General features: G+C 64.8%; 32 protein-coding genes (2 of these 32 cut by a window edge). 23 read left to right on the top strand and 9 right to left on the bottom strand.

Going from position 1 to position 57,671, the window contains the following annotated elements; translation table 11 throughout:
• From GWQ44_RS24755 to GWQ44_RS24740, 3 genes are all read left to right on the top strand, one after another.
• Nucleotides 1-16,599: the 3' portion of a non-ribosomal peptide synthase/polyketide synthase gene (locus GWQ44_RS24755; RefSeq protein ID WP_345894552.1), read on the top strand. 4,575 nt of this gene lie to the left of the window's left edge; the window shows 16,599 of its 21,174 coding nt (coding positions 4,576-21,174); its start codon lies off the left edge, out of view; its stop codon occupies nucleotides 16,597-16,599.
• A gap of 121 nt (nucleotides 16,600-16,720) precedes the next feature.
• Nucleotides 16,721-17,872: a macrolide transporter subunit MacA gene (macA, locus tag GWQ44_RS24745; RefSeq protein ID WP_016964927.1), complete on the top strand. Its 1,152-nt coding sequence runs from the start codon at nucleotides 16,721-16,723 to the stop codon at nucleotides 17,870-17,872.
• Between the two features lie 2 nt (nucleotides 17,873-17,874).
• The gene (locus tag GWQ44_RS24740; RefSeq protein WP_016964928.1) at nucleotides 17,875-19,833 is read left to right on the top strand and encodes a MacB family efflux pump subunit; all 1,959 of its coding nucleotides are present in this window, start codon (nucleotides 17,875-17,877) and stop codon (nucleotides 19,831-19,833) included.
• A gap of 99 nt (nucleotides 19,834-19,932) precedes the next feature.
• Here the strand turns inward: GWQ44_RS24740 and GWQ44_RS24735 are convergent, their stop codons facing one another.
• From GWQ44_RS24735 to GWQ44_RS24720, 4 genes are all read right to left on the bottom strand, one after another.
• Nucleotides 19,933-21,273, bottom strand: coding sequence for a diaminobutyrate--2-oxoglutarate transaminase family protein (locus tag GWQ44_RS24735; protein WP_199010669.1), 1,341 nt, complete (start codon nucleotides 21,271-21,273; stop codon nucleotides 19,933-19,935).
• A 406-nt stretch (nucleotides 21,274-21,679) separates the two neighbouring features.
• The gene (locus tag GWQ44_RS24730) at nucleotides 21,680-22,519 is read right to left on the bottom strand and encodes a LuxR C-terminal-related transcriptional regulator (RefSeq protein ID WP_275928466.1); all 840 of its coding nucleotides are present in this window, start codon (nucleotides 22,517-22,519) and stop codon (nucleotides 21,680-21,682) included.
• A gap of 230 nt (nucleotides 22,520-22,749) precedes the next feature.
• Entirely contained in the window at nucleotides 22,750-23,355 is a 606-nt protein-coding gene (locus GWQ44_RS24725; RefSeq protein ID WP_275928463.1) for a LysE family translocator, read from the bottom strand.
• Nucleotides 23,352-24,242 carry a TauD/TfdA family dioxygenase gene (locus GWQ44_RS24720; protein WP_275928462.1) on the bottom strand — a complete coding sequence of 297 codons (891 nt, stop codon included), beginning with the start codon at nucleotides 24,240-24,242 and terminating at the stop codon, nucleotides 23,352-23,354. The genes GWQ44_RS24725 and GWQ44_RS24720 overlap by 4 nt, the downstream gene beginning before the upstream one ends.
• A 189-nt stretch (nucleotides 24,243-24,431) precedes the next feature.
• Between GWQ44_RS24720 and GWQ44_RS24715 the strand changes: the two genes are divergently transcribed.
• Nucleotides 24,432-25,382, top strand: coding sequence for a LysR family transcriptional regulator (locus GWQ44_RS24715; protein ID WP_275928461.1), 951 nt, complete (start codon nucleotides 24,432-24,434; stop codon nucleotides 25,380-25,382).
• A gap of 338 nt (nucleotides 25,383-25,720) precedes the next feature.
• Here the strand turns inward: GWQ44_RS24715 and GWQ44_RS24710 are convergent, their stop codons facing one another.
• Nucleotides 25,721-26,404: a DUF2251 domain-containing protein gene (locus tag GWQ44_RS24710; protein WP_235436995.1), complete on the bottom strand. Its 684-nt coding sequence runs from the start codon at nucleotides 26,402-26,404 to the stop codon at nucleotides 25,721-25,723.
• A gap of 248 nt (nucleotides 26,405-26,652) precedes the next feature.
• Here GWQ44_RS24710 and GWQ44_RS24705 point away from each other — a divergent pair, with 248 nt between their 5' ends.
• From GWQ44_RS24705 to GWQ44_RS24670, 8 genes are all read left to right on the top strand, one after another.
• Entirely contained in the window at nucleotides 26,653-26,988 is a 336-nt protein-coding gene (locus GWQ44_RS24705; protein WP_016968206.1) for a hypothetical protein, read from the top strand.
• Between the two features lie 92 nt (nucleotides 26,989-27,080).
• Nucleotides 27,081-28,010 (top strand): hypothetical protein, encoded by a 930-nt coding sequence (locus GWQ44_RS24700; protein ID WP_179601670.1) that lies wholly within the window; start codon nucleotides 27,081-27,083, stop codon nucleotides 28,008-28,010.
• A 2-nt stretch (nucleotides 28,011-28,012) separates the two neighbouring features.
• The gene (locus GWQ44_RS24695; protein ID WP_275928460.1) at nucleotides 28,013-31,570 is read left to right on the top strand and encodes a hypothetical protein; all 3,558 of its coding nucleotides are present in this window, start codon (nucleotides 28,013-28,015) and stop codon (nucleotides 31,568-31,570) included.
• The gene (locus tag GWQ44_RS24690) at nucleotides 31,567-32,934 is read left to right on the top strand and encodes a hypothetical protein (RefSeq protein ID WP_016968210.1); all 1,368 of its coding nucleotides are present in this window, start codon (nucleotides 31,567-31,569) and stop codon (nucleotides 32,932-32,934) included. The genes GWQ44_RS24695 and GWQ44_RS24690 overlap by 4 nt, the downstream gene beginning before the upstream one ends.
• A gap of 15 nt (nucleotides 32,935-32,949) precedes the next feature.
• Nucleotides 32,950-43,374 carry a LysM peptidoglycan-binding domain-containing protein gene (locus GWQ44_RS24685; RefSeq protein ID WP_275928459.1) on the top strand — a complete coding sequence of 3,475 codons (10,425 nt, stop codon included), beginning with the start codon at nucleotides 32,950-32,952 and terminating at the stop codon, nucleotides 43,372-43,374.
• A 67-nt stretch (nucleotides 43,375-43,441) separates the two neighbouring features.
• Nucleotides 43,442-43,990, top strand: coding sequence for a hypothetical protein (locus tag GWQ44_RS24680; RefSeq protein WP_110651757.1), 549 nt, complete (start codon nucleotides 43,442-43,444; stop codon nucleotides 43,988-43,990).
• Nucleotides 43,981-44,979, top strand: a complete 999-nt coding sequence (locus tag GWQ44_RS24675) for a DegT/DnrJ/EryC1/StrS family aminotransferase (protein WP_275928458.1) — start codon at nucleotides 43,981-43,983, stop codon at nucleotides 44,977-44,979. Before GWQ44_RS24680 ends, GWQ44_RS24675 begins: the two co-directional genes overlap by 10 nt.
• Nucleotides 44,976-46,220: a hypothetical protein gene (locus tag GWQ44_RS24670; protein WP_275928457.1), complete on the top strand. Its 1,245-nt coding sequence runs from the start codon at nucleotides 44,976-44,978 to the stop codon at nucleotides 46,218-46,220. The genes GWQ44_RS24675 and GWQ44_RS24670 overlap by 4 nt, the downstream gene beginning before the upstream one ends.
• Nucleotides 46,221-46,235: 15 nt before the next feature.
• Here the strand turns inward: GWQ44_RS24670 and GWQ44_RS24665 are convergent, their stop codons facing one another.
• Nucleotides 46,236-47,060 (bottom strand): enoyl-CoA hydratase-related protein, encoded by an 825-nt coding sequence (locus tag GWQ44_RS24665; protein WP_047304440.1) that lies wholly within the window; start codon nucleotides 47,058-47,060, stop codon nucleotides 46,236-46,238.
• 164 nt (nucleotides 47,061-47,224) lie between these two features.
• On the opposite strand from GWQ44_RS24665, the gene GWQ44_RS24660 reads away from it, so the two are divergent.
• The 5 genes from GWQ44_RS24660 (at nucleotide 47,225) to GWQ44_RS24640 (ending at nucleotide 50,619) form a co-directional block, all read left to right on the top strand.
• Entirely contained in the window at nucleotides 47,225-48,034 is an 810-nt protein-coding gene (locus GWQ44_RS24660; RefSeq protein WP_275928456.1) for an AraC family transcriptional regulator, read from the top strand.
• Between the two features lie 85 nt (nucleotides 48,035-48,119).
• Complete coding sequence (locus GWQ44_RS24655) at nucleotides 48,120-48,755, top strand: LysE family translocator (RefSeq protein WP_275928465.1); 636 nt, start codon at nucleotides 48,120-48,122, stop codon at nucleotides 48,753-48,755.
• A gap of 165 nt (nucleotides 48,756-48,920) precedes the next feature.
• On the top strand, nucleotides 48,921-49,337 hold the full coding sequence (locus tag GWQ44_RS24650; RefSeq protein ID WP_275928455.1) for an NUDIX domain-containing protein: 417 nt from the start codon (nucleotides 48,921-48,923) through the stop codon (nucleotides 49,335-49,337).
• Nucleotides 49,338-49,534: 197 nt separating this feature from the next.
• The gene (locus tag GWQ44_RS24645) at nucleotides 49,535-50,140 is read left to right on the top strand and encodes an SCO family protein (RefSeq protein ID WP_042941277.1); all 606 of its coding nucleotides are present in this window, start codon (nucleotides 49,535-49,537) and stop codon (nucleotides 50,138-50,140) included.
• Nucleotides 50,140-50,619, top strand: a complete 480-nt coding sequence (locus GWQ44_RS24640; RefSeq protein ID WP_016965698.1) for a copper chaperone PCu(A)C — start codon at nucleotides 50,140-50,142, stop codon at nucleotides 50,617-50,619. Before GWQ44_RS24645 ends, GWQ44_RS24640 begins: the two co-directional genes overlap by 1 nt.
• Nucleotides 50,620-50,659: 40 nt before the next feature.
• Here the strand turns inward: GWQ44_RS24640 and GWQ44_RS24635 are convergent, their stop codons facing one another.
• Complete coding sequence (locus GWQ44_RS24635; protein WP_275928454.1) at nucleotides 50,660-51,283, bottom strand: class I SAM-dependent methyltransferase; 624 nt, start codon at nucleotides 51,281-51,283, stop codon at nucleotides 50,660-50,662.
• Between the two features lie 220 nt (nucleotides 51,284-51,503).
• On the opposite strand from GWQ44_RS24635, the gene GWQ44_RS24630 reads away from it, so the two are divergent.
• The 4 genes from GWQ44_RS24630 (at nucleotide 51,504) to GWQ44_RS24615 (ending at nucleotide 54,731) form a co-directional block, all read left to right on the top strand.
• The gene (locus GWQ44_RS24630; protein WP_275928453.1) at nucleotides 51,504-52,982 is read left to right on the top strand and encodes an alpha/beta hydrolase; all 1,479 of its coding nucleotides are present in this window, start codon (nucleotides 51,504-51,506) and stop codon (nucleotides 52,980-52,982) included.
• Between the two features lie 137 nt (nucleotides 52,983-53,119).
• Entirely contained in the window at nucleotides 53,120-53,569 is a 450-nt protein-coding gene (locus GWQ44_RS24625) for a sn-glycerol-3-phosphate transporter (RefSeq protein WP_233172523.1), read from the top strand.
• 113 nt (nucleotides 53,570-53,682) lie between these two features.
• Complete coding sequence (locus GWQ44_RS24620; protein ID WP_275928452.1) at nucleotides 53,683-54,423, top strand: AzlC family ABC transporter permease; 741 nt, start codon at nucleotides 53,683-53,685, stop codon at nucleotides 54,421-54,423.
• On the top strand, nucleotides 54,420-54,731 hold the full coding sequence (locus GWQ44_RS24615) for a hypothetical protein (protein WP_016966145.1): 312 nt from the start codon (nucleotides 54,420-54,422) through the stop codon (nucleotides 54,729-54,731). Before GWQ44_RS24620 ends, GWQ44_RS24615 begins: the two co-directional genes overlap by 4 nt.
• Before the next feature lie 51 nt (nucleotides 54,732-54,782).
• Here the strand turns inward: GWQ44_RS24615 and GWQ44_RS24610 are convergent, their stop codons facing one another.
• Both GWQ44_RS24610 and GWQ44_RS24605 read right to left on the bottom strand, forming a co-directional pair.
• Nucleotides 54,783-55,253, bottom strand: a complete 471-nt coding sequence (locus GWQ44_RS24610) for a hypothetical protein (protein WP_103741378.1) — start codon at nucleotides 55,251-55,253, stop codon at nucleotides 54,783-54,785.
• Nucleotides 55,247-55,702 carry a glucosaminidase domain-containing protein gene (locus GWQ44_RS24605; RefSeq protein ID WP_042941648.1) on the bottom strand — a complete coding sequence of 152 codons (456 nt, stop codon included), beginning with the start codon at nucleotides 55,700-55,702 and terminating at the stop codon, nucleotides 55,247-55,249. Before GWQ44_RS24605 ends, GWQ44_RS24610 begins: the two co-directional genes overlap by 7 nt.
• Before the next feature lie 350 nt (nucleotides 55,703-56,052).
• Between GWQ44_RS24605 and GWQ44_RS24600 the strand changes: the two genes are divergently transcribed.
• A complete protein-coding gene (locus GWQ44_RS24600) occupies nucleotides 56,053-57,066 on the top strand; it encodes an iron ABC transporter substrate-binding protein (protein WP_016966143.1) in 1,014 nt (337 codons plus the stop codon).
• Between the two features lie 3 nt (nucleotides 57,067-57,069).
• A protein-coding gene (locus tag GWQ44_RS24595) for an iron ABC transporter permease (protein WP_275928451.1) crosses the window boundary here: on the top strand, nucleotides 57,070-57,671 show its beginning. 1,003 nt of this gene lie beyond the right edge of the window; the window shows 602 of its 1,605 coding nt (coding positions 1-602); the start codon lies at nucleotides 57,070-57,072; its stop codon lies beyond the right edge, outside the window.

Genomic DNA, 57,671 nt, shown 5'->3' with positions numbered 1-57,671 from the left:
TACCGCCAGCTTGGCGGTGGGGATGTGTCCCAGGCCGCGCAGGCCGCCTGGGAAGGTATCGGCATCCTCGACAGCAAGGAACGCACCAACTACCCGCTGACCCTGTCGGTCAACGACACCGGCGATGCCTTCAGCCTGTCGGTCATGGCCGATGGCAGCATTGGTGCCGCGCGCATCTGCGGCTATATGCAATGTGTCCTGGAAAACCTCGTGCAGGCGCTGGAACAGACGCCACAGGCCGCGCTGCCAAGCCTGGGCATGTTGCCGGCGCTTGAGCGTGAGCAACTGTTGCAACACTGGAACGCCACGGACAGCCTGTATGCCGATGCCGCGTTGATTCATCACCAGATCGAGCGCCAGGCTGCCGAGCAACCCGAGGCCATCGCGGTGGTGTTTGAAGACAGCCACCTGAGCTACGCCGAGCTGAACACCCGCGCGAACAGGGTCGCGCACCGCCTGCTGAGCCTGGGCGTGCGCCCGGATGATCGGGTGGCAATCTGCGTCGAGCGCGGGCTGGAAATGATCATCGGCTTGCTCGGCATCCTCAAGGCGGGCGCCGGTTACGTGCCGATTGACCCCGCCTACCCGCAGGAACGCATCAGTTACACCCTGCAGGACAGTGCGCCGGTGGCGGTGCTGGTGCAGGCGGCGACACAGGCGCGGGTTGCCGAACTTGCGGTGCCGGTGATCGATCTGGACGCGACGGAGCTGCAACTGCAGCCGATGCACAACCCGCAAGTGCCCGGCCTGACCTCGGCCAACCTGGCTTACGTGATCTACACCTCGGGCTCCACCGGTCTGCCCAAAGGCGTGATGATCGAGCACCGCAACGTGGCGCGGCTGTTCTCCGCCACCGAAGGGTGGTTCAACTTCAATGACCGCGACGTGTGGGCGCTGTTCCACTCGTTCGCCTTCGACTTCTCGGTCTGGGAAATCTGGGGCGCGCTGATCCACGGCGGGCAGTTGCTGGTGGTGCCGCAACTCACCAGTCGCTCGCCGGACGAGTGCTATGCGCTCTTGTGCAGCGCCGGTGTGACCATCCTCAACCAGACCCCGAGCGCCTTCCGTTCATTGATCGCCGCCCAGGGCCAGAGTGCCTTGAAGCATTCCCTGCGCCAGGTGATTTTCGGTGGCGAAGCCCTGGAACCGGGGATGCTCAAGCCTTGGTATGCGCGTACGGCCAACGCCGGTACGCAACTGGTGAACATGTACGGCATCACCGAAACCACGGTGCATGTGACTTACCGTGCCCTTGAAGCGGCGGATGCGCAGTTGGTCGGGGTCAGCCCGATTGGCGGGCGTATTCCGGACTTGCAGCTCTACGTGCTCGACAGCGCGCGCGAACCGGTGCCGGTGGGCGTCGTGGGCGAGTTGTACGTGGGCGGCGCCGGGGTGGCACGTGGTTACTTGAACCGCCCGGAACTGAATGCCGAACGTTTTATCGCCGACCCGTTCAGCGGGCGGGCCGATGCCCGCCTGTACAAGACCGGTGACCTGGGCCGCTGGTTGCCAGATGGCAGCATCGACTACCTGGGGCGTAATGACGACCAGGTGAAAATCCGCGGTTTCCGTATCGAACTGGGGGAAATCGAGGCGCATCTCGCGGCCTGTGAGGGCGTGCGTGACGCGGTGGTGATTGCTCGCGAAGACCAGCCCGGCAACAAGCGCCTGGTGGCCTACGTCATCGCCGCCGATGGCGCCGAACCGGTGGCGGCCGAGCTGCGCCAGCAGTTGCTGGTGTCCCTGGCCGATTACATGGTGCCCAGCGCATTCGTGATGCTTGAGCGCTTGCCGTTGACCACCAACGGCAAGCTCGATCGCAAAGCCTTGCCGGCGCCGGATGGCGACGCACTGGCGCGGCGCGAATACGAGCGTCCGGAGGGGGAGGTGGAGCACAGCCTCGCCGCGCTATGGCAAGAGTTGCTGGGCGTGGAGCGAGTAGGGCGGCACGACAACTTCTTCGAACTGGGGGGCCATTCGCTGTTGGCGGTGAAGTTGATCGAGCGCATGCGCCAGCTCGAACTGAGCGCCGACGTGCGTGTCCTTTTTGGCCAGCCGACGTTGGCCGCCCTGGCAGCCGCCGTGGGCGGCCATGCGCAGCTGCGGGTGCCGGCCAACCTGATCGAGCTCGGCTGCGAGCAGATCACCCCGGACTTGCTGCCCCTGGCCGAGCTGGACCAAGGCAGCATCGACCGCATCGTCGCCAGCGTGCCCGGCGGCGTGCGCAATGTGCAGGATATCTACAGCCTCGCACCACTGCAGGACGGTATGTTCTACCACCATCTGGCCGCGGATCAGGGCGATGCCTACCTGCTGCACATGCTGTTTGCGTTTACCGGTCCCGAGCCGCTCAACCTGTTCGCCAAGGCCCTGCAAAGCGTGATCGACCGTCACGACATCCTGCGCAGCAGTATTGCCTGGGAAGGGCTCGCGGAGCCTGTGCAAGTGGTATGGCGCCAGGCTTCGCTGGGCCTGGAACAGGTGGCCATCGACCCGGCCGAGGGTGACGTGCTGGCGCAACTGCACAGTCGTTTCGACCCTCGCCACTATCGCCTGGACATGACCCAGGCTCCGCTGATGCATTTGGCCTACACCGAAGACAGCACCAACCAGCGCTGGGTCGGCATCCTGTTGTTCCACCACATGGTGCTCGACCATACCGCGCTGGAGGTGCTGATCGAGGAAGTCCAGGCCAGCCTCAAAGGCCAGAGCGCACAGTTGCCGCCGTCGATTGCGTATCGCGAGCATGTGGCGCAGTCGCGCCTGGGCGCCGATCGCCGGGCTCATGAAGCGTTCTTCGGCGCGATGCTGGGTGATATCGATGAACCGACCCTGGCGTTCGGCCTGCAGAATGTGCAGGGCGACGGCAGGGGGGTCGAAGAATCGCACCTGATGCTCGACAGCGTACTGGGCGGGCGGCTGCGTGAGCAGGCGCGGGTGCTTGGGGTCAGCGCCGCGAGCCTGATGCACCTGGCCTGGGGCCAGGTGCTGGCGCAGGTCAGTGGCCGTGATGAGGTGGTGTTCGGCACGGTGCTGCTGGGCCGCTTGCAAGGCGGTGAAGGGGCCGGGCGTGCGCTGGGCTTGTTCATCAACACCTTGCCGCTGCGGGTCAGCATCGGCGCCCACGGCGCCCGCGAGGCCGTACGTGCCACTCACGCGCAACTGGCGCAACTGCTGGCCCACGAGCATGCATCCTTGTCGCTGGCCCAGCATTGCAGCGGCATGCCGGCGGCGCAGGCGTTGTTCAATACCTTGCTCAACTACCGTCACAGCGCGGCCGCGCAAGTCTCCAGCGCCGACATTGCCGCCTGGGACGGCATTCAGGCGCTGAGCATGGAAGAGCGCACCAACTACCCGCTGGTGCTGAACGTCGATGACTTCGGCAGCGGCTTTCAACTCAATGCCCAGGCGCTGGTCGGGATTGGCGCGCTGCGTGTCTGCGTCTATATGCAAGCGGCGCTGCAGCAACTGGTCGATGCCCTGGAACATGCGCCCGCTACGCCGTTGCAGGAGCTCTCGGTGCTGCCCGAGGCCGAGCGCCAGGAACTGCTGGAGGCCTTCAACGACAGCGAGCGTCCGTTCCCAGAGAGCTCGACCGTACACGCCTTGTTCGAGACTCAGGTCGGTATCCGGCCGGACGCTGTAGCGGTGGTTCACGGTGAACAGTCGCTGAGCTATGCGCAATTGAACCGGCGCGCCAACCGCCTGGCTCACCACCTGATCGGCCTGGGCGTGCAGGCGGGTGACAGCGTAGCCATCCTGCTGGAGCGTTCCGTGGACTTGCTGGTCAGCCAACTGGCAATCAGCAAGGCCGCCGCGGTGTATGTGCCGCTGGATGTCCACGCCCCCGCCGACCGGCAAACCTTCATGCGCCAGGACAGCGGCGCGCAATGGCTGCTCACCACCAGCGCCCATCAAGCCCCCGAAGGCGGCGGGCAGCTGAACCTGGACAGCCTCGATCTGAGCGATGCAGCGGTCCACGATCCGGCCCTTGAACAGTCTGCCGAGTCGGTCGCCTACATCATGTACACCTCCGGTTCCACCGGCGTGCCCAAGGGCGTGCTGGTGCCGCATCGGGGCATCACACGGCTGGTGATCAACGGCGGTTATGCCGACTTCAATAGCCATGACCGTATCGCCTTTGCCTCCAACCCGGCGTTCGACGCCAGCACCATGGACGTCTGGGGCGCCTTGCTCAATGGCGGCCAAGTGGTGGTGATCGATCACGACACGCTGCTTGACCCGCTGCGTTTTGGCGCCGTGTTGAGCGAATCGGCGGTCACCATCCTGTTCACCACCACGGCGCTGTTCAACCAGTACGTACAGCTGATTCCCGACGCCCTCAAGGGCTTGCGCATGCTGCTGTGCGGCGGCGAACGCGCGGACCCGGCGGCGTTCCGCAGCCTGCTGGAGCATGCACCCAAGCTGCGTCTGGTGCATTGCTACGGCCCTACCGAAACCACCACCTACGCCACTACTTTTGAAGTGCGTGCGCTGGCCGACGATGCCGAGAGCGTGCCGATCGGCGGGCCGATTTCCAATACGCGCATTTACCTGCTCGATCAACGCCAGCAGCCGGTGCCCTTGGGCGTTGTCGGGGAGATCTACATCGGTGGCAAAGGCGTCGCCAAGGGTTACCTGAACCGGCCTGAACTGACCGCCGAGAAATTCATTCTCGACCCGTTCAGCCGCGAGCCGGGCGCGTTGATGTACCGCACGGGCGACCTTGGCCGCTGGTTGGCCAAGGGCGAGCTTGATTGCCTGGGCCGTAATGACGACCAAGTGAAGATCCGTGGTTTCCGCATTGAACTCGGGGAGATCGAAAACCGCCTCGGCGAACACCCGCACGTCAACGAGGTGGTGGTGCTGGCCCGTGAGGACGAGCCGGGCAGCAAGCGCCTGGTGGCCTACTTCACCGAGCACCAGGCGCTGGACATCCAGGCCCTGCGCACCTGGCTGCAAGAGCAACTGCCGGAGTACATGGTGCCGCGTGCCTATGTGCGCCTCGACAGCCTGCCGCTGACCAATAACGGCAAGGTGGACCGCAAAGCGCTGCCGATTCCGGATCAGGAGGCCTTGCTCAGCCGTGGCTATGAAGCGCCGCAGGGCGAGGTGGAAGTGGCGCTGGCGCAGATCTGGAGCCAATTGCTCAAGGTCGAGCAGGTCGGGCGTGACGATCACTTCTTCGAGCTGGGCGGGCATTCGTTGCTGGCCATGCGGCTGATTTCCCAGGTGCGCGTGCACCTGGGGGTGGAGCTGGACCTCGCAGCGCTGTTTGCCCACCCGCAACTGTCGGCCCTCGCCCAGGCGGTGGCCAAGGCGGGGCGCAGCAGCCTGCCGCCGATTGTGCCGGTATCCCGTGAAGAGCCACTGCCACTGTCGTTTGCCCAGCAGCGCCTGTGGTTCCTGGCGCAGATGGACAATGCCGGCGCCGCCTACAACATGCCGGTTGGCCTGGGCTTGCGCGGCGCCCTTAATACGCTGGCGCTGGAGCGCGCCCTGGCGCAGATCGTCAGCCGCCATGAAGTGCTGCGCAGTGTGTTTGTGGTCGACAACGATGAGCCGCAGTTGCTGATCGCCCCGGTCGAAGGCGCTTTTGTGCTTGAACACAATGACCTGCGCGAACGGGCCGATGCAGCGCAGCAATTGCAGGCTTTGACCGAGCACGAAGCGCTGGCCCCGTTTGACCTGGTCAACGGGCCGTTGCTGCGCGCGCGTCTGGTGCGCATGGGCGACGAACACCACGTACTGCTGTTGACCCTGCACCATATCGCTTCTGACGGATGGTCGATGGGCGTGCTGACCCGCGAGCTGATGGCGCTGTATGACGCCTTCAGCCAGGGCCTGGCCGACCCGTTGCCGCCGCTGGCCCTGCAATACGCCGACTTCGCCGTGTGGCAGCGCCGCTGGTTGAGTGGCGAGGTGTTGCACCAGCAAAGTCTGTACTGGCAACAGGCTCTGGCCGGTGCGCCGGCCATGTTGACCTTGCCCACCGACCGCCCGCGTCCCGCGCAGCAGGACTTTTCCGGCGCGGTGCTGAGCCTGCAGCTGGATGCCGAGTTGACCCAGGGCCTCAAGACCCTCAGCCAACGCCATGGCACCACGCTGTACATGACACTGCTGGCGGCTTGGGGCGCGTTGCTCAGCCGGCTGGCCGGGCAGGATGAAGTGGTGATCGGTTCACCGGTGGCCAATCGCAACCGTGTCGAGGTCGAAGGCCTGATCGGCCTGTTCGTCAACACCCTGGCGGTGCGTATCGACGCCTCGGGCGAGCCGACCGTGCAAACCTTGCTGGCGCGGGTCAAGGCCCAGACGCTGGGCGCGCAGGCCCATCAGGACCTGCCGTTCGAACAGGTGGTGGATATCATCAAACCTGTGCGCAGCATGGCCTACAGCCCGATCTTCCAGACCATGCTGACGTGGCAGAACAACGAAAGCGTGGCCCCGGCACTGGGTGACCTGGTGCTGGAAGGCAGCGGCCAGATCAACAGCGCGGCGAAGTTCGACCTGTCGCTGGAGCTGTGCGAGGCCCAGGGCCATATCATCGGCTCCCTGAGCTACGCCACGGCGTTGTTCGATGCGCCGACCCTGAGCCGTCACCTCGGCTACCTTGAGCGCCTGTTGCGCGCCATGGTCGCCGACGATCAGGCGCTGCTGGCCCGTGTGCCGCTGCTCGATGAAGACGAGCGCCAACAGCAGCTGGCCGGTCTTGGCGGCCTGTGCACTGGGTTGCCGGCCGCTACGGTGCACAGTCTGTTCGAAGCTCAGGCGCTGCGCACACCGGATGCCTGTGCCGTGCAGGCCGGCAACGGTTCACTGACCTACCGCGAGCTCAACGAGCGTGCCAACCGACTGGCCCACCACTTGCGCGAGCTGGGTGTACAGCCGGATGAGCGCGTGGCGATCTGCGTGGAGCGCAGTGTCGAGCTGATTGTTGGTTTGCTGGCCATTCTCAAGGCCGGCGGCGCCTATGTGCCGATCGACCCGAACTACCCGCTGGAGCGCATTCACTACATGCTGCACGACAGCGCCCCGGCGGCGCTGCTGGTGCACAGTGCGAGCGCACACCTGGCCGGCGAGCCGGGCCTGCCGGTGGTCGACCTCGACCGTGATGACGCGTACAGCCCGTACCTGCATGACCCGCAGGTGGCCGAACTGACGGCCACGCACTTGACCTATGTGATCTACACCTCCGGCTCCACCGGCCAGCCCAAGGGCGTCATGGTCGAGCATCAGGGCGTGGTCAACATGCTTGGCTGGTACCTTGACGACGTGGGTCTGGATGCGGGCGATGCGGTGTTGCTGCTGACGTCCCACAGCTTCGACCTGACCCAGAAAAACATCTTCGCCAGCCTGGCCGTGGGTGCCACCTTGCATCTGGCGGACACCCCGTTTGATCCTTCGAGCATCGTGCGCCAGATCGGCGATCAGGCGATCACCCACATCAACCTGGCCCCCAGCGCGTTTTATGCGCTGATCGACGCCGACCAGCAGTCCGCCTTGAGCCAGCTGCGCCGCGTGGTGCTGGGCGGCGAGCCGATCAAGCTGTCGCAATTGGAAAGACTGCCGGTGCCGCGCCCGCAGTTCATCAACAGTTATGGCCCGACCGAGTGCAGCGACGTGGTCGCCTGGCATGCGGTCGACGCCGACCTGGGCCGCTACGGTGCCGCCGATATTCCCCTGGGCCGGCCATTGCGCAACCTCAGGCTCTACGTGCTGGACGCCTACGGGCAACTGCTGCCGACCGGCAGCGTGGGTGAGCTCTACATCGGCGGCGCCGGCGTGGCGCGCGGCTACCTCAACCGTGAAGCGCTGACCGCCGAACGCTTCCTCGACGATCCGTTCACGCAGGGCGGGCGCATGTACCGCACCGGTGACCTGGCGCGTTACCGCGCCGACGGCACGCTCGACTATCTGGGCCGCAACGACGACCAGGTCAAGATCCGCGGCCTGCGCATCGAGCTGGGTGAAATCGAAGCGCTGCTCGCGGCCCACCCCGAAGTGACCGAGGCTGCGGTACTGGTACGTGATGAGCGGCTGGTGGCCTACTTCACCGGCCTTGCGCCACAGATCGAAGACCTGCGCACCTATCTGCAGAGCGCACTGCCGGAGTACATGGTGCCGTCGGCCTACGTGCAACTTGACGCATTGCCCCTGAACCCCAACGGCAAGCTGGATCGCAAGGCCTTGCCGGCACCGGGCCTCGACGCGGTGGTCAGCGGTGTGTACGAAGCGCCCGAGGGCGAGATTGAAGCGACCCTGGCGCAAATCTGGCAGGACCTGCTGGGGCTGGAGCAGATTGGTCGACAAGGGCATTTCTTTGAATTGGGCGGCCATTCGCTGTTGGCGATGCGCCTGATTTCCCAAGTGCGCCAACGTCTGGGTGTGGAACTGGCCCTGGCCGATCTGTTTGCCCAGCCGCAACTGGCGGCATTGGCCCAGGTGCTGGCCCAGGCATCGCGCAGCAACTTGCCGGCGATTTTGCCGGTGCCGCGCGACCAGGACTTGCCGCTGTCGTTTGCCCAGCAGCGCTTGTGGTTCCTGGCGCAGATGGAAGGTGCCAGCACCGCCTACAACATGCCGATTGCCCTCAGGCTGCGCGGTCACCTGGATGCCGACGCGCTGGAACGCGCGCTCACGACCATCGTGGCGCGCCACGAAGCCCTGCGCAGTCGTTTCGTGCAGCACAACAGCGAGGCGCTGGTGCGTATCGATCCGGCCGAGCGCGCCTTTGCCCTGCGGCGTCTGGACGTCGACAGCGAGGCGGCACTGCAAGCGCACATCAGCGCCGACGCGCTGCAACCGTTCGACCTGGAACAGGGGCCGCTGATTCGTGCACAGCTGTTGCAGCGTGCCGACGATCACCACGTGCTGTTGTTGACCATGCACCACATCGTCTCCGATGGCTGGTCGATGGGCGTGCTGACCCGTGAATTGATGGCGTTGTACGAGGCCTTCCGGCACGGCCAGCCGGACCCGCTGCCGCCGCTGGCCCTGCAATACGGCGATTTTGCCGTGTGGCAGCGCCGCTGGTTGAGTGGCGAGGTGTTGCAGCAACAGAGCCAGTACTGGCAGCAAGCGCTGGCGGATGCGCCCGCCTTGCTGATGCTGCCCACCGATCGCCCACGTCCGGCGCGCCAGGACTACAGTGGCGCGACCTTGACCCTGTTGCTCGACGTCAACCTGACCGCCGGGCTCAAGGCCTTGAGTCAACGCCACGGCACCACGCTGTACATGACCATGATGGCCGCGTGGGGCGCGCTGCTCTGCCGTCTGTCCGGCCAGGATGAGGTGGTGATCGGTTCGCCGGCCGCCAACCGCATGCGTGCCGAAGTCGAAGGCCTGATCGGCTTGTTCGTCAACACCCTCGCCGTGCGTATCGGTGCGGGCGAGGACCTGACCGTTGCCGCCTTGCTGGCCCATGCCAGGGACCGCACGCTGGCAGCGCAAGCCCATCAGGACTTGCCGTTCGAGCAAGTGGTGGAAGTGCTCAAACCGGCACGCAGCCTGGCCCATAGCCCGGTGTTCCAGACCCTGCTGACCTGGCAGAACAGCGACGGCCCAAGCCTGGTCATGGGGGACCTGCAGTTCGAAGCGGTCGGCGAGACCAGCAGCTTTGCCAAATTCGACCTGTCCCTGGACCTGGGTGAAGTGCAAGGCCACATCGCCGGTAACCTGGAGTACGCCACGGCGCTGTTTGACGAGAGCACCCTGCAACGGTATCTGGGGTATTTCGAGCGACTGCTGCAGGCGATGGTTGCCGATGACCAGGCGCAGTTGGCGCATATCGCGCTGGTGGATGAGGAAGAGCGCGATCACCTGCTGCACGCACTCAACAATACCGAAGTCGCCTACCCGCACGAGGCCACTATTCACCAGCTGTTCGAAGCCCGGGTCGAGGCCGCGCCGCAGGCCATTGCGGTGGCGTTCGGAGCGCAGCGCATCCGTTATGCCGAGCTCAACCGCCGGGCCAACCGCCTGGCGCACCACCTGATCGGTCTGGGCATTGGCCCGGACCAGCGCGTGGCGATCTGCGCCGAGCGCGGCGATGAGGTGCTGGTGGGCCTGCTCGGGGTGCTCAAGGCCGGCGCCGCTTATGTGCCGCTGGACCCCAATTACCCACCGGAGCGCCTGGCTTACATGATCGCCGACAGTACACCGTCGGCGGTGTTGACCCAGCGTCCGTTGCAGGACCGTCTGCCGGCCCTGGCGATCCCCCGTGTGCTGCTGGATGAACCGCTCGACGGCGCCGAACACAACCCGGTGGTGCCGGGCCTCAATGCCCGTCACCTGGCTTATGTGATCTACACCTCCGGCTCCACCGGCAACCCCAAAGGAGTGATGATCGAACACCGCGGGCTGGTCAACTACAGCCTCGACGCCGCGCGCCTGTTCGGCTTGACGCCGCAGGACACCGTGTTGCAACAGAACACGCTGAACTTCGACCTGTCGGTGGAGGAGATCTTCCCGGCCCTGTTGGCGGGCGCGACCCTGGCGCCAAGTCGCCATGTGTTCGGCACCGAAGCCGCGCGGGACCCGGCCATTAGCCCGACCTTCCTGCACCTGACGGCCGCTCACTGGCACACCCTGGCCGCTGAATGGCATCACGATCCGCAGCAGGCCCAGGCCCATCTGCGCGATGTGCGCTTGATCAACGTCACGGGCGATGCGTTGTCGGCGCAAAAACTCAAACTCTGGGACGAGGCGCGCCCGGCCCACGTGCGGCTGATCAATACCTACGGCCCGACCGAGGCGACGGTGTCCTGCACAGCGGCTTACGTGAGTTACACCGGCGACATCAATGGCAACACCACCATCGGCAAACCGATGGCCAACACCCGCATCTACCTGCTCGACAGCCGGCAGCAGCCAGTGCCGTTCGGCGTGGCGGGGGAGATTTTCATCGGTGGCGACGGCGTCGCACGCGGTTATCTGAACCTTGATGGGATCAGCGCCGAGCGCTTTATTGCCGACCCGTTCAGCCCGCTACCGGGTGCGCGGATGTACAAGACCGGTGACTTGGCACGCTACCTGGCGGATGGCTCGATCGAGTACCTGGGCCGTAACGACTTCCAGGTCAAGGTGCGCGGTTTCCGCATCGAGCTGGGCGAAATCGAATCGCGCCTGGGCAACTGCGCCGGCGTCAAGGAAGTTGCAGTGATTGCACGCGAAGACCGTCCCGGCGAGAAACGCCTGGTGGCCTACGTGGTGCCGCATGCCGGGGTCGAGCTGAGCGCCGCCGGTTTGCGCAGCTACCTGGCGCCGTTGCTGGCGGAATACATGATTCCGTCGGCCTTCGTCACCCTGCAAGCGCTGCCGCTCACGCCGAACCGCAAACTGGACCGCAAAGCCTTGCCGGCCCCGGATCAATCGGCGGTGGCGAGCCGTGATTACCAGGCGCCGCAAGGGCGTATCGAACGCCGCCTGGCACGGGTCTGGGAGCAAGTGCTGCAGCTGGAACAAGTGGGTCGGCATGACAACTTCTTCGAACTCGGCGGCCATTCGTTGCTGGCGGTCAAGCTGGTGGAGCGCATGCGCCAGGAAGACCTGCGGGTCGACGTCGGCGCCTTGTTTACCCACCCGACCCTGGCCGGGTTGGCCAAAGTCGTCGGCAGCAGCCGCGCGCTGGTGATTCCGGCCAATGCCATTGCGCCTGATTGCCGACGCATCACGCCTGAGATGCTGCCACTGGCCAACCTCAGCCAGGACGAGATCGACAGCATCGTGGCCAGCGTGCCGGGCCAACTGGCCAACGTACAGGACATCTACGGCATGACGCCGTTGCAGGAAGGCATCCTGTATCACCATCTGTTGGCGGATGAGGGCGACTTGTACCTGGAGCAGGCGTCGTTCAACTTCGATAGTCGCGAGCGCCTCGATGCCTTTGCCCAAGCCTTGCAGGGCGTGGTCGAGCGTAACGATATCCTGCGCTCCACCATGCGCTGGGAAGGCTTGAGCGAGCCGGTGCAGGTAGTGTTGCGCCACGTGCCGTTCGCCCTGGAAGAGTTGAGCCTGGAGGGCGAAGGCGATGCCGGTGCGCAGCTGCGTGAGCGTTTCAACCCGCAGCATTTCCGCATGGACCTGCGCGACGCGCCGCTGATGCGCCTGGTGGGTGCCTATGACGTTGCGCAACAGCAGTGGTGTGCGCTGCTGATGTTCCACCATATGCTGTTCGATCACCTCGCCATGGATCTCCTGCAGTACGAGTTGCAGGCGTTCCTCACCGGTCAGCAAGAGCGCTTGAGCGCGCCGGTGCCGTACCGCAACTATGTGGCCCAGGCACGCCTGGGCCTGACGGAGCAGGAGCACGAAGGGTTTTTCCGCGCGATGCTGGCGGACATCGACGAGCCGACCCTGCCGTTTGGCCTGCACGATGTGCAAGCCGGCGGCGCTCTGGAAACGGCGCAACTGCTGGTGGAGGAGGGCCTTGGCCAGCGTCTGCGCAGCGCCGCACGGCAACTGGGCGTCAGCGCCGCGAGCCTGATGCATGTGGCGTGGGCCCAGGTACTGGCTCATGTCTGCGGCCAGGATGAGGTGGTGTTTGGCACGGTGCTGATGGGCGGGCTGCAGGGCGGTGAACGCGCCTTGGGGCTGTTTCTCAATACCTTGCCGTTGCGCGTCAGCGTGGGCGCCGAGGGGGCGCAGGCTGGGGTCAAGGCCACCCATGCACGCTTGAGCACGCTGCTCGGTCATGAACACGCGTCGCTGGCCCTGGCCCAGCGTTGCAGTGGTGTGGCCGCCCCGGCACCTTTGTTCAGTGCCTTGCTCAACTACCGTCACAGTGCCGGTGCCGCCTCCAGTGAAGACATCGCGGTATGGACCGGCATCCACGCCCTGGGCGGTGAAGAACGCAGCAACTACCCACTGTCGCTGGACGTCGACGACTTTGGCCAGGCCTTCGCCCTGACCGTTCAGGTCAGCCCGGAAGTCGGCGCACAACGGGTCTGCGGCTATATGCACGGCGCGCTCGACAGCCTGGTGGATGCCCTGGAACGTACCCCGGACGCATCGCTGAGCAGCCTGGAGATCCTGCCGCTGGCCGAACGTCAGCAGGTGCTGCTGGACTTCAACCAGACCCACACCGACGAAGCTCAGGATCAATTGATCCATGGCCTGTTCGAGGCCCAGGTGCTGCGCAGCCCCAACGCGATTGCCCTGGAGTTCGACGGCCAGGCGCTGAGTTACGCCGAGTTGAATGCCCAGGCCAACCAGTTGGCCCATCATTTGATTGCCCTCGGCGTGCAGCCTGACGAGCGTGTCGCCATCGCGCTGGAGCGGGGGATGCAGATGGTGGTGGCCTTGCTCGCCACCCTCAAGTCCGGTGCTGCGTACGTGCCGCTCGACCCGGCTTACCCGCCGCAACGTCTGGCCTTCATGCTCGGCGACAGTGCGCCACGGGTGTTGCTCAGCGAATACGCGGTGCTGCCGCTGCTCGGCACGTTGCCGCAGGCCATGCAGGTGGTGACCTTGAACAGCGCGCTGCAACCCTGGCGCGAGCTGGGCACGCACAACCCGCAGCCTGCGCAGTTGGGGCTTGCCAGCGAACACCTGGCCTATGTGCTCTATACCTCCGGTTCGACCGGCACGCCGAAGGGCGTGATGATCGAGCATGCGGGCCTGTGCAATGAGATCCAGGCGATTCGTGGCTTGACCGGCTTGGGGGCGGGGGATCGTGCGCTGCAATTTGCGACCATCAACTTCGACGCTTCCATCGAAGAGATCTTTGGCGCGCTGACTTGCGGCGCCACCCTGGTACTGCGCAGTGCCGACTGGTTGACCGATGCCGCGCAATTCTGGGGCCTGGCGGCGCAGGCTCGGTTGTCGGTGATCAGCTTGCCGACCCGCTTCTGGCAAGGCCTTGCGGACGATCACAGCACTGCCATTCCGGCCTCTGTGCGAGTCATTGTGGTGGGCGGCGAAGAATTGAGCCCGGAGGCGGTGCAGCATTGGTTCCTGCGCAGCGGCCACACGCCGCGCCTGCTCAATACCTATGGCCCGACTGAAGCGACGATCATTGCCACCGCCAATGAAGTGTTTGCCGCCAACCCCCATCCACGTGCCATTGGGCGTCCGATCGCCAACACCCGCGTGTATGTGCTGGACGCCCATGGGCATCCGACGGGCCTGGGGGTGGCCGGTGAGATTCACCTGGCCGGTATCGGGATCGCCCGCGGTTACCTCAACCAGCCGCAACTGAGCAGTGAGCGCTTCCTGGCCGACCCGTTCAGCGATGGCCCGGGCCGTCTGTACAAGACCGGCGACCTCGGCCGTTGGTTGCCGGACGGCACCCTGGAATACCTGGGGCGTAACGATGACCAGGTGAAAATCCGCGGTTTCCGTATCGAATTGGGCGAAGTCGAAAGCGCGCTGCTGGCCTGTGAAGGCGTGCGGGAAGCCGTGGTCATGGCTCGCGACGACAGTGAAGGGCAGGTCGCCGGCAAGCAGTTGGTGGCTTACCTGTGCGGTTCGCCGGGCTCGATCGAGCAACTGCGTGAAGAACTGCTGAGCCACTTGCCGCAGTACATGCTGCCCAGCGCCTATGTCCAACTGGACAGCTTGCCGGTGACACCGAACGGCAAACTCGACCGCAAGGCGTTGCCGGCGCCTGAGCAGGCGGTGCTTAGCCGCGACTATGCGGCGCCGGTCGGGGCGCTGGAAGAACGCCTGGCGGGCCACTGGGCCCAGGTGCTGAAGCTGGCAAGGGTAGGGCGCCACGACAGTTTCTTCGAAATGGGCGGGCATTCGCTGCTGGCGATTCGCCTGGTCAGCCTGCTGACCCAGGACGGCCTGCCGGTCACCCTGGCGCAGTTGTTCCAGCATGCCAGCGTCGCCTCGATGGCCGCGCTGCTGCGCTTGCGCAACGATGCGCCGGCACTCGAGCAGGGCCTGGTCACGGTACGTGCCGGCGGTACCCAGGCGCCGCTGTTCCTGGTGCATGAGTTCAGCGGGCTGAATGTGTATTTCCCGGCGCTGACCCGGCATGTGGATGCGGATATTCCGGTCTACGGCCTGGAAGGCGTGGCCTGGGGCGAGCCGCAGTTGCGGACCCTGGAATGCCTGGCCGCACGGCACATCGAGATGATGCGTAGCGTGCAGCCGCACGGCCCTTACCGTTTGGCCGGCTGGTCGTTCGGCGGGTTGCTGGCGTATGAAATCGCCGCGCAGCTGATCGGCATGGACGAGGAGGTGAGTTTCCTCGGCCTGCTCGACACCCACGTGCCGCGTCTGGTCGATCAAGGCAAGGCGCGCTGGTCGGTGGCCCATGCCCACAGCCTGCACCTGCTCGAACAGTGCCGCGCCTTCTGCCAGGTTCAACGGCCGGTGGATGGGCAGGCGCTGGCCACCCTCGCGCAGTTGGAGGGTGATGCGGCGCAGATGGACTTTGACACCCTGTGGCAACGCTGCCGCGACGCCGGCCTGCTGCAACCGCAGTTGGCGGCGCTGTCCCGTGAGGCCCTGTGGGCCTACCTGGACCGTGAAGTCTCCCACGGCCATGCGCAAGCCCATTACAGCGTGTTGCCGCTGACCATGCCGGTGCATTTGTTCACGGCCGAAGACCGCATGGATGAGGCCTCGCGCAGCAGTGACACGCTGGGTTGGGATCAGGTTGTCCCGGCGGGCCTGCTGCGGCGTATCAGGGTGCCTGGCGACCACCAGAGCATGATGCAGGCGCCGCACATCGCGGCGTTGGGGCAGGCCATCGGCGATGCCTTGAAGGCCTTGCCGGCAACACCGGCCAACACGCCTTACCAGCCGCTGCTGACGATTCAGAGCGGGCAGGCCGGGCAGGCACCGATCTTCTGCATACCGGGGGCCGGCGACAGCGTCACGGGGTTTATCGGCCTGAGTGATGCGTTCGGGCCGGCCTGGCCGATCCATGGCCTGCAACCCCGCGGGCTGGACGCCAAGGCGTTGCCCCACAGCCGCGTGGAGACGGCGGCGCAGGCTTATCTGCAGGCGCTGGAACAGCAATGCCCGAATGGGCCGGTGCATCTGCTCGGGCATTCTTTTGGCGGCTGGGTGGCCTTCGAGATGGCGCTGCGTCTGCAGGCCCAGGGGCGCGAAGTATTGTCGCTGACCCTGGTCGACAGTGAATCGCCGGGCAGTTCGGGGGTGGTTGGCAAACCGTATACCGCGACCGGCGTGTTACTGCGCCTGATCGAAACCCTGCAACTGGCGGCTGGAAAACCGTTCGGGATTGATCAGCAGGCCTTCGCCGATCTGGATGAGTCGGCACAAATGGCAGCCTTGCACGCCGCCATGGTGCGCGTCGGCATGCTCTCGGCGCGTTCTACACCTGAGGTGATGCAAGGGCCGGCGCGTGCCTTTGGTGCTGCGCTGCGCACGGTTTACCAGCCGCGCCAGCGCTACAACGGCCCGGTGCGCCTGGTGTTGGCCGATGATCCGACGCTGGATGCACAGGGCAACCAGCGCGAGCAGGCCGGCATGATCGAGGGCTGGAGCCGACACACGGATCACCTGCAGACCTGGTACGGGCCGGGTAACCATTTCACCCTGCTCAAGGCGCCGCACGTCTACAGCCTGGCGTCCTGGTGGCACGACGGCCTCCTGGTGCCGGCCGGCAAGGTGACCTCATGACGCGTGATACAGGGGGAGCCGGCACGGGCGCTTGCGCCCCTACCTGAAGCGAAGATTCGAGCAACTTAGCGCAAGCCCGGCCAGCGGCCGGGTCTACCTTTCAACGTATTAGTGGTCATCTATGGAAAAGTCGAAGTTTCGCAAGGTTGTCTGGGGCGTGGGCCTGGCCGTTGTTGCCGGCCTGATTGTCTATTCGGTGCAGTCACCGGCTGAGCCGCCCCAGTACTTGACCGCCAGGGTCGAGCGCGGCGAGATCGAGAACGCGGTGCTTGCCACCGGGATCTTGCAGGGGGTCAAACAGGTCGACGTCGGCGCCCAGGTCTCCGGTCAATTGAAATCGCTGAAGGTCAAGCTCGGCGACAAGGTCAAGAAGGGCCAGTGGCTGGCGGAAATCGATCCGCTGGTGCTGCAGAACGCCCTGCGCCAGGCGCAGGTCAACGAGGAAAACCTCGAAGCACAACGCAAAGCCACGGCGGCACAAGTGGCCCAGACCAAATCGGTGTGGGAGCGTTACACCCAACTGCAATCGGACGCGGCCATCTCCCGCCAGGATTTCGAGACTGCCGAATCCAATTACCTGGTGCAGAGCGCCAACCTGGTGGCCCTGGATGCGCAATTGAAAAACGCGCGAATCCAGATCGACACCGCCAAAGTCAACCTCGGCTATACGCGTATCGTCGCGCCGATGGACGGTGACGTGGTGGGCATCGTCACCCAGGAAGGCCAGACCGTGATCGCCGAGCAACTGGCGCCGGTGCTGCTGAAATTGGCGGACCTGGACACCATGACCATCAAGGCCCAGGTGTCGGAAGCCGATGTGATTCACATCCGGCCAGGCCAGGAGGTGTACTTCACCATCCTTGGCGAGTCCAATAAACGCTATTACGGCAAACTGCGCGGCACTGAACCTGCACCGCAGAACTACCTGGACACCCAGGCCGCCGGCACCGCCAAACAGAACACCGCGGTGTTCTACAACGCCCTGTTTGATGTGCCAAACCCTGATCATCGCCTGCGCATCTCGATGACCGCCCAGGTGCGCATCGTGCGTGACACCGCCAAGGATGTACTGATGATGCCGGTTGCGGCGCTGGGCAAGCGCAATGACGACGGTTCGTACGTAGTGCGGGTGGTGGATGAGACCGGCCACGCTCAGGAGCGCAACGTGCAGGTGGGGATCAACAACAACGTCAAGGCCCAGATCAAGGATGGCCTGGTGGAGGGCGACCAGGTCGTCATTGGTGAACCGACGCCGGCCGTGGCGGGGAGCTGACAATGACCCAAGCATTGTTGGAACTCAAAGGCATCAGCCGCAGCTTCATGGCCGGTGAAAAAGCGTTCATGGCACTCAAGAATGTCAGCCTCACCATCAACACCGGGGAAATGGTGGCGATCACCGGGGCGTCGGGCTCAGGCAAGTCGACCCTGATGAACATTCTCGGTTGCCTGGACTACGCCACCGACGGCAGCTACACCATCAGCGGTCGCGAAACCCGCGACCTGGGGGACCAGGAGCTGGCGGAGCTGCGCCGCGACCATTTTGGTTTCATCTTCCAGCGCTATCATTTGCTGCCGCATTTGAGCGCCATGCATAACGTCGAGATGCCGGCGATTTATGCCGGTGTGTCGGAAGGCCAGCGCCATAGCCGCGCCAAGGAACTGCTGGCCCGGCTGGGCCTGGCCAATCACTTGGTCAACCGGCCGAGCCAGTTGTCCGGTGGCCAGCAGCAGCGGGTGAGTATCGCCCGGGCGTTGATGAACGGCGGTGAAGTGATCCTCGCGGATGAGCCGACCGGCGCCCTCGATACCGCCAGCGGCAAGGAAGTGATGAACATCCTGCTGGAGCTGCATGCGGCGGGGCATACCGTGATTATCGTGACCCACGACCCCAAGGTGGCGGCCCACGCCGAGCGCATCATCGAGATGCGCGACGGCGAAGTGCTCAGTGACCGCCTCAACCAACGCGCCGCACCGGAGGTCGAGGCCCCGGTTCCCACCCAGGGCCGGGCCACGCCGGGGCGGCGTCTGGTGGCGAGCCTGGGGTTGTTCAAGGAAGCCTTCGTGATGGCCTGGGTCGCGTTGATTTCCCACCGCATGCGAACCTTGTTGACCATGCTCGGCATCGTGATCGGCATCACCTCGGTGGTGTCGATCGTGGCCATCGGCGAGGGCGCCAAGCGCTATGTCTTGAACGATATTCAGGCGATCGGCAGCAACACCATCGACATCTACCCGGGCACCGACTTTGGCGACAGCCATGCGTCGGCGATTGAAACCCTGGTGTTGTCCGACGTGACCGCCCTCAGCGAGTTGCATTACATCGACAGCGCCACGCCCAACGCCGGGCGCAACCTGCTGTTGCGCTTTGGCAATATCGATGTCGACGCCACGGTGAATGGCGTGAGTGCCAGTTCGTTCCAGGTCCGCGGGATCAAGATCGCCGAAGGCATCACCTTCAGCCAGGACGACGACACCCGCCAGGCCCAAGTGGTGGTGATTGACCACAACACCCGTAATCGCCTGTTCGGCCCGAACGTCGAGGCGCTGGGCCAGATCATTTTGGTGGGCAACCTGCCGTGCACGGTGATTGGGGTGGCGGCGGACAATAAAAATATCTTCAACACCAGCAAGGCACTGAACGTCTGGGTGCCTTACGAAACCGCCGCCGGGCGCCTGTTGGGTCAACGCCACCTGGACAGCATCACGGTGCGGATCAAGGATGGCCAACCGAGCAAGGTGGTGGAGGATAACGTGGTCAAGCTGCTGCAACAGCGCCACGGGACCAAGGACTTTTTCACCTACAACCTCGATAGCATCATGCAAACCGTGCAGAAAACCAGCCAGTCGCTGGCATTGCTGCTGTCGTTGATTGCGCTGATCTCACTGGTGGTGGGGGGTATCGGGGTGATGAACATCATGCTGGTGTCGGTGACCGAGCGTACACGCGAAATTGGTATTCGCATGGCGGTCGGGGCGCGGCAGTCGGACATTCGCCAACAGTTTCTGGTGGAGGCGGTGATGGTTTGTCTGATTGGCGGGGTGATCGGGATTTCCTTGTCGTTTGGTATCGGGTTCTTGTTCTCCCTGGTGATCAAGGAATGGCAGATGGTGTTTTCGCTGGAATCGATCATCACCGCATTTGTCTGCTCCAGCCTGATCGGCATCATCTTCGGGTTTGTACCTGCGCGTAATGCCGCGCGGCTGGATCCGATCGAGGCGCTTGCCCGGGACTGAAGCGCATACCAAAAAGCCCGCCAACCGGTGTCGGTTGGCGGGCTTTTCATTGCATCGGGTTTGCTATGGAACAACAGCAGCTCTGCGCTGCTGCTGTTTTTATGCGCTTTGGCCGACCACCTGCAAACGGTGCGCGGCGGCGCTGCTGATGGCGTCTTCGAAACGATCAAGTACGCTGCCAACCTGGGCTTCGCTGATGGTCAGGGCGGGCAGGAAGCGCAATACCGAACCGTGGCGCCCACCGGTTTCGATGATGAGGCCGTTGTCGAAGCAGTTGTGCTTGATCGCCTTGGCCAATGTGCCATCGCCCAGGCCGGCACGGCTCTCTGTACGCGGCTTGGTGACCTCGACGCCGATCATCAGGCCACGGCCACGCACGTCGGCAATCGCCTCATGCCGCTGGGCAATGTCTTGCAGGCCGGCGAGCAGTTGCGCTCCGCGTGCGGCAGCGTGTTCCACCAGGCCCGCCTGGCGAATGTGGCGCATGGTTGCGCGCCCGGCGACCATGGCGATCTGATTGCCACGGAAGGTGCCGGCGTGCATGCCCGGGCCCCAGGTGTCGAGGTGTTCGGCGTAGACAATGACCGACAGCGGATAGCCGCCACCGATGGCCTTGGACAGCACCAGAATATCGGGGACGATCCCCGCGTGCTCGATGGCAAAGGTGCTGCCGGTGCGGCCCAGGCCGGTCTGAACTTCGTCGATGATCAGCACGATATCCAGCTCGCGGGTGATCTCGCGCAGCCCGCGCAGCCAGGCGTTCGAAGCGGGAATGCAACCGCCTTCGCCTTGCACCACTTCGACGAGCACGGCGGCCGGGCGGGTGACGCCACCTTCAGGGTCCGACAGCACGGTGCGGATGTACTCAAGCGACAGTTGATCGGTTTGCTCGCCGTCAGTACCGAACGGGCAGCGGAAGCGGTACGGAAATGGCAGGAAATGGGTGTTTTGTGCAGTAACGCTGGGGATGCCCTTGGGGTTGAGATTGCCCATGGCCGAGAGGGCGCCGGCGGTCATGCCGTGATAGCCACCGTGAAACGCCATCAATGCCGCGCGTTTGGTGTAGTGGCGCGCCAGCTTGATCGCCGCTTCCACCGCATCCGAGCCGCTGGGGCCGCAGAACAGGATCTTGCTGGTGTCGCGCATGCCTGCAGGCAGTTGTGAAAACAGCTCCTGCACGAAGGCATGCTTGGCCGGGGTGGCGAGGTCCAGTGCTTGCTGCAACTGATCGGAGTCCAGGAACTCCAGCACCGCGTCTTTGACTTCCGGCGGGTTATGGCCCAGCGCCAGGGTACCGGCGTTAGCCAGGCAGTCGAGGTATTCCTTGCCTTGCGCATCCCTGAGCCACACTCCATTTCCGCTGACGAACAGGCGCTGGAAATTGGCGGCATAGGTGCGTGCGTTGGATTCGACTTTCTTCAGATAACTTAGCTCTTCCATAGTCATGCACTCATCGGCTGCGGCACACGCAGCGCTGGAAAGTTGATGAAACAAGAAACGGTGTTTAATCCATGACAGCGACTATTTTCAGACAGTAAACAGCGGGGCGGGGGGAAAGGCTGAATTACAGTCGAAAGTTAAAAGTAAGTTGAGCCTAATAGTCGCTGAGACAAACGCTACCCGAGTAACTTAAGAACACGCTTAGTTTGAAGGAAGGTGGCCGTTGTCGCTATTAAGGCAGGCACCGGATGTCCCCGATATCTCTGTCATTTTACAGGGGCTTTAGAACGGCAAGTTAATGCCAGTAGTGGGGCGGCAGCGCGGCTCATCAAAAGATGACTTTAGAGTGCCGCCGCCCGTGGGATGAAAAAGTAATGTCGTGGTTTTGCCGACGGCAAATATGACATTACTGTTGCAAGTCAGAAGTAATCGATGTCGCCGGGTTGCCATGCATCCAGCGAACAAGAGAGTGGCGGCCACTGATACCCATCTTAATGACGGCACGTTTCAAGTAACTCTCCACCGTATTAACTTTCAGTGCCAGTGCTGCAGCCAGTTCAGGTGCGGTTCGCCCGGCCAGGAGGCCGGTGCAGATTTCCTTTTCACGGTTGGACAGGTGCAGGCCCGACTGCTGCAGACGCTCCTCGAAACGCTGGCGCAAGGAGTTGGTGTCCCCGTTTTCAGGGACAGCATCGATGACGCCTGGATTGTTGTCCGGCAACGTTTGAGGGTTTATAGCGTTAATATGCTTCTCAACCAGCGGCAGCAGCAACGAGGAGAAATCCTTGAGGATTATTTGCTCTTGCGTTGAGAAGTTCTGCACCTGCGTGCGATAGAACGAAAGTATATAAAAATATTCGTTCTTTCTTGACTGGAGGTGCAATTGGAAACTGAAGGTGATGGGCGCCAGATCGTTCTTTAGATTGCCGTTAACGGTGAATGAAAAGTTTGCCTTGGAAGTACCGAGCGGGGCATCGATCAGTCGCGAATCGTTTGACAGTGCGAGGTTTTTTTCCGGTTCGGATCCAATCAGCCCGTTCATGCATTCCGTACTGAGGATCTGCGCGCCGATGGTGTTGCATTGCGCACGTGGCAGTCCCGCACTTTTGGCTGGTATTTGCGTAATGTGCGTGGCATCCACGGGCAACTTGGCCAGCACCAGATCATGCAGCAGCCGGGGGAAATTGCGGCTGCCCGTACTGGCGATGACCTTACCGATAAGAGGGAACAGCGTTTGTGAGTTCATCATTTCACCGTCATGTTTCGAATTAAGGGTTGACGCAGTGGCTGGATGAGAGTGATTGACGTGCTTTCAGAGAGTGGAGTGGACTGGGTTCGGAGCAACACCTTGCAAGGCTGCAATACCAGGAAAAATCGTGCGTTTATTGCATGTTGGTAAAGGGTGTCCTAGCATGCTTGTGAATGATGGCAATATGATATTATTTGAGCGTTTAGGCTGTGTGTCTTGGCCACGGTTCATCCTTGAATCAGCCGTTCTGTGCCCATCAGCATCGACAACAAGCCGATGCCCAGCAGGAACAGGCCGGGTGCTTTGGCCATGATTTTTTGCGCTATCACGCTGGGCAGCAATTGGCGCGAGATGGCGCCGTAGACCAACAGAATGGTGACGTCGATCACCCCCCAGATCAGTGCGAGTACCAGGCCCTGTTTAATGAAGTCGCCGTCGGGCTCGATGAACCCCGGCAGAAAGGCCAGGAAGAACAGGATGTCTTTGGGATTGGACAGGCCCACTTTCAGGGCCCTCCAGAAGAAATGACGCTGGCTGTTTTGCACGGCTGCGACGCCTTCGGCGCTGCCGAGCAGGCTGTTGATTCCCAGCCAGGCCAGGTACAGGCCGCCGACCAGCTGGCCCCAGTTCAACAGCCTGGGGCTGACGTCCAGCGCGGTATAGATCAGTGTCAGGGTGATCAGCAGCAACAGTTGGGCGGACACAACGCCGCCGGTGATCGTCGCGGCGGGCCAGGCTTGCCTGGCATCGGAAATGACCAGGGCCACCACCGGGCCGGGAGAAGCGATCAGGAAGAACACGGCGACTGCGAAGGTCAGGTGCAGCATGGTCATAGGGTGGTTACCAGATCCAGGACACGTGTATTTTTACCCAGCCGTTGCGCGTAGTAGCGGTAGCCGGCCACCGCAAAAGTGCGTTGGATCCAACGGTCACTTCCGTCGAGGCTGGCGGAAAAAGCGCTTCGGGCATGGGCGGTTTTGCGGTTGTCGATGATCAACAAATCACCGGCGCTGAGGCGCACAGGATGAGCCACTTCCCAAGCGGCTTTGCGCAGAGTTTCCAGTTTCTCTTGCGCCTCTTTACTGCGGGAAACCATGAACTGGGGGTCGAAGCGAAAAAAGGGCGACTCAGGGTCGCCGTATAGAACCGTTTGTTTTTGATTTATATCAATTCGGCAGTTTTTTTCCGTGTCGCAGTAGTCAGACAGGAAGTTGTACTTTTCTTCATGAAAATAGGCCAAGTCTTGCGGCGGCAGAATATCGCGGATGCCATCGATGGAACTGATAAAAGTCGCTGCCTCGGCACCCGGGTCCTGGCGCAGACAAAACAGCACCAGGTAATCCGGTGACACCGCGTGAAATGCGTTTTCGGTGTGCAGTTCTAGTTCGCAATCGTAACTGTCGGAGCTGGCAAGTTTAGAGTGCTTTTTATGTGGAAAGAAGTTGTTGACGATCGCCCCGTCTGACTCCTGAATGTAACCAATAGGGTCGCCGAGCATGGCCGTCGCTTTCAAGATGATTTGTTCGCTGATGGTGCATTCTTTATTCAGCCCGGCGCGATCACTGGGGGTCGGAGGCACCGTACCGATTGGCAGGTTTTTCAAATGCAGGAAGCCTTTCTTATTACCGAAAAGGCGGAAATTCAATATATCGGACTCCACCGTTTGATCGAGTCGGGTGTGCTGGATACTGGAGGACAGGAAGTGATCGAAATCGGGCATGATAAGTTGTCTGCTGTGTATTTAAGAATGGTGAAAGCCACAGAGGGGGGAGGGCATGCCGTACGCAATGATAGTTGGAATTAAGTTGCTGTTGCGCCCGAGCGTTTTATAAGTTCTATCGCTTATTTATATAGTTCATTATTTGGCAAACGCACTGTATTTAAAAGCAGAAAAAAAGGACAGGTAAGGATGAGTAGAAATCATGGTGCTCTGGGTCAGATGGTCCGTCGATTGCCGCCGCTTTACGCGTTACGCGCCTTTGAGTTGGCCGCGCGTTTCAGCTCATTTACCCAGGCCGCCGAAAACCTGTTCATCACTCAAAGTGCCGTGAGCCGGCACGTCAAAACCCTCGAAGAGCATTTTGGTTGCGCGTTGTTCGACCGCAAGGGGCCGAAAATATTCCTCACTCAGGCCGGGCGATTGCTCGCGCAGGAATTGCAGATCGGCTTTCGCCTGATCGAGCAGGCCTGCACCACCACCAGCCGCAAGGAGCACACCTTGCGCGTCAAGGCGCCATCGACCTTGACCATGCGCTGGTTGCTGCACGTGCTGGATGAGTTCAATACCGTCGACGGTGCGGAGCAGGCGCAATTGTCCAGCGAGTGGATGGATGTGGACTTCGTTAATTTTGATGTCGAGCCCTTCGATTGTGCGGTGTTGTTGGGCAACGGTCGCTTCAGCAGTGACCTGGGGTTCGTCAAGCTGTTCGATGAATGGCTGATCCCGGTCTGCTCGCCGGGCTTGCTGGCGCAACATGAACAGAACGGCGAAGGGGTGTTTTCCGCGGAGTTGATTCACCCGTCCCGGGATCGGCGTGATTGGCAACGCTGGCTGGAACGCGTGGGCTTGATGTCGGCGGTGTCCTGGCAGAAAGGCAAGATCTTCGACACGCTGGAGCTGGGGATTTCCGCTGCCATTCAAGGTCGGGGCGTCTCCATCGGCGATCTGGCGCTGGTGGGTGACGAACTGGTCAAAGGCTCCCTGGTGTTGCCTTACAACAAGGCCGTCAGCACGGGCGACAGCTATTACTTGGTCTGGCCGGCGCGCAGCAATAGCAACAAAACGCTGGAAAGCTTCAAGCGTTACTTGCTCGAAGCCGTGCCGGTCATCGACGAGCGCGGGTTGGAGTTTTTGAGTTGAGTGCGGAGCAGGTCGGCAATTTTAAAAACCACTTCAGCGGGTGGCTGAAGTGGTTTTGTAGCGATCTGGTGTCTGATGACCAAGCAACGTCGTTCCTTTTCAGCTGAATTCAAACGCGAGAGAGTAAAGCGCTGACACCTGAGCAGCAGAATTCATCGAATCAGTGACTTACGTGGCTTATGAACATATCTGACATAGCAAATGATTTAACATAATATACATTATGCGAATATTTATATTGAGGCTTCTGGGCCAGTGAGGCCAGATTTGCAGCGCCTGCTCCTGGCCTTCCAACCCCATGCCTCTGCGTAAAAAGCCTGGCGATGCCAGGCTAGTGATCAAGCAAACAGATTAAGAGCTGCGTCGTCCCACTGATGACCGCCTTCAGACCAGCCTTTGCCAATCTGCGGTGGAAACCCGGATCTGCAATATCCTTGCTTGGCATCGAAATCAAACACCGCATGAGGAAAATCATTGATCAGCAAGACCGCCTTGCGGTGATCGACAGCCCAGCCGATTTTCACCATCGATGGTTTGTGGCCGTCCGTGACATCGGCGGCGTTGTAGATATGCAGCGCATCGTGGATCGGGTTGTCCTCGGCCGCGGTATCCAGTGCATAGAAGTAACCGGTGTCGCCATCATCTTCAAAAACCACGATGAACGAACCTTCCTCTGCAGGAGCTTCCAGCACCAAGGCCTGGCCGACCGTCAATTCGCTTTCAGCTGCTAGATAAATAGGCATTGCAACTATCCCTGTCTCGTTGAGTATTGAAGAGCGCGCATGATGACAACCCGGAATTACCCAGGCAATCTCCATGCAGAGATCTACGTCAGATCGTTCCTGGTATTTCGCCCCTTCCTTTGGTTTTTTACCTGGCTCTATCCATAACTCAACTAAATCACCATTTAGTTGAGTTAGTCCTGTGTCCTCTTTGCCACGTCCCCCTCGTCCCGCAACTGCCGGCTTAGTTGCGGTTTCGCTCTGTCCGTGGGCATCGATGCAGAACTCGGGAGTGTCCAACTATTTTGTCTTAACAGTGCTAACAAAACGCTATTAGAGGCCTTGTGCCGCGAACTCGTGGTCAGGCCAGGAACCGTTAAGTTACGCGGTCTGCAGGGCTAAACATGCTGTTTGCGGAGCATCGCCGGAGGGACAAAAACGCCTTGCGCGCCTTTCTTCGGCAGCCTCGACAGACCAAGAAGCGCACCTAGACTCTCACCCGGTTCAGCCCGCTGAATCATGCCCAACACACGAAAAGGATATTCAACATGAACGCCTTCACCTCGGTAAACACCGTCACTACCCCCCTGACCATCAACAGCCAGTCCACCGCGACCTACAACGGCGACCCCAACCAGACCACCAAAGTGACCTTCAGCTATCAGAACAACCTGCTGTGGGCCACCCAGGTCAACAACACCGCGACCGTCCAGACTCTCAGCGCCGACACCTCCGCCGGCCCGGTCACCCTGCGCAAGGGTGCCCAGGTCAAACTGCAGAACGTGGGCTCGGCGTTCAGCATCCTGTTCACCGGGGTGATTATCGACAGCAACTCGGAAACCCCGTTCAACAACACCAACATCGGGACCTTCACCCTGTCGTGATCGACTCGGGCTCCTAGGCCGGAGCCCATTTGCGAAGCCGGCATGGCGCCGGCTTTGCTTCATGCAATACGGGACATGGACGGTACCCTCGCGTGACCAGGCAACGGATGCTCTACACCCGGATTTTCTGGGCAACCCTCGGCGCGATCCTGGCAACCGCAGTGTGGCTGATGACCACCGGCGGCCGCTTGCCAACGGTATCCAGCAGCCACGACCAGGCCCTTTCCCGCACCGATGCCATCGCGCCAGCGGCGGATTGCGTCGACCTCTCGCCCTCCTCCTCTGCCGCCACCAATGATCCTTGCGTACCGGGCCCCGTGCTGCTGCCAGGGATGCAGGTCAATCGCCAGGTCGGTCCGGTGATGTTCGTGCTGGTGGTGGACGGCCACGAAGCTCGGGTCAATGCCCAGGTTTCCCTGGGCAACGCCGCCCTGACCGGCTTGAGCATGACCGCCGCCGCCCCCAGCGCCGACTTCGATCTGGCCAACGGCGAAGGCCAGCGGGTCTGGGGCAGCCTGGGCGCCTTCTTCTGTGCCCCTCCCAACACTTCGCACCTGCTGGCCGACTTCACCATCGAGAACCTGCGCGACAGCGGCAAACCCGTGACCCAGGCCTATCGCGGCGACCTGATCCGCTGGCAGAGCCCGACCACCAGTGTCCTGGCTCGCTACCGCCAGCCCTTGCTGCCGGACCTGCAAGTGACCGTGGAATTGCTGGATCCCTACAAGGCCGACAGCAGCAACGCGCTGACTGCCCAGGTGAGCTTCTATTACGCCAGCGATCTGATCGACCGCTACACCCTCATGGCCACCGCCACCCCGGTGAGCCTGCGACAGTCCAGCGTCGGGCCGGTGCGCATCGAGGGCGGACTCCTGGACTTTCGTCCCGCCACCCAGGAGCAGCAAGGGCAGCTCAGCCTGGATGGCACTTTCCAGTCCGGTCACAACCCACCGAACCACTACGTCGGCAGCGTCGCCGACTGGTCGTGGATCCGCGGCCGCGCCGACAATTGCAGGGGATAGACATGACCAGCACGTCCGACTACCAGCAGATCGCCCACAGCGCCGCCTACGCACTGCCGGAGGCCAGCGGCTATGGCTGGCGCGGTTATGTCATGCCCAAAGGCACCGCGCCCGGCAGCCTGCCGGCCAGCCTGAGTCCGGCCGACGCCTTCGACAAATATGCCGGCCATTACCTGTTCGCCCCCCGCGAACCGGCCGCCCTGCGCAGCGACCCCATGGCATTCGTCAGCGCCCTGTACGACTTTCTATTCGCCGTCAACCAGCGCAACTTCGTCGACCGCGCGCTGCTGTGGCTGCCCGGCTCCAGCCTGCCGGCGCCCCAGGCCTTCAACAGCTACGGCCTGCGCATCAGCGTGACGGCCCCCAGCCAGGTGCAGAACAACCTCAACCTGCAGCTTGGCGATCGCCTGACGTTCTTCGTCAGCTTCGGCACCTACGTCAAATACGACCCGGACTTCAACGCCCTGCGCCTGAAATCCACTGCCAGCATCTCCATGGGCTTGATCGACAAGCTGGCGGCCGACAGCGGCCTGCAGCTGACACCGCCGCAACAGCCGCTGGCCTACGTGCCCCTGGACGGCAATCAGGCCGGCAGCCTGACCTACGCCTTGACCTACAGCAGCCAGCCCGCCCTCAAGTATTTCCAGACCGGCTTTACCTATGTGGCCAACACCACAGGCGGCCAGAGCGTGCTCAATTACCCGGTGTTCAACCCCAACGGCATGCCCGCCAAACTGACCATGGGCGGCGTGCTCGACCCGTTGGACCCGCTCAATCAGAACATCCCTGCGGCGCAGCTGGCCGCCGGCCTGATCCGTACCGCCATGAGCTTCGCCAGCACCGGCACGACCGCGTTGCCCAGCCAGTGGCGCAGCACCGCCGGCAACCCGATCAGCCTGATCCCGCTCAATGGCCTGGACGCCAACGGTTGGCCTCGGCCCTACGCGGCCAGCCTGGTGTTCTGCGCCCAAGGCGACAGCTACAGCCTGACCCTTGCCGGCGACTTTGGCTTGAGCCTGCCGGCCGCCAGCGCCGGGCAGAACCTGCTGTGCGGGATCTTCGGCACTGAATGGCTAAGCTTCACCCCCTACAACGCCTCCCTGAGCCCGCCGGACAACGACCGCTTGCGCCTGTTGGCGGCGCAAGCGGCCTATGCCCCGGTGTTTCCGTTCCAGACCAGCAGCCTGGTCACGCCCACCAGTGGCGCGGTCAGCGCCTTGCTGAACGACAAGCACCGGACCTCCTGGTGCAGCCTGGTGGCCGGCGCCTCCACCCCGGCCTACAGCGCCCAGCCCGATGGCAGCCCGCTCTATGGCCAGAACCGCAGCAACGGCGCCACACCGCTGCTGGCCCCGGCCGCGCCGAGCACCCCGCTGCCCCAGGACGCCGGGTTTGCTTTCCCGCTGGTGCCCTACGCGGGGGTAAGCAGCAATCCCAGCCTCAACCTGACCCAGTTCGAAAGCGAAATCCTCGCCGCCTCGCGCAAAAGCCTGATCAGCGCCGCGACCCTGCCGGGCAAACAAGCCGCGCGGGCCCGGCGCCTGCAACGGCTGCTGACCGCCGACGCGACACAACCCAATCGGGCGACCACTCCACAAGGCCTGCTGGTGGACCTGGACGCCGACGGCATCGGCTACGCCAAGGTGCTGCTGGCTCGCTCGCTATCGGCCCAGGGGCCGCTGGACTTTGCCTTCGTCCAGCCCAGCGAGGCCCTGCACGAGGCCTTGCAGACCAACCAGCTGTTTCTGGTGGGGGTCAATCCGCTGCCGTTCTTCACCCAGGGCGCCAGCTTCAGCAACCGCATGGACATCGCCGACTGGCGCTTTATCGCCAACATCGGCGTCGGCGTGCAAACCACCAGCTACCGCAATGTGCTGATCATGAAGTACTGCGCCGGCAGCCTGAAGGAGCGCATCGACAACCCCAATCGCTGGACCATGCCCGAGACGTTCTCGAAGACCGCGGACCTGGCGCCGGGCCTGGAAACCCTGGCCTACACCGGCCTGTCCCAGTGGCTGCAGGACTTCATCGCCGTCGCCGAGGCCAAGGCCGCGGCCAGCCCCGACAGCCTCTACGCCGACTTCGTCGCCCAGGTCAGCGACCCGGCCTGGAATGGCTTCATGGTGCTCAACGCCGACCTGCCCCTGGACAGCCTGCCCGAGCAACTGGCGGGCATCGCCGCCGGCATCGACTACAGCCGCTTCCTGGCCCACCATTTTGGCGCCAGTGTCAGCCGCATCAGCCAACAGGGCGACACCCTGGATATCCAGGGCATCTCCACCCTGTTCGGCCTGATCGACTACCAGAACCCCGCCTATGAGCAGGCCCAGGCCAACGGCGCGGCCCCGGACATGCCGGTGGCCCTGAGCACCAGCAACGGTTACGCCTTCAGTGTCCTGCAGCTGCAGGCGCTGTTCCGCCAATCGCGGCTGGTGACCTTCAACAGTCGCATCCAGCTGAGCCTGGACCTGCTGTTCGGCTCGCCGATCCGCGCCACCCTGCGCGCCGGCCAGCCCAGCGCGGTGAACGCCATGGTGCTCGACGGCAGCGCCCTGCAACAGAACGACACCACCACCTACGTGTTCGAGCAGAGCCAGAGCTACCTGTTCAACCTCGACAGCAACGTACTGCCGGCCGCCTCGGTCAACCGCATCCAGTTCAACACCCTGGGCAGCCCGGACGGCGGGGTCACCACCGCCAGCCGCTTTCTGCTCTGGGGCAAGCTGGATTTCACCCTGCTCAAGACCTCGGACGGGCCCTTCGACCTGCTGTCCTTCGGCAGCGCCGACGGCAGCCCGAGCAACCAGGGCCTGGCCTACACCAACCTGGAAATCGCCATGGCCTTCCCCAGCGCCACGCCCAACGCCGTGGGTTTTGCCTTCAACCCCGGCAACCTCGGCTTCGACCCGGCCACCAGCCAGGTGCGCGGACAGAGTCTGTACAAGGGCTTCACCCTGCAGCTCAAGCAGTTCATCCAGGCACCGGCGCAGAAAAAGCCCGCGGACTATGGCTTCCTCCCGGTGCTGCCGGAGAACCTGGCGCTCAAGGCGCTGTCCGGCGCCTGGTCGGGCATCGTCTACAAGGTCACCATGGGCTCCCCCGGGGCCCTGGTGTCGGGCACCGGTTTCGAGTCCGACCTGCTGATCGCCTGGTCGCCCGGCAGCAAGAGCAGCGACGCCAGCCCAATGCTGTTTGTCGGCCTCAGCCTGCCCGGCGCCGCGCCGTCGGCCAGCGTGTTTTCCCTGCAGGGCATCATCAAGGTCTCCACCGGGCCGATCAAACTGCTGTACCAGACCCTCCCCGATCAGACCGACCCCAAGGCCAGGTTCTTCAACCTGCAGCTGACCGATATCGGCATCAAGATCCTCGGCATCGCCAAGTTGCCGCCGGGCGCCACCCTGCAGTTCTTCCTGTTCGGCGATCCGCAGTCCTCCGGCAGCCTGGGCTGGTACGCCGCCTACGTCAAAGACCCGCAGAGCAAGGCCGCCAGCCTGCTCGCCGTGGAGTCGGGCAGGTCCACGCAACCGGCATTGAGCGGACCATCGGAGGTGACGCCATGACTCGGGTCCTGTACTGGAACATCGAGAGCTTCGGCTACAACAAGATCCGCCCGCTGAGCACCAAGCGCGATCGCAACGGCGCCTTGATTCCCGACCTTGACGCCGCCGACCGGCTGGCCCTGATCCTGGCCCATATCACCGCGTTCAATCCGGACATCTTCGTCGTGGTCGAGACGTCCAGCGGCCCGAGCCACGGCCCCGGATCGCTGATTTCCCCCACCGGCGGCTGGCAGGGCTGCGCCGAACTGCTGCTGCGCATCCGCAACCAGACCGGCGTGCCCTGGAACCTGGTGCCGCCGCTGGTGGTCGGCCAGGCCGGGCGCGCCGAGGGCGTCGCGGTGTTCTACAAGCCGGTGATTCCGGCGGGCGGCGGCGTGGCGGCGGGCAAGCGCTTGTTCACCGGCCCCAACGCCTGGTCGCCGGCGGGCAATGGCATCAGCTTCAACCCCCAGGTGCCGGCCCCGCCGGCCGCTGGCAACTACCCGGCGTTGCAGACCCAGACCTGCTTCAGCGTGCCCAACCGGGCCATTCCGCCCACGGCGCTGAACCCGGGCAACCTCAACGAGAGCCGCTGCGCGGCACGGGTCGCGTTCGTCGACAATGCCGGCGCCGCGATCAACTACGGCGGCTTGCGCGAACCCTACATGGTGACCTTCTGCGAAACCGTCGACGGCCCGCCAGTGGTGGTGCAGCGCAACCTCACGCTGTTCGCCATCCATTCGCCGCCGCAATATGTCGCGGCCAACGCCTACCTCAACGCCCTGGCCAATGTGCGCGACATCAGCGCCGCCCTGGGCGCGCTGGAAACCCGGATCATCACCGGCGACTTCAACGTCAACCTGTTGAGCCAGAACGGCAACGATCCGGGGCGTTATGCCGCCCTCACCGCCCTGGGCTACGGCTTGCAACTGCAACCTCCGGCCCTGGCCCCGCCGCCGGCGCTGGAGGCCTACACCGGCTACTTCGCCACCCACCTGCGCAGTCGCAACGCGAGCATCTTCTGGTCGACCAACGCCGGAGCCGTGCCCTATCCGGGCTACCGCTACATCGGTTCGTCCAACAGCAGCAGCCTGTATTCCATCGACAACATCCTGGTGCGCGGCGGCGCGGCGGGCAATTTCACCATCGCCAACACCGTGGTCGGGGTGCCGCTGAACGTGGTCAACCCCGCGCCCGGCGGTGCGCCCATGGGCCTGGTGGCCATGGCCAGCGATTTCCAGGCACCGCCGCTCGCCTGGATCCCGGCGCCCCCCGCCCCCGCCCCGGCATTCGCCGCGGGCGATCGGCAACGCTACCGCGGCTGGCGCAACCTGGGGCACATCCGCTCCACCAGCGATCACCTGGCCCTGTTTGTGACGGTCTGAACAAGGAGAAGACAGATGGCCAACAGCCCCCTGAGCAACCTCGCCGCGGCCCTGACCGGCGATGCCGGCGCGCCGATCGTCCTCACCCGCGACTACCTGATCGCCGGCCTGGCGGATGCCACGGTCAGCGTGTCCGCGACCCTGGACAACGACCTCAAGGCGGCCTTCCAGTCGCCGGTCGCCGGGCTCACGGTCAACCTCACCGCGCAGAGCGTGCAGCCGCTGAACCCCGCCACCCAGAGCTTCAAGGTCACCGGGGTCAGCGCGCGCTTCCTGCAACAGGACATCCAGCAGGGGCTGGTACTGACCTTCGGCCTCACGGGCGCTGCCGGGGCCCAGAGCCTGACCCTGGAAATCGTCACCACCCCGGCCAGCTGGACTTGGGCCGACCTGTCGAGCTTCGCCACCGGCATTCCCTTCAAGTGGACCGGAATCAGCAACGCGGTCTTCACCTTCAAGGCCAGCCAGGGCCCGCGCCAGGGCTTCGCCGCCCAGCTGACGCCGCCGCCCCAGCTCAGCACCGCGGTCGCGGTGGTGCAGAACCTGGGATTCCCGACCCTGGCCCTGCCCTTTACTGGCAGCATGGACTTCGCCAAGGTCGACGGGGTCGAGGTGTTCATGCCCACCACCACCTTGCAGGCGCCGTTCCTCAACGTCAGCGACGGGCTGAAGCTGCTGTACCTGAACGTCGATGCCCCAGTGTTCGGCCTGATCATTGGCCCGCCAGAACTGCAGGATGGCGAAGACCCGGCCGAAGCCTTCTACGACCAGCAGGTCAGCCTGTATTTCGGCCTCAACCTGAGACTCGCCGACCAGAGCAACCAGCCCGTCGACTACCAACTGCGCGCCCTGGCCCAGATCAACAACGGCAGCGCCTTCAATTTCTACCTCGGCCACAGCGATGACGGCAGCGCCCTGCTGACCCCGGCAACCATCATCGGCCTGCTGGACAACAACGGCAGCTTCTTCAGCGGCACGCCGCCGGTGCTGCAACAGTTTCTCTCCGGAATCGGCCTGCGCAGCCTGGCCCTGAGTGGCGTCACCCAGCCGAAACTGGCCCTGAGCACCGCCAGCGTGACCCTGGGCGCCGACCCCACGGTGATCAATGTCGAGCATCCCTGGGTGCCCCTGCAGGACCCGACCAACCAACTGGTGTTCGGCGTCACCGATTTCGAACTGGTGTGGGGGATCAACTTCCTGCCCGAGGGCAACGCCCAGAGCTTTCTGTTCCAGACCCGCTTCCTGTTGTTGCCCGAGGTGTTCAAGGGCAAGACCGCCGGCGAAAACGGCCTGTTCTTTGTCCAGTTCAATTCCGACCTGCAACTGCTGGCGCGCTTCGACGGCACGGCCAACCTCAATGACCTGATCGCCACACTGACCGCTCAGTTGATCCGCATCCCCAAGAGTTTCGTCGACGCCTCGCTGTCCGACGTCGGCCTGAGCCTGGATGTGGGTGCCAAGAGCTACGCCTTCAACGCCGGTTTCGAGCTCGACCTGAACCTGTTCAGCGTCGCTGGCAAGCCGATTCTCTCGGTCACCGACGGCCAGCTGTACATCAAGGCCACCACGCCCACCAGCGCCAGTGGCAGCAACGCCCCGGCGGTGACCACCTACCAGGCGGGGATCGGTGGCCTGGTCGGCATCGGCCCGTATTTCGCCAATGCCAGCCTCGACTACGACGGCAGCAAGACCCCGGCCACCTGGCAAGTCGCCGCGCAACTGGCGCAGCCGGTGGACGTGCAGCAGCTGGTCAGCCAGTTCCTCAGCTTCGGCGGAACCTTTGCCTTTCCGGATTTCCTGCCCGGCCAGTTGCTGGTCAACACCCTGGAGGTGGACGCCAGCCTGAGCACCGGCAACACCCCGCTCGACAGCTACACGGTGGCCGGCAGCCTGCGCTGGACCTTCAACCTGGGCCAGGCCTTCAGTGTCGACACCCTGGCCACCCTGAGCCTGAGCTACGACGCCAGCAAGTCGGCGAACCAGCAGTACAGCGGCAGCGCCACCACCCTGTGGGATTTCAGTTTTCTCAACGACAGCGTGCTGCTGGGCTACAGCTTCGCCCCCGACAACCAGGGCAGCAACGCCGAGCTGACCCTGTCCTGGGAGGGCCTGACGGCGATCTATCAGGTCGACAAAAAGGCCCTGACCTTCACCCTGAAGAACTGGAGCCTGGGCCGGCTGATCCAGAAACTCATGCAATCGCTGAGCGACCCGTATTTCACCCTGAGCTCGCCCTGGGACGTGCTCAACCAGATTTCCCTCGATGGCCTGTCGCTGATCATCAACCTGGAAAACAGCAGCGGCAGCAGCGTGCCCAGCATCAGCGCCAAGTACACCCTGGCGAGCAAGATCGACCTGGGGTTCATGAGCATCGACGGCCTGGTGTTCGAGCGCAAAAAGGTCAATGGCGTGGACAAGATCACCCTGGGCATCGACGGATCCTCGGTGTTCAAGGGCAACAACCCCCAGGAGCAGCAGGACTGGAGCAACCTGCTGGACCCGAGCAAAGGCCAGCCGGTGGACAAGCTGCCGACGGTGCCGGGCCAGGGCACGGACTACTTCAGCCTGCCGCTGCTGGTCCTCGGCCAGCGGGTGGCCATCAGCGGCTACGACAGCTTCACCAACACCAAGGCGGTGATCGACGCCCTGAAGGACGTGCCGTCGACCACCGGTTCCAGCAACCCGCTGAACCCCAGCGACAGCGGCAGCAAGGGCGTGCCCTACTACAGCCGCAACAGCGACTGGCTGATCGCCGGGCAACTGTTGCTGCTCAAGACCGGCAAGGACTGGACCGTCGACCTGATGCTGGTGTTCAACGACCCCAACCTCTATGGCCTGCGCCTGGCCCTGGCCGGGGAGAAAGCCAAGGCCCTGGGCAACCTGGTGCTGGACATCCTGTACAAGAAGATCACCGACGACGTCGGCGTGTACCAGATCGAATGGACCTTCCCCGACAGCATCCGCAACCTCAACTTCGGCGCGGTGTCCATCGTGCTGCCGGAGATCGGGGTGAAGATCTACACCAACGGCGACTTCTTCATCGACATCGGTTTTCCCTACAACCTGGACTTCACCCGCTCGTTCTCGATTTCCGCGATCGTCTACGGCGTGCCGGTGCTCGGCGCCGGCGGCTTCTACCTGGGCAAGCTGTCGTCGGTGACCGCCACCCAGGTGCCGAAAACCACTCAGGGCACCTTCGACCCGGTGATCGTCTTCGGCCTCGGCCTGCAGCTGGGCCTGGGCTACAACTTCGTCAAGGGGCCGCTCAAGGCCGGTTTCGCCCTGACCGTGTTCGGCATTCTGGAAGGCACCATCGCCGCCTTCCACGCCTATCACCCGTCCACCGCCCTGGTGCCGGCCGGCAAGAGCGTGCAGGACGACTACTACTTCAAGATCCAGGGCACGGTCGGGGTCATCGGCCTGCTCTACGGCAGCATCGACTTCGCCATCATCTCGGCCGCGGTCAACGTGCGCATCACCCTGTCGCTGTCCCTGACCTACGAGAGCTACAAGCCGATTCCGATTGCCGCCCGGGCCACGGTGGAGGTCAGCGTCAAGGTCAAGATCGACCTCGGCCTGTTCAGCTTCAGCATCAGTTTTTCCTTCCATGCCGACGTCTCGGCGCGCTTCGAGATCAACGCCATCCAGAGCGGCCCGGCGCCCTGGGCCGAACCCGGCCTGCTGCTGGCGCGCCAGGCCCGCCATGTCCAGCTGGCCAGTGCGCGGCGGGCCGCCACGCCGCAACCGATGACGCTGCTGCGCGCCGCCGGTAAACCGCTGCTGAACCTCTACGCCACGCCGCAATTCACCGTGCTGTGCAACGAGGGCGCCAGCGACTACGCCGAGCAGCAGGGAGCCTTCGTGTTCCTGCTGACCATGGACGCGCCCTCGCCGACCCGGGCCGCGGCCGACAGCGCCGGCAACAGCAGCTTCGAACGCCTGTGCGCCGACTACCTGCCCTGGCTGGTGGGCAGCCTGGGCTCGGCCAGCAGCGAGCACGACACCCTGGCCGACATCCTCGGCATCCTGGTGGACAAGGCCATGCTCGAGGAGGACATCAAACGCCTGGCCGACCTGGCCAACCCGCCGTTCGGCATCAGCGAGCTGCTGACCTTCCTGTCGTCCTTCGAGGTCAGCATCACCCTGCCCGACGCCAGCAACCAGGCGCAGGTCCAGCAGGTGCTGCAAGCCGGCTCGGTGCTGTTTCCGGTGTTCGACGGTCTGTCACTGGGCGTGCCCCTGGCCAATGCCGGCAGCGCGACCGTGGATTTTGCCCACTACGTGGGCACCAACAGCACCTACCGCAGCAATGTCGCGCAGATGTTCAAGGAACTGGCCGCGCTGGTGACCAGCGAGGAAGCGCCGACGCCGGCACTGCGGGCCGCGGCGGACGACAGCGAATCCATGGCCGCGGTGATCTTCACCGATGCCTTCATGGTCATCGGCCGGCAACTGTTGCAGGTCGCGCTGAACGCCTTCGACGACTACGCCTATGCCACGGCCAATGGCAATTCCGTCAGCGCGATCCTGGGCTGGACCAACGACCTGCGCGGCAACAACCTGACCCTGGACGACATCGTCCGGCCCAACGCCGAAGTCGCCCTGAGCGACGGCCTGAGCCTGGATATCCCGCTGCCGGCCTACACCCTGCAGAGCGGCGACACCCTGGCCAAGGTCGCCGCGGCCTGGTCCGACGGCAGCGTGCCGGCACGCTGGAGCACCAGCGCCTCGGGGCTGATCCTGGCCAATGGCAACTCGTTGGTGATCGCCGCCAATCAGGTGATCAGCCTGCCGGTGGGCAACGACATCCACCAGTGCACCACCGGCCCCGGGGAAACCTTCAACAGCCTGGCCCGGACCCTGGGCGTCACGCTGGCGCAACTGGCCCAGGACAGTGCGCTCTACGCCATGCCCGGGCTGCTGCTGGCCGGCCAGCCGCTGCTGCTGCCGAACCTGGCGTACCGCACCGCCGGCGACAGCCTCAACAGCGCCGGCGCGCGCTTCGGCGTCAGCGCCATGGCCCTGTTCAGCGACCCGGCATCGGCCAACTTCAGGGTGGCGCCCCTGTTCGCCAAGGCGCAGATCACCCTGACCTCGCTCAACAGCCTGTACACCGAGGACCTGTGGAATCTGCTGGTGACCACCGACCAGCTGTCGCAACTGGCAGGCATGCTCTCGCGCTTTCTGGCCTACGGCCTGCGCCTGCCGGCGAACCCGGCGGGCATGGGCGGCCTGAGCCTGAGCCCGGCGTTTCTCTACCCCGCCCAGCAGAACGCCTATGGCCTGTACCAGCTGACCGGGCAGCAATTCCCGATCCCGGCCGACCTCTTGCCCGGCAGCGATGTGCCCATCAGCCTGAGCCGGGCTGCCACCAGCCACGGAGTCGATCTGTCGTTCGTGCGGATCGCCGGGGCCAGCAGCGGCTCGATGAACCTGAATCAGGCCTACAGCAACCTCAGCGGGGTACTGGCCTACGCCCGGCAAGGCAAGTTCCAGCCAGCGCCGCGCATCGAGCTGCTGCCCACCGTGGCCCGCAGCCCGAAAGACTACGCGGTGAAAAGCGTGTCCCTGTGGTCGACCGCCGACCTGCAGCAATTGCGCAACCTCTGCCAGCCGGGGCAGCGGGCCAGCAGCGAGGGCGGCGCCAGCGTGCAGCCCATGCTCTGGTCCCTGCCCGACGGCCTGATCCAGCTGATCAACCAGCGGGCCGGCAACCTCGCCCGGCAGTTGCCGCAGCTGACGCAGCAAATCCCCTACCTGCCGGCGTTCACCCCGTGCGAGGTGTCCACCGACCCGGCGACCCTGGAAACCACCCGCCGCGAAATCCCGGCCTACAGCTACGCGACCCGGGTCGATTTCACCATCAAGCGCCTGCCCCAGGCCGAACCCGGGGCCATCGCCGGCAGCGGCAGCAACCTGGCCTACACCTATGAACTGCTCGGCCCGTCGGCCACCGATGCGCAATTGCTGGAGCGCCTGCTGATCGCGGTCAGCGAGCTGGGCAGCGCGGTCATCAGCGGCCAGTTCCTGCTGATGCCCCAGGGCAACGCCAAGGCCAGCAACCTGCTGAGCCAGGCCGCCAGCAACTTCCTGGCCTTCCTCACCCAGACCAACCTGTCCACCGAAACCAACCCGCCGCCGGCCCTGATGGCCGCGCGCCTGGCCGAGGAAGCCGGGCCGCGGGGCATCCTCAATCCGCCCGAGGAAGTGGTCAAGCTGCTCTGGGAACTGTCCACCGTGCGCTCCGGCGGCTACTACCTGAGCTACTACGATGCGATCGCCGCCAGCGGCCTGCCCGACAGCATCTTCGACGACAGCGGCACGGCTACCCTGACCCTGGTGGTGACCTACCCCCGCGACGCGCTCGACGGCCGCCTGTGCAACTTCGTCAACGCCTTCGTCAGCACCGACACGGTGATCCAGCAAGGCAGCCACATGACCCTGGGTTCGGCCAGCACCGCCGACAGCAGCCAGCCGACCAGCGCCGGCGACAGCCTGGACAGCCTCGCGGCCTTCTACGGCATCGGCACTGGACGCATCGCCGAGCTCAATGCCGGGGTAACGCTGAGCAAGGCTGTGCAGGTGCCGGTGGACGGCATCATTCACCTGGTGACCCCGGCCGAGGCCAGCGCCGGCAACAGCCAGAGCGCGAGCATTCTCGACAACCTGGCGCGCTATTACTCGGTGGGCGCGCTGCAGCCGATCAGCGCCACGCAGATCGCCAACCTCAACCCCGGGGTCAGCGCCGCCGGCGGCGTGGCGCTGTTCATCCCGGCCCTGACCTATGTCGTCGACGCCAGCCTGGCGCCGGGCAACAGCCTGCAGTCTCTGGCCAGCTACTACGGCCTCGACCTGGATGCCCTGGCGGTGGGCGCCGCGCAGGTCCCCGGGCTGTTCAGCGTCGGCAGCAGCCTGAGCATCGACACCCAGACCTTCGATCTGCAAGCGGTGTTCAACCAGGGCAACGCGGCTTTCAGTGTGCTGCGCAACAACCCACCGCCGGTGGATTCGCCGAGCCTGGACCCGGACGGCTACGCCAGCGCCTACCTGTACAACCTGTACTCGGTGCTGTCCGCCGGGCTCGACGGTTCGCCCTGGTTCAGCGCCAGCGAGCTGGCCCTGCCCTTCGGCCCGCAGCGGCCGGACAGTGGCGTCGACTCGCCCGAGGCCCAGGCCCACCGCCAGGCCATGCGCGATCCGCAAAGCCGCGCCCGGGCCCTCGATGCCCTGGCCGAGGACAGCCAGTACAGCTACCAGCAGACCCTCGGCCTGGCCCGGCGCGCCACCAGCAACGCCGCGCCAGTGCCAGCCCGGCCCGGGCTGCCGAGCGCCGCGGACAACCCCTACCGTGGCGTGGGCAGCTTCGCCCAGGTCAACCTGACCTGGCTGGACATCTTCGGCAACATCACCGTCACCCCCTTCCAGGCCCCCACGCCCGGTTATCCGGGCAGCCTCAATCACCCGCCGCTGCCGCTGCGTTACTGCGACCGGCTGATCGCCCTGTCGGCCTGGCCCAATACCCGCAGCTTCTATACCTACGAAGCCGTCGCCGGTGGCGCGCAACTGGTGATCAGCCTGAGCCTCGACACCTCCAGCTATGACCCGGCCGGCGGTGGCGACGTCAAGGTCCAGGCCGGCAAGGACCTGGAGATGTTCAGCCTGATCTACTACCAGCTGAACCAGTCCTACAAGGATCTGCAGTTGCCCTGGTGCCAGGGCCGCGCGGTCAGCGTGGAGCTGGTCAACAGCCTGTTCGCCCAGCCCCTGAGCCGGCTCGACGACAGCCAGGCGCAGCCGCTGCTGGACTACGTCAACGAGGTGATCCTGTACCTCGCCCAAGTGGTCCAGGGTGCCCGCCCCACCGCGCCGGCCACAGTGCAACTGAAGCTGGCGGTGGACATCGACGCCCTGGCTCCGGGCTCGATCCTGCCCCTGAGCCTGACCCTCGGCCTGCGCCGGGTGGCGGCGCTGGTGGAGCCGGATGTGGCCGGCCTGGAAGGTGGCGTGGCGGTGACCAGCACCCTGCTGCCGGTCCCCGACGCGCTGAGCGCCAGCACCAGCGGCTACAGCCAGTTCGCCCGGGCCTTCGAGGCGTTGTTCCAGCGGGCCGGGGCCTGGATGACCCGGGTCGGCAGCGGCACCGCGGACCCGGGCAGCACCCCGGACGGCCGCAGCCAGACCCTGTGGGCCGCGCGCTTCGCCTTGAGCGACGGCGCCGATGGCATCCGTTACCGCATCGATCCGGCCCCGGGCTACTTCGCCGCCCAGCCGATCGCCCGCAGCCTGACCTCGGACAGCGTGCAGATCTACCCCAACTACCAGCCGGACCAGCCATTCCCGAGTGGCGATCCAGTGACCCTGACCCTCACCGGGGTCGATCAGAACCTGTGGTTCGAAACCGCCCTCAAGGCCATCGACGGCTTCCTCGCGCCGACCTACGCGCCCTCGGTGTTCCTGCTCGACACCCTGCTGGGCAGCAAGGACCCGCTCAAGGACGGCAACCTGGGGAAAATCCTCAGCGCCAAGCAGACCCTGGCCGACGCTATTGCATCGACCATCAAGCCGGTGCTCTCGGCGGGCCCGCAGGATGGACCGGCACGGGCCGCGGCGGGCGAGAAGCTGCGCCAGACCCTGCTCAACCAGTTGTATTCGGCCTACAGCACCACTGCCATCGTCGGTTTCTCGGTGCAAGGCAGCGCCACCGGCGAGCCCCTGTCGTTGTACGGCCAGCCAACGGTGGCGAGCGCCGCCAAAGTGGCGGGCAACAGCGAAGCGCCAGTGGCCGGCAACGACAACTATGCCTTTGGCAGCGGTCGCATCGGCCTGCCCGACAGCCCCGGAGAAAGCGCCCTGGCGTTTGTCTTCAATTCGCGCAACGAGGCGGCAAGAAGCTACGTGCCGCTGGACCTGGAGCTGCAGATCAGCCACCTGGAGCACGACGTGCGCAACGTGCCGGGCATCAGCGGCTACACCCAGTCGAACTGGATCTCGCTGATCTCCGGCCCCTTGCGGGTGCCCCTGGCCGACGGCCAGACCCTGAACCTGCCGGTGCTGCTGCGGGCCCTGCCCGAGCCGCCGACCATCCAGGGACAGACCGCGACGGCCTGGGCCCCGGTGCCGCAGCAAGTCTCGGACCTGAGCAAATGGACCTACGCCTTCGACTCACTGGTGCGCGGCACGGCCCAGGACAGCCTGAACGTGGCCATCGCCCTCAACACGCCGACCGTCGATGCTGCGTTGCGCAGTGTCGACAAGAGCCTGGTCACCGCCCTGGCGCAGTTCGTCAGCGTGTACCCGAGCATTGAAGTGGCGATGCAGGACAACCTCAGCGCGATCAACTTCGGCGAGCCTACCGCGGTGCAGATTGCCGCTGCGCAACAGGCGGTGGAGGCCTTCGTCTACATCGTCCAGCAGGTTACCGAGGCCTATGACGCCTGGGCCCGGCCGCTGTTGCGCAGCAACGCGGCGTTTGTCGCGCCCCAGGCCCTGACCTGCAGCTTCAGCCAGGTACTGGCCCCGGTCACGGTGGATGGCCAGGAGCGGGCCGAAACCCTGCTGCTGGACGTCAGCATCAATCAGGTGGCGGCCAGCTACGATCCGGCCAGCGGGCAGATCAGCGCCACCCTGCCCGAGTTCGGCAAGGTCAGCCTGCCAGCACCGCTGGTGCAGATCGCCGCGCAAGAGTACGACGCGGTGAGCGTGGTCGATCCGAGCAACCCGGGGCTGATCGCCTACCGCTACCGGCTCAAGGGCAGCCAGCCGGCCGTCTGGCTCGACTACGCGGACGCCCTGCTGATCGACGAGCGCCGCACCAGCCTGCCGGCCCTCAACCTGTTCGACCACCAGAACGCCTGGGCCTCGCTGTCGGTGGAGCGCAACCGCATCCTGTTCCCCGCGGCGGACATCGGCACCCTGCAGACCAACCCGTTGTTCCGCTTCTCGACGCCGGTGGTGCGCTTTGTCGACAGCATCAGCCCGCACATCAGCCAAGGCAGCTTCTCCCTGGACAACCTGAAGGTGCCGAACGCCAGCCTGGACGACTACCTGGAGGTGTTTTTCGCCGCCCTGGGCGCCGGCAGCAATGGCACCACGGTGCAGGTCGGCATGGAGGGCCGCTACAGCTACGAGGTCGCAGCGCCCGGCGTGGTCGCGCGCACCGTGCTGCCGGCGGCGCTGCTGTTGCCGGTGGCGACCTCGCTGAACAGCCCGCCGGCCTTCACCAGCGCCTTCAGCCAGGCCATCGACCGCTGGCGGCTGGCCGAACAGGTCACGCTCCAGGGCAACGCCCGGGTCGACCTGACCCTGCGGGCCTTCAGCGCCGACGATCCGGCGCAACTGGCGCGCGGCGCGGTGGCCGCGGACAACCAGCCACCGCTGCTGAGCATCGACACCCTCTGGGTATCCGCAAGCAAGGTTCCACCGGAACAAGGAGGTGCATGAGGCCAGCACTACCGCGCACTGTTGATGAAGATGACCGGTTTAAATCAAACATATTGGAGTACACCACATGAACGGACACACCAATCCCTCCTTTGACGAAGCCATGCCACTGGGGGTGTCTGATGCGCAATTCATCAATGACCTGCATGAGCTACTGGAGCGCCACGGCAACCTGGATCGCTTCGGACTCTGCCTGCTGCACGATCACTTCGCGGTCGCCGAGGACGAGATCCTGCTCGAATGCAACGACCATGAAGCCCGCACCCTGCACCTGGATGTGGTCAAGCGCGGCGCGCTGCCGGAGAGCAAGTTCACCAGCTGGCGCATCGGCGGCCCGCGGGCCGAAGCCCTCACCGCTTGCGCCATGGATAAATGCAAAGTTGAAGCCCTGACCGCTTGCGCCATGGACAAGTGCAAGGTCGAAGCCCTGACCGCTTGCGCCATGGACAAGTGCAAGGTCGAGGCCCTGACCGCCTGCGCCATGGACAAGTGCAAGGTCGAAGCCCTGACTGCTTGTGCCATGGACAAGTGCAAGGTCGAGGCCTTGACTGCCTGCGCCATGGACAAGTGCAAGGTCGAGGCCTTGACTGCCTGCGCCATGGACAAGTGCAAGTAGTTCCAGGTCCTGCCGATGGCCAGTGGCGGGCACGGGAGGCCGATCGGCTGCCGTGCTCGTCCTGGCTCGCGCAGTTTTATCAGCGGCGCCACGGTGCCCTGGTCGGTTCCGGCACCGCGGCGCTGGAACTGGCGCTGCGCCAGCTGGGGGCCACCGGCACCTGGCGGGTCGCGGTTCCGGCCGCGACCTGTCATCAAGTGGTGGCCGCCGTCCTCAATGCCGGCGCGATACCGGTGATTATCGAAAACGCCGCCGACCTGCTGCTCAGCAGCGAAGCGCTGGCGCCCCATATCCATGGCCTGGACGCGGTGATCGCGGTCCATCAATACGGCTTGCCCTGCGACATCCCGGCCTTGCGCCAGCTGCTCGGCCCAAGCCTGCCCATCATCGAAGACAGCGCCGGTGCCTGGGACCTGCGCTGTCCGGGTGCATCGCTGGTGGTCACCTCCCTGGGCCACGGCAAGGCCCTGGACATTGGCGGCGGGGGCGCGCTGTTCGGCGACCTGCCAGTGGATGGCGATATCGACGTCTGGTCGCCGGGCCAGCGTTCCCGCGCCTGCCCGGCCTTGAGCCCGGCCCTGTCGATTCATGCCCTGCCGGCGCTGATGCCCGCTGTCGCCCGGGCCCAGGCCCGCAGCCAGCGCCTGCGGCAGCAGATGCCCGGGCTGCTGGCACGCCTGCGCGATGCCGGCCTGGAGCCCTGGGCACCGGCCGGATCGGCGCCGCCCAACGGTCAATACCTGGCGATCCGCACCCGCGAACCGCCGTTGTTCGAACGCTTGCGCCACAGCCCCCATGCCGACGCCCTGGGGGTTTGCGCCCCGGCGGCCGGCGCGCTGCGGGAACTGCCCATGCTGCGCGGCCGTGGCGAGGTGGCCCAGGGGCCGCAAGCCAGCCTGGAACTGCGCCGCAACTGGGTCCTGCTGGACCCGATCGCCGCCCTCGACCACCCCGGGCACCTGGATGCCTGGGCCGGAGACACTCGATGAACAGTCCCGCCGCCGGGCAACCCCAGCACGATCTGAACCAGCCTTTCGCCGCAGGCCCACGGGTGCAACGACTGGCCGACTACGCCCAGAGCGGGCAGACCCTGAGCAGCGAACAGTTGCTCGGAGTGGCCGGTGCGCGGGTGCTGTTCGCCAACTACCCGGCGCTCTGCGCCGACTTCGACGCCCCTTGGGGGCAGACGTCGGAGCAGACCCGGCAGGCGGCCATCGACCGCTGGCTGCTGGAGCACGCCGCTTATATATCCACCAGCCAGGCGGCGGCCCAGGGCATCAACACCCCGATTACCCTGGACGACCGCCGGGTAACGGGCTGGCGTCCGCCGCGTTATGGGCGCGCCGCGGTGCTGTGCGCGCCGGCCAGCGAGCAGGTGCTGTTCGACATCAAGGGCATTGGCGTGCCGCCGGACGAAGCCCCGCAGTTGCCCCATTCCAACGGCTTGCTGACCCTGGCCGAGGCGGTGCACGAAGTGCTGATGGAACACCTGGTGTTCGCCGCCATGAGCCACGCCGGCGCGGCGATCACGCCATTGCCGGCCTATGCCCTGATCGACCTGGGCTTCGATGCGTTATGGCATGACGGGCGAGCCGCGGAACCGGCGGTGCTGCTGTTGCGCCGGGCCTGCACCCGCCCGCGCTGCCAGTGGCAACGCTACTGGCAGGGCCCCGAGCTAGCCGGAGCCCTGATGCAGGCCGAGCTTCTGCTGCGGCGCTATGGCTTGACCGCCAGCAGCTGCGGCGCGGTGCGCTTTCACCTGTGCCGGGAGAACGGCGAACTGCAGGTCAGGCGCGATGAGCAGAGGGTGGCGATCAGTGCTCAGGTGGCGGCGACGCTGCAACGCCTGTTGAGCGCCAACCGGGGGGCGCCGTTGCTGATCGACGGGGTCAATGTGCAACTGGCCGGGGTGCCCGGCGTGGCGCCGTTGCAATTGCAGGTGATGGACTTTGGCCGCTATCGGTTTGCCGAGCGTTTCGAACATCACCTGTACGCCTGGATCGACGCCGATTACCAGAGCCTCAACGGCCTGTACCTGACGCCGGACGATCCGCGCTACGTCCAGCCCGATCCGCGCCTGAGCCTGGCACGCAGCGCCGAGGGCCGGTGTTTCGCCGAGCTGCAGCGCCAGGTCGAGGGGTTTCGCCAGGGCGGCGACCCCCAGCGTCTGTGCCAGGCGTTGCGCGCCGCCCTGGCGGAAGCCTGCCAGCCATTGCGCGGCCCGGCCTGAGTCCCGGGGCTGGACTCAGTGCTTGACCATGCCCGTCGTGGGTCGGCCCCCACGATCAGGGTGATCGCGCTCGATGAAGCGGCGCAGTCCTTCCTGGGTTTCAGGGGCGTGGATCGAGCGATTGAAGCACTGGGCTTCTATCTTCAAGCCTTCGGCCAAGGGCAATCCGTAACCGCGGATGGCCGCCTCCTTGTCCGAGCGCATCGCCGGTTGCGGCAGACCGGCCAGCACCTGGGCCAGCTCCAGCGCGCGCTTGAGGGAGCGCCCGCTGGGCACTATTTCGTTGACCAGGCCGATGCGGTAGGCCTCTTGGGCATCGATCACCTTGCCGGTCAGAATCAGTTCCATGGCCCGGCCCATGCCGACAATCCGCGGCAAGCGCTGGGTGCCGCCGTCCGCCAGGCCGATGTTCCAGCGGCGGCAGGTGACGCCGAACGAGGCATGCTCTTCGGCAATGCGCATATCGGCAAAACAGGCCCACTCCAGGCCACCGGCATAGGCCACGCCATTGACCGCGGCGATCACCGGTTTATAGACGTCGACCCAACGGCTGGGGCCGATGATTCCGGGGCGTTCGCCACGATCATGGGCGGCCATTTCCTCGGCGCTCGACGGCACCAGTTGCGCGGCGGCCTTGAGGTCGCCGCCGGCACAAAAGGCCCGATCGCCGGTGCCGGTAATGATCGCTACCAGGGCCGTGTCGTCGTCGCGAAAACGCGTCCAGGCGTCGATCAATTCAAGGTGGGTCACAGGGCCGATGCAGTTGCGCTGCTCGGGGCGATTGAAGCGGATGACCACTACGGGTCCGTGCTGCTCGTAGGCGATTTCCTTGAAGTTCATGGCAGCTCCTGATGCAGGTCGTGGCGCGGTTGAGCAAAACCCGAGTGCAGTATAGGCAGCCCTGGCGAGCGCTCCCGTGCGGCATCCGCGCTCAGCTCAAACTGGCACCCTTGCAATCCTCCCTGTTAGCCTGCGCCTCCGTCCCCTTACCGCAGACCTGCAGCATGACGCCTTCAGCGCAATTCTGGCGCGACCCGAACCTGCCTTACGTAGAAAGCCGCCGAGCCTGTGACAGCCGCGCCAACTACAGGGCCCACAGCCACCCGACAGTGTCCATCGGCGCCGTGGACCGTGGCGTCAGCCTGTTCAGTGGCGGCGCCGAGGGGCCCACCCTGATCCAGGCCGGCAGCGTGGTGTTCGTCCCGGCCCATTGCGCCCATGCCTGCAATCCCCAGCCGGACACGGCCTGGAGCTACCAGATGCTGCACCTGGAGCCGCGCTGGGTCGAAGGCGTGCGCCTGGAAGCGCAGCAGCAGGCGGCATTGGCGCCTGGCCAGGTGCTGTTGAGTCAAGACAGGGATCTGTACCAGGGCTTCTGCCGCCTCAACGACCTGCTGTTCTCCAGCGCCAGTTGGCAAGACAAGGAAGCGGCGCTGATCGAGTTCATTGGCGATTTTCCACTCCAGGGGCAACCGGTGATTGCCCAGGCCGCCGATCCGGGCCTGGCCGGCGCCGGGGTCCGGCGGGTCATGCAATTCCTGCAACAGGAGGCGCAACAGGCTCACCCGCTGCAGCGCCTGGCAACGCTGGCGGGCCTCAGCCGCTACCAACTGATCCGGGCCTTTCGCGCCGCCACCGGGATGACGCCCCACGCCTACCAATTGAACCAGCGCATCATCCAGGCCCGCACCTCGCTGCAGGCCGGCGAGGCCCCGGCGGCCCTGGCCCAGCGCTTGGGCTTTGCCGATCAGGCGCACTTCCAGCGGGTGTTCAAGGCCCATGTCGGGGTCACCCCGGGTTTGTACAAGCGCTGAAGGCCGCGCAATTTTCTTCAATACCCCAGTGCCGACGCCCTGCAGACTTCCAGCCCCTCCTCGTCTCTGGAAGTCTGCCTTCATGATTCAACAGTTCCTGCTGATCGCCGCCGCGCATTTTCTCGCCCTGCTCTCCCCTGGACCGGACTTCTTCCTGGTGGCGCGCCTGTCCATGGCCAGCGGCTGGCAAGCGGCCACCGGCGCCTGCCTGGGCATCGCCCTGGCCAACGGGCTGTTCATTGTCCTGGCCTTTGGCGGGGTTTCGGTATTGCGTCCCGACAGCTGGCTGTTCCTGCTGATCCAACTGGCCGGTTGTGGCTACCTGCTTTACCTGGGCTGGCTGTTCATCCGTCACGCTGGCAGCAGTTCCCTGGCTGCGGTGGCTGCCCAGGGCGACCGCCGGGCGCTGCACCGGGCCACCTGGTGGCGCGGCCTGGGCGCGGGTCTGCTTTCGGGCCTGCTCAACCCGAAGAACGCCCTGTTCTATGTCAGCCTGGCCTCCCTGGTGGGCGCCCAGACCAGCACCGCCTGGAAGCTGGTCTATGGCGTATGGATGTTCAGCGTGGTGCTGCTGTGGGATGTGTTGGTGGCGCTGGCCATTGGCAATGGCCGGGTGCGGCAGCGCTTCTCCCGCGCCCTGCCCTGGCTGGAACGAATCACCGGGGTGATCCTGATCCTCATGGCACTGGCCGTGATCGCGGCCACCCTGTTGCGCCGCTGAGCCGGGCATTGAATCGACGGCCGTCCTGCACGATGAAAGTTACAAATAAACAACAAAGCAACACGCGGTTGTCATCCTTGACGGTCGATAGTGTGCCAAGCGCACATCAGCTGCCGGGCAGGACCACGGGCCTTGCCCCTCTCCCCAACGCACAGGAGCACAGCCATGCCACAACAGCCTCGCCTGGGATGCGCCGCCGCTATCGTCCGCGACGGCCAGTTACTGCTGGTCAAGCGCCTGCGCGACCCCGAGACCGGTTGCTGGGGATTGCCCGCAGGCGAGGTCGATTGGCTGGAACCGGTGGAGCAGGCCGTGCGCCGTGAAATCCTCGAAGCGCTCGGACTGACCCTGCAAGGCGTCAGCCTGTTGTGCGTGGCGGACCAGATCGACGCCGAACGGCAGGAACATTGGGTTTGCCCGGTGTACCTGGCCTCCGCCCCGGCCATGGCGCCGCGTAACAACGAGCCGCACAAGCACAGCGACATCGCCTGGTTCGAGCTGGACCGGTTGCCCAAGCCCCTGACCCTGGCCACCCGCGCCGCCGTGCGGGCGCTGGTGCAGGTCGCGGCGCTGGAAGACTGACGGCGCTCACCGCCCAACGCCTTGCAGGACCCGCTTTCGGGCAGCGTTCGACACTTGGCCGTGAGTCCGGCTCAATCCACAACCCAGGCTGCGACCGATGGCCGCAGGCATTGGTCTAATTAGCCCGCCGCCGCTTTCGTCTGTTTGTTACCATGCGCGGGTTTTTGCCTGTCTGGCTGTTCAAAGGGCGTTATTTCATGAGTGTTCTGCTGACTCGCCGCACCCTGCTCACCAGCGCCGGGGTGCTCGGCCTGGGCCTGCTTGCCGGTTGCGACAACAGTCCCCGACTGTCCTTCAAATACGGCAAGGACCTGAGCAATCAGATTCTCGGCCGCACCTTCAAACTCACCGATTCCCAGGGCGAAACCAAGTCGCTGTCCAGTTACCGCGGGCTGATGCCGATGATCTTCTTCGGTTTCACCCAGTGCCCGGCCGTCTGCCCCACCACCCTGGCCCGCGCCGCCCAGGCCAAGAAGCTCATGGGCCGCGACGGTGAGCGCCTGAAAGTGGTGTTCATCACCCTGGACCCGGAGCGCGACACGCCCGAGGTGCTGGACGCCTACGTCAAGGCCTTCGACCCGAGCTTCGAGGCGCTGTACGGCAGCCTGGAAGAAACCGCGGCCACCGCCAAGGAATTCGGCGTGTTCTACGAAAAGATCCCCAGCGGCTCGACCTACACCCTGTCCCATACCGCCACCAGTTTCGTCTACGACTCCCGGGGCACCTTGCGCCTGGGGCTGTCCCAGTCTCTCAACGCCCAAGAGTGCGCGGAAGACCTGCTCACCGTCATGGAGGTTTGTTAATGAATGCCCACCAGCGCCCGTCGCGCCTTAAATCCGCCCTGCTGCTGATCTCTCTGCTGGGCCTGGCCGGCACCGCCGGCGCCGCGACCCAGGTCGACAACGCCTGGGTCCGCGCCACCGTCCCTGGCCAGCACGCCAGCGGCGCCTTCATGGACCTCACCGCCAGCAGCGACAGCAAGCTGGTCGACGTGCAGTCGCCGGTGGCCAAGAACGTGCAGATCCACCAGTCGAGCATGCACAACGACGTGATGAGCATGCAGCAAGTGGACGCCATCGCCCTGCCGGCCGGGAAGAAGGTCAGCCTGGACACCCACGGCTACCACGTGATGCTCATGGAGCTGACCGGCCAGATCAAGGTGGGTGACAAGGTGCCGCTGACCCTGATCGTGGAAAACGCCAAGGGCGAGAAGGAGTCGATCAAGGTTCAAGCCGAGGCCCGGGCACTGGATGCGCCGGACCACAGCATGATGCAGCACTAAAACCCGCTGCATGAAAACCGGCCCCAATGGGCCGGTTTTTTTATGAGTAATCCAGCGCCCGCGCCAGCCATACGGTGAAGCCGCAGCACTGCGGATCTTCGCTGACGTGCTGCACCACCTCGAACCCATGGGTGTCGAGCAAGGTGCAGTACTCCCCGGGATCGAGGCTGGCGTGGTACAGCGCCTCGCCCTGGAACTGACCAATGGCTTCCCCCGCCGCCGGCCCACTGGTGAACAGCAGGGCACAGCCCGGGGCCGCATGGCGCTCGAACACCGCGAACATCGCGCGCTGATCCTCCGGGCACAGGTGGAACAGGCTGTTCCACGCCAGGATGCCGTCGAAATCCTGTTCCAGGGCCAGCCCGCGCATGTCGGCGTGGAGCCACTGCTGCTCGGGAAAGCGCTGGCGACACTGATCCAGCAAGGCGGCGCTGCTGTCGACGCCCGTGACCGCGTAACCACGTTCCACCAGATAGCGCGCCACCGGCTCGCCACCTCCACACCCCAGGTCCAGTACCTGCCGACCAGCCCCCATGACCTGGCGAAAGCGTTCGAACCAGGCTTGTTCACTGTGAAATGCCTGGGTGTTGGCCCGGCGCGCCCGGTCCCAAGCCTGGGCATGACGCCGGTACAGATCGACGATGTGACGGGCGGATTCGTGCATCCACAGGCTTCCTTGTGCTGTTTGGTGGCCGCGGATTACAGCACAAGTGCAGCGCGCCAGGCGAAGATGTCGGCATCCTCGGCCGTCAAGCCATGCCCCTGTTATGCTTGCCCGGTCGCCGCGGCGACCCTCACTTGCCCTTGGTTCAATGGTCCAGCATGTCTTTCAAGTCCTCCCTTGCCCCGTACCACAACCGCTGCGCGCGGCCGAGTAGCGGCTCATGATCGCCCCCGCCCTGGCGCGCCTGTACAAGCGCGGCGCACTGCTCCTTTGTGTGGCCGGCCTGACCCTGCTGGGGTGGCGGGTCTACGACAGCGAACGGGGCCCGGCGCTGCAACCCTGGCACCTGCGGGCGCCCCATGAATTGAGCATCGAGCAGATCGATCGGGCCGACTGGGCAAGCTGGCTGCAGGCCGAGGAGCGGGTGTTCGGCGAAGTCGAGCGCGAGGTCAGCGACACCCTGGACCCGTCCCAGGTGCCGCCCTTCAACCGTTACCGCAAGGACAGCCGGGTCTACCCGCCGCACTTTGCCACCGACTGGAACCGCTCCTACCTGCTGCGCCCCCAGGGCTCGCCCCGGGGCGTGGTGGTGTTGCTGCACGGCCTGACCGACTCGCCCTACAGCCTGCGGCACATTGCCCGGCGCTATGTGGCCCACGGCTACCTGGCCATTGGCCTGCGCCTGCCCGGTCACGGCACGGTGCCCGCGGGCCTGACCGAGGTGCAGTGGCAGGACTGGCTGGCGGCGACCCGCCTGGCCCTGCGCACGGCGCGGGCCGAAGTGCCGGCGCCCGCGCCCCTGCACATTGTCGGCTACTCCAACGGTGGCGCCCTGGCGGTCAAGTACGCTCTGGACGCCCTCAGCGATCCGCAACTGCCACAGGCCCAGCGCCTGGTGCTGATTTCACCGATGATCGGCGTGGCGCCGTCGGCGCGCTTTGCCGGGCTGGCGGCCTGGCCCGCGGTGGTTCCGGCCTTCAGCAAGGCCGCCTGGCTGAACCTGCGCCCGGAATACAACCCGTTCAAGTACAACTCGTTTCCGGTCAATGGCGCGCGCCAGTCGTGGCGCCTGACCGAGGCCCTGCAAGGCCAGCTGCAGGCCCTGGCGGCGGATCCGCGGCTGCTGCAACTGCCGCCGATCCTCGGCTTTCAGTCCCTGACCGACGCCACGGTCAGCACTCAGGCGGTGGTCACGGGCCTGTTCCGCCGCCTGCCGGCCAATGGCAGCGAGCTGGTGATCTTCGATCTGAACCGCACCAGCGACTTTGACGGCCTGCTGGACCCGTCCAGCCTCACCTCCCTGGCCAGCCTGCTGCCGGCGCCGCCGCGCAACTACAGCACCCGGGGCCTGAGCAACGCCGACAGCCCGTCGCATCACCTGGAAGAACTCAGCACCGCGGCCCTGAGCCTGGACAGCCAGCGCCGGCCCCTGGACCTGGCCTTCCCGCCGGGGGTGTTTTCCCTGTCTCACGTGGCCCTGCCGTTCCCGGTCAGCGACAGCCTGTACGGCAGCCAACCGGACCCCGACGAAGACTTCGGCCTGCACCTGGGCAGCCTCGCGGCCCGCGGCGAACGCGGGGTGCTGGTGGTGCCCATGGACGAGTTGATGCGTCTGACCGCCAACCCGTTCTACCCCTACCTGATCCGGCGCATCGAGTCAGATATAGATCAAGCAACAGTTCCGTCATTGATCCGCTGAATAGGCGGATGTTAGCGTCAGCGCCCTCTGCCCCCTTGATTTCCGAGGGGGCACAACTGCCGCGATGGCAGGGAATCGCAATGAAAACACTGTTTCAAACCCGGGCCACCGGCCTCTCCCTTGCGCTGCGGCGGGCCATGGCCAGCGCTGCCCTGCTGGTCGCCGCCCAGAGCGCGCAGGCCGATCAGCAAGGGGATTTCTGGTACCTGCAGACCAGCGTCTACACCAACCACTGGAGCAACGATCCGGACCACAACAACCACCAGGACCTGATCGGCCTGGAGCGCAACTACGCCAGCGGAAAACTCTGGGGCCTGAGCACCTTTCGCAACTCCTTTTCCCAGCGCTCCTACTACGCCTATGTCGGCAAGGCCTGGGAGAGCGCCGACTGGCCGGTCTACGCCAAGCTCAGCGGCGGCCTGATCCAGGGCTACAAGGGCGACTACAAGGACAAGATCCCGCTGAACCACTTCGGCGTGGCGCCGGTGCTGATCCCGGCAGTCGGCCTGCATTACGGCCCGGTAGGCACCGAGCTGGTGGTGCTGGGCACCGCGGCGGTGATGGTCAACGTCGGCTACCGCTACTGACAGACACCGGGCCCAGGGATTGGCCCGGCAAAGTCGCACAATCGTTCAAGACGTTGCTCCAGCCCTTCCCCAGACTCTCGAAGCCTGACGGCCGGCACATCGACGTGCCCGGCATGGCGTCAATTCGGGAGGGCAAGACCTTCATGCAGCAGTTACCACAGTCAGAGTTTCTTACCGGCCGCCCGGCGCTCTGGCGCCGGGTCGCGCCGACGGCCCTGGCCATTGTTCCGGTCAGCATGCTGTTTGGCGTGCTGGCGGCCCGCGCCGACTGGTCGTTGCTGGAGGTGGCCTTGGTGGGCCTGCTGGGGTTCACCGGCAGCGGCCAGTTTGCCGCCCTGCCCCTGGCCCAATCGGGCGCCGGGTTCTTCACCCTGTTGCTGGTAAGCGCCTCGCTCAACAGCCGCTACCTGCCGATGGCCTTCGCCTCTGCGGCGCGACTGCCGCGCCGCTGGCTGCCCAAGGCCGTGGCGGCCCATCTGTTGGGGGACGAGGCCTACGCCACCGAGGCCCAGGGGGACAGCCCGGCCGCGGTGCTGATGATCCGGGCAACGATTTTTCTCACCTGGGTCCTGTCCGGGGTGCTCGGGGCCTGCTTGGGGCGCGCGTTGCCCGCGCACTGGCTCGGCTCCGAGCTCAATCTCGGCTACCCCGCCAGTGTGGTGTTGATGTACCTGGCGCTGAGCCAGCTGCGCCGGCGCCTGGCGTTGCTCCCCGGGCGGCGCCTGGCGATCCTGGTGCGCCTGGCGCTGTGCGTGACCCTGAGCCTGGCGCTGATCCGGCTGCTGGGCAGCCTGTACTTCTGGATCCCCAGCGTACTGGCCACCAGCGTCCTGCTGAGCTGGGCCCGAGCATGAGCCAGGCCAGCTGGCTCACCATTGCCGCGTTGTTCGCCACCAGTTGCCTGGTGCGCATCATTCCGGCCTTCGTCACCCTGCGCCTGCGGCCGGGCCTGCAACGCTGCCTGCAAGAGGAACTGCCCGTGGCGGTTTTCATCAATTTCGCGGTGTACATCGCCTACAGCGAAATCGGCCGCGAGCCTTGGGCGGCGGCCGGCTCACTGCTGATCGTCGGGGTCATCGCCCTGGGCGGCAGCCTGGGCCTGATCACTACCGCGGCCATCGGCACCGCGGCGTATGCAGCCCTGCTGCAACTGCCCGGATAGCGCGTGCGACGCCCCGGGGCATGGTGCAGCCTCGGGGCGGCCGCTGCCTCGCTATTGCCCTTCGTCGCAGCCCAGCCCCTGACGCTGCGCTTGCTCGTCCTTCAGGGACTTGCCGGTGCGCGCCATGATCTGCCTTTGCAGGGCTTGCAATTGAGCGCCATCCAGACGCTTGCACAGGTTGGTTTCCCAGACATCGCCGGTGGCGATGCTCACCGAGAACAGCCCCCAGTACTCGGTGGCGCCGGCCTTGGGGTCGTTGTAGCCGAGGCTGAAGTCGAAGTAGCCCGGATGGGGCGGCTGGCCGTGCTCATCCTGCAGATCGCCGTCGACGAACACTCCGGGCTTGTCCAGTTGATAGTCCTGGTGCTTGAGGGCCACCCGCAACACGGCCTGGGCCTGTTCGCGGGTCAGGCCGGTGGCCTTGACCTGAGTCGGCGACAGGGCGTCGCCGGCACAGGCGACCAGGGTGGTGCAGGCCAGGGTCAGGCCCAGCAGCCAGGAACGGCGATCGTTGCTCAGCACGCCAGACGCCCCCTGACCGAGAGGATGATCTTTGCCAGGTAGTCGGCAAAACCGTTGCGCCCGCCGGTGGCGGCGTCGCCACTGTTGTAGCCGCTGCGCACCAGGGCCTGGGCGAACTCCATGGGCTCGCGCTTGCCGCGCACCGAGGCGCCATAGCGCAAGGCAAAGGACTGGGCGGATTTCTGGAAGGAGTCGAACTTCGCCACCTTGACGCTGGCGCTGCCCTGGGCCGATTCGGCGCTGATCTGCAGGGGCGCCGGCGCATGCATGGAGAAATAGTTGTTCAGTTCCCGGGCGATCCGCCCCGCTCCGTACTGGCTCTCCTGGGCCGCCAGGCCAAGGATGTTCTCAACCGGCAGGTCGAGTTGGTCGGCGATCGGCTGGCAGGCCGCCTTGTATTTACTGACAAAGGTGACGGCATTGATGTTGTTGCACAGTTTGGCGCTCAAGATTGCTTCCCTCGTTTGACCGGTCAATTCCATTTCCTGCAGGTGTCGCGGCGCCGATTGTAAATCAATCCCGGGCACTTGCCCGGGACTTCTCGCGGCGTTTGGCACAGGTCTGTGGGCCTCGTCACACACTGGACGGAGGCGGCCGCTCGCAGGCCGCGGACAAATGCCGTCATCACGGGAATTCACCGAAAATTTGACGTTTTTTTCTGATTTGCCGCTCTACATTGCCGACGGCTTCATATGCAAATGATTCCTATTGTTCTGCCGATTCGCGATGCCTTCTCTGGCGCCTCGAACCAGCCGGTTCGCCGCCACACCCAAACAACCTCCCAGGAGCTGCCCCGAGCATGACCCTCACGCCCTCTTCGCTGTTCAAAACCGCCCTGCTGAGCGCCGCCTTGCTGGCCACCGGGCAGGTCTGCGCCGCCGACGCCGACGGCATCCTGGTCTACAACGCCCAGCACGAGGGCCTGACCAAGGCCTGGGTGGACGGCTTCACTCGGGAAACCGGGATCAAGGTCACCCTGCGCAACGGCGATGACAGCGAAATGGGCAACCAGCTGGTGCAGGAAGGCAATGCCTCGGCGGCGGATGTCTTCCTCACCGAAAACTCCCCGGCCATGGCCTTGGTGGACAACGCCGGGCTGCTTGCCAAAGTGGCCCCCAGCACCCTGGAACAGGTGGCTGCCGCCTATCGGCCGGTCCATGGCAACTGGGTGGGGATTGCGGCGCGCTCCACGGTGTTCGTCTACAACCCGGCCAAGCTCAGCCCGGGCGACTTGCCCAAATCCCTGCTGGATCTGGCGGCACCCGCCTGGAAAGGCCGCTGGGCCGCGTCTCCTGCCGGCGCCGACTTCCAGGCCATTGTCAGCGCGGTACTGGAGCTCAAGGGCGAAGCCGCGACCCTGGAATGGCTCAAGGGCATGAAAGCCAATGCCAGCGTCTATCGCGGCAACAGCGCGGTGCTCAAGGCGGTCAACGCCGGTCAGGTCGACAGCGGCGTGATCTATCACTATTACAGCTTCGTCGACCAGTCCAAGACCGGCGAGAACAGCAAGAACACCGCCCTGCACTACTTCAAGCACCAGGATCCGGGGGCCTTCGTCAGCCTTTCCGGCGGCGCCGTGCTGGCCTCCAGCAAGCACCCGCAGCAGGCCCAGGCGTTCCTCAAGTGGATCACCGGCGAACACGGCCAGGCGGTGCTCAGAACCGGCAACTCGTTCGAGTACGCCGTGGGCAAGGGCGCGGCCTCCAACCCGGCCCTGGTGCCGCTGGCCGAGCTGGACGCGCCTCAGGTCGATGCCGCCAGACTCAACAGTAAAAAGGCGGTGGACCTGATGACCCAGGCCGGTCTGCTGTAATCCATGGCCGAGCCTCTATCACAGGCCGAAGGCATCGACGTCGCCGCCCGCCTTCCCGCGCTGCGGCTGCGGCAGCGTCGCCGCGCCCGCACCAGCACCCCCTGGCTGCTGGGGGCTGCGCTGCTGGTGTCGTTGCTGGCCCTGGTGCCCCTGGGGTTTGTCGTCGCTGTCTCGATCCAGACCGGGTGGGCCGGCATCGCCGAGCTGGTATTGCGGCCACGGGTCGCGGAGTTGTTGTTCAACACCCTGCTGTTGCTGCTCCTGACCCTGCCGCTGTGCGTGCTGCTGGGGGTGGCCCTGGCCTGGCTCACCGAGCGCAGCGATCTGCCGGGACGGCGGGCCTGGTCGCTGTTGGCGGTGGCGCCCATGGCGGTGCCGGCGTTCGTCCACAGTTATGCCTGGGTCAGCCTGCTGCCGGCCCTGCACGGCTTGCCCGCGGCGGTGCTGGTGTCGGTGATCGCCTATTGCCCCTTCGTCTATCTGCCGGTGGCCGCCACCCTGCGCCGCCTCGACCCGGCCCTCGAAGACGTTGCCCAATCCCTCGGGCTCAGGCCCCGGGCGCAGTTCTTGCGCGTGGTGCTGCCGCAATTGCGCCTGGCCATCGC

This window comes from Pseudomonas sp. 3MA1 (genome assembly GCF_029237275.1).
Lineage (GTDB): Bacteria > Pseudomonadota > Gammaproteobacteria > Pseudomonadales > Pseudomonadaceae > Aquipseudomonas > Aquipseudomonas fluorescens_AP.
The sequence above is the reverse complement of the archived record's forward strand: the minus strand, read 5'-3'. Positions and strand labels throughout refer to the sequence as shown.

Coding starts and splice junctions, on each gene's coding strand:
- macA (WP_016964927.1), top strand. CDS start 16,721: ATGGAAAAGTCGAAGTTTCGCAAGGTTGTCTGGGGCGTGGGCCTGGCC.
- GWQ44_RS24740 (WP_016964928.1), top strand. CDS start 17,875: ATGACCCAAGCATTGTTGGAACTCAAAGGCATCAGCCGCAGCTTCATG.
- GWQ44_RS24735 (WP_199010669.1), bottom strand. CDS start 21,273: ATGGAAGAGCTAAGTTATCTGAAGAAAGTCGAATCCAACGCACGCACC.
- GWQ44_RS24730 (WP_275928466.1), bottom strand. CDS start 22,519: ATGAACTCACAAACGCTGTTCCCTCTTATCGGTAAGGTCATCGCCAGT.
- GWQ44_RS24725 (WP_275928463.1), bottom strand. CDS start 23,355: ATGACCATGCTGCACCTGACCTTCGCAGTCGCCGTGTTCTTCCTGATC.
- GWQ44_RS24720 (WP_275928462.1), bottom strand. CDS start 24,242: ATGCCCGATTTCGATCACTTCCTGTCCTCCAGTATCCAGCACACCCGA.
- GWQ44_RS24715 (WP_275928461.1), top strand. CDS start 24,432: ATGAGTAGAAATCATGGTGCTCTGGGTCAGATGGTCCGTCGATTGCCG.
- GWQ44_RS24705 (WP_016968206.1), top strand. CDS start 26,653: ATGAACGCCTTCACCTCGGTAAACACCGTCACTACCCCCCTGACCATC.
- GWQ44_RS24695 (WP_275928460.1), top strand. CDS start 28,013: ATGACCAGCACGTCCGACTACCAGCAGATCGCCCACAGCGCCGCCTAC.
- GWQ44_RS24690 (WP_016968210.1), top strand. CDS start 31,567: ATGACTCGGGTCCTGTACTGGAACATCGAGAGCTTCGGCTACAACAAG.
- GWQ44_RS24685 (WP_275928459.1), top strand. CDS start 32,950: ATGGCCAACAGCCCCCTGAGCAACCTCGCCGCGGCCCTGACCGGCGAT.
- GWQ44_RS24680 (WP_110651757.1), top strand. CDS start 43,442: ATGAACGGACACACCAATCCCTCCTTTGACGAAGCCATGCCACTGGGG.
- GWQ44_RS24670 (WP_275928457.1), top strand. CDS start 44,976: ATGAACAGTCCCGCCGCCGGGCAACCCCAGCACGATCTGAACCAGCCT.
- GWQ44_RS24665 (WP_047304440.1), bottom strand. CDS start 47,060: ATGAACTTCAAGGAAATCGCCTACGAGCAGCACGGACCCGTAGTGGTC.
- GWQ44_RS24660 (WP_275928456.1), top strand. CDS start 47,225: ATGACGCCTTCAGCGCAATTCTGGCGCGACCCGAACCTGCCTTACGTA.
- GWQ44_RS24650 (WP_275928455.1), top strand. CDS start 48,921: ATGCCACAACAGCCTCGCCTGGGATGCGCCGCCGCTATCGTCCGCGAC.
- GWQ44_RS24645 (WP_042941277.1), top strand. CDS start 49,535: ATGAGTGTTCTGCTGACTCGCCGCACCCTGCTCACCAGCGCCGGGGTG.
- GWQ44_RS24640 (WP_016965698.1), top strand. CDS start 50,140: ATGAATGCCCACCAGCGCCCGTCGCGCCTTAAATCCGCCCTGCTGCTG.
- GWQ44_RS24635 (WP_275928454.1), bottom strand. CDS start 51,283: ATGCACGAATCCGCCCGTCACATCGTCGATCTGTACCGGCGTCATGCC.
- GWQ44_RS24630 (WP_275928453.1), top strand. CDS start 51,504: ATGATCGCCCCCGCCCTGGCGCGCCTGTACAAGCGCGGCGCACTGCTC.
- GWQ44_RS24625 (WP_233172523.1), top strand. CDS start 53,120: ATGGCCAGCGCTGCCCTGCTGGTCGCCGCCCAGAGCGCGCAGGCCGAT.
- GWQ44_RS24620 (WP_275928452.1), top strand. CDS start 53,683: ATGGCGTCAATTCGGGAGGGCAAGACCTTCATGCAGCAGTTACCACAG.
- GWQ44_RS24615 (WP_016966145.1), top strand. CDS start 54,420: ATGAGCCAGGCCAGCTGGCTCACCATTGCCGCGTTGTTCGCCACCAGT.
- GWQ44_RS24600 (WP_016966143.1), top strand. CDS start 56,053: ATGACCCTCACGCCCTCTTCGCTGTTCAAAACCGCCCTGCTGAGCGCC.